The sequence below is a fragment of the Erwinia sp. 009765445 genome, from assembly GCF_058137865.1.
This window is the reverse complement of the sequence record NZ_JBYUWC010000018.1, coordinates 57,672-115,342: the sequence shown is the minus strand read 5'-3', so window position 1 is coordinate 115,342 and position 57,671 is coordinate 57,672. Positions and strand designations below refer to the sequence as shown.

General features: G+C 54.7%; 46 protein-coding genes and 3 pseudogenes (2 of these 49 cut by a window edge). 9 read left to right on the top strand and 40 right to left on the bottom strand.

Annotation, left to right across the window (positions count from 1 at the left end; translation table 11 throughout):
- From AC3Y5R_RS19000 to cbl, 15 genes and pseudogenes are all read right to left on the bottom strand, one after another.
- Positions 1-201, bottom strand: partial view of an Lrp/AsnC family transcriptional regulator gene (locus tag AC3Y5R_RS19000; RefSeq protein WP_013202841.1) — the 5' portion only. It extends 306 nt beyond the left edge of the window; 201 of the gene's 507 nt are visible here — the first part of the coding sequence; it begins with the start codon at positions 199-201; its stop codon lies beyond the left edge, outside the window.
- Between the two features lie 131 nt (positions 202-332).
- Positions 333-1,649, bottom strand: coding sequence for a 4-aminobutyrate--2-oxoglutarate transaminase (gene gabT / locus AC3Y5R_RS18995; protein ID WP_489922618.1), 1,317 nt, complete (start codon positions 1,647-1,649; stop codon positions 333-335).
- A 136-nt stretch (positions 1,650-1,785) separates the two neighbouring features.
- Positions 1,786-2,913 (bottom strand): M20 aminoacylase family protein, encoded by a 1,128-nt coding sequence (locus tag AC3Y5R_RS18990; protein WP_489922627.1) that lies wholly within the window; start codon positions 2,911-2,913, stop codon positions 1,786-1,788.
- Positions 2,914-2,920: 7 nt separating this feature from the next.
- Positions 2,921-3,847 carry a 2-hydroxyacid dehydrogenase gene (locus AC3Y5R_RS18985; RefSeq protein ID WP_489922617.1) on the bottom strand — a complete coding sequence of 309 codons (927 nt, stop codon included), beginning with the start codon at positions 3,845-3,847 and terminating at the stop codon, positions 2,921-2,923.
- Complete coding sequence (locus tag AC3Y5R_RS18980; RefSeq protein WP_489922616.1) at positions 3,847-4,695, bottom strand: GNAT family N-acetyltransferase; 849 nt, start codon at positions 4,693-4,695, stop codon at positions 3,847-3,849. The genes AC3Y5R_RS18985 and AC3Y5R_RS18980 overlap by 1 nt, the downstream gene beginning before the upstream one ends.
- A gap of 9 nt (positions 4,696-4,704) precedes the next feature.
- Positions 4,705-6,036 (bottom strand): NAD(P)/FAD-dependent oxidoreductase, encoded by a 1,332-nt coding sequence (locus AC3Y5R_RS18975; RefSeq protein WP_489922615.1) that lies wholly within the window; start codon positions 6,034-6,036, stop codon positions 4,705-4,707.
- 108 nt (positions 6,037-6,144) lie between these two features.
- A complete protein-coding gene (locus tag AC3Y5R_RS18970) occupies positions 6,145-7,809 on the bottom strand; it encodes an ABC transporter ATP-binding protein (RefSeq protein WP_489922614.1) in 1,665 nt (554 codons plus the stop codon).
- A complete protein-coding gene (locus tag AC3Y5R_RS18965; protein ID WP_489922613.1) occupies positions 7,806-8,660 on the bottom strand; it encodes an ABC transporter permease in 855 nt (284 codons plus the stop codon). Before AC3Y5R_RS18965 ends, AC3Y5R_RS18970 begins: the two co-directional genes overlap by 4 nt.
- Positions 8,660-9,613 carry an ABC transporter permease gene (locus AC3Y5R_RS18960; RefSeq protein ID WP_489922612.1) on the bottom strand — a complete coding sequence of 318 codons (954 nt, stop codon included), beginning with the start codon at positions 9,611-9,613 and terminating at the stop codon, positions 8,660-8,662. Before AC3Y5R_RS18960 ends, AC3Y5R_RS18965 begins: the two co-directional genes overlap by 1 nt.
- 28 nt (positions 9,614-9,641) lie before the next feature.
- Positions 9,642-11,246, bottom strand: coding sequence for an ABC transporter substrate-binding protein (locus AC3Y5R_RS18955; protein WP_489922611.1), 1,605 nt, complete (start codon positions 11,244-11,246; stop codon positions 9,642-9,644).
- Between the two features lie 158 nt (positions 11,247-11,404).
- A complete protein-coding gene (locus AC3Y5R_RS18950; RefSeq protein WP_489922610.1) occupies positions 11,405-12,682 on the bottom strand; it encodes an NAD(P)/FAD-dependent oxidoreductase in 1,278 nt (425 codons plus the stop codon).
- A 19-nt stretch (positions 12,683-12,701) separates the two neighbouring features.
- Positions 12,702-13,370, bottom strand: coding sequence for a haloacid dehalogenase type II (locus tag AC3Y5R_RS18945; protein ID WP_106382129.1), 669 nt, complete (start codon positions 13,368-13,370; stop codon positions 12,702-12,704).
- Positions 13,371-13,414: 44 nt separating this feature from the next.
- A complete protein-coding gene (locus AC3Y5R_RS18940; RefSeq protein WP_489922609.1) occupies positions 13,415-14,884 on the bottom strand; it encodes an aldehyde dehydrogenase family protein in 1,470 nt (489 codons plus the stop codon).
- A gap of 355 nt (positions 14,885-15,239) precedes the next feature.
- On the bottom strand, positions 15,240-16,697 hold the full coding sequence (locus AC3Y5R_RS18935; protein WP_489922608.1) for an NAD-dependent succinate-semialdehyde dehydrogenase: 1,458 nt from the start codon (positions 16,695-16,697) through the stop codon (positions 15,240-15,242).
- A gap of 233 nt (positions 16,698-16,930) precedes the next feature.
- Positions 16,931-17,050, bottom strand: a pseudogene (gene cbl / locus AC3Y5R_RS18930) (HTH-type transcriptional regulator Cbl); the annotation flags it as partial.
- A gap of 856 nt (positions 17,051-17,906) precedes the next feature.
- Here cbl and AC3Y5R_RS18925 point away from each other — a divergent pair.
- Positions 17,907-19,766 (top strand): type IV secretory system conjugative DNA transfer family protein, encoded by a 1,860-nt coding sequence (locus AC3Y5R_RS18925; protein ID WP_489922607.1) that lies wholly within the window; start codon positions 17,907-17,909, stop codon positions 19,764-19,766.
- A gap of 9 nt (positions 19,767-19,775) precedes the next feature.
- On the top strand, positions 19,776-20,522 hold the full coding sequence (mobC, locus tag AC3Y5R_RS18920; protein WP_489922606.1) for a MobC family replication-relaxation protein: 747 nt from the start codon (positions 19,776-19,778) through the stop codon (positions 20,520-20,522).
- A gap of 193 nt (positions 20,523-20,715) precedes the next feature.
- On the opposite strand, the pseudogene AC3Y5R_RS18915 reads toward mobC, so the two are convergent.
- A pseudogene (locus AC3Y5R_RS18915) lies at positions 20,716-21,663 on the bottom strand (ArdC family protein).
- A gap of 369 nt (positions 21,664-22,032) precedes the next feature.
- Complete coding sequence (locus AC3Y5R_RS18910) at positions 22,033-22,956, bottom strand: LysR family transcriptional regulator (protein ID WP_489922626.1); 924 nt, start codon at positions 22,954-22,956, stop codon at positions 22,033-22,035.
- Between the two features lie 102 nt (positions 22,957-23,058).
- Here AC3Y5R_RS18910 and AC3Y5R_RS18905 point away from each other — a divergent pair, with 102 nt between their 5' ends.
- From AC3Y5R_RS18905 to AC3Y5R_RS18895, 3 genes and pseudogenes are all read left to right on the top strand, one after another.
- On the top strand, positions 23,059-24,087 hold the full coding sequence (locus AC3Y5R_RS18905) for a zinc-dependent alcohol dehydrogenase family protein (RefSeq protein ID WP_489922605.1): 1,029 nt from the start codon (positions 23,059-23,061) through the stop codon (positions 24,085-24,087).
- Between the two features lie 55 nt (positions 24,088-24,142).
- A complete protein-coding gene (locus tag AC3Y5R_RS18900; protein ID WP_489922604.1) occupies positions 24,143-24,586 on the top strand; it encodes a pyridoxal-phosphate dependent enzyme in 444 nt (147 codons plus the stop codon).
- 37 nt (positions 24,587-24,623) lie between these two features.
- Positions 24,624-25,707 (top strand): annotated as a pseudogene (locus AC3Y5R_RS18895) (IS3 family transposase).
- A gap of 106 nt (positions 25,708-25,813) precedes the next feature.
- Here AC3Y5R_RS18895 and yncE read toward each other — a convergent pair.
- The 12 genes from yncE to AC3Y5R_RS18835 form a co-directional block, all read right to left on the bottom strand.
- Entirely contained in the window at positions 25,814-26,878 is a 1,065-nt protein-coding gene (yncE, locus tag AC3Y5R_RS18890; protein ID WP_489922603.1) for a 7-bladed beta-propeller protein YncE, read from the bottom strand.
- A 71-nt stretch (positions 26,879-26,949) separates the two neighbouring features.
- Positions 26,950-27,363 carry a hotdog fold thioesterase gene (locus AC3Y5R_RS18885; RefSeq protein ID WP_489922602.1) on the bottom strand — a complete coding sequence of 138 codons (414 nt, stop codon included), beginning with the start codon at positions 27,361-27,363 and terminating at the stop codon, positions 26,950-26,952.
- Positions 27,364-27,375: 12 nt separating this feature from the next.
- Positions 27,376-28,134 (bottom strand): 2,3-dihydro-2,3-dihydroxybenzoate dehydrogenase, encoded by a 759-nt coding sequence (dhbA, locus tag AC3Y5R_RS18880; protein ID WP_489922601.1) that lies wholly within the window; start codon positions 28,132-28,134, stop codon positions 27,376-27,378.
- On the bottom strand, positions 28,131-28,985 hold the full coding sequence (locus AC3Y5R_RS18875; RefSeq protein WP_489922600.1) for an isochorismatase family protein: 855 nt from the start codon (positions 28,983-28,985) through the stop codon (positions 28,131-28,133). Before AC3Y5R_RS18875 ends, dhbA begins: the two co-directional genes overlap by 4 nt.
- Before the next feature lie 14 nt (positions 28,986-28,999).
- Positions 29,000-30,616 carry a (2,3-dihydroxybenzoyl)adenylate synthase gene (locus tag AC3Y5R_RS18870; RefSeq protein WP_489922599.1) on the bottom strand — a complete coding sequence of 539 codons (1,617 nt, stop codon included), beginning with the start codon at positions 30,614-30,616 and terminating at the stop codon, positions 29,000-29,002.
- An 11-nt stretch (positions 30,617-30,627) separates the two neighbouring features.
- Positions 30,628-31,800, bottom strand: coding sequence for an isochorismate synthase (locus tag AC3Y5R_RS18865; RefSeq protein ID WP_489922598.1), 1,173 nt, complete (start codon positions 31,798-31,800; stop codon positions 30,628-30,630).
- An 88-nt stretch (positions 31,801-31,888) separates the two neighbouring features.
- Complete coding sequence (gene entS, locus AC3Y5R_RS18860; RefSeq protein ID WP_489922597.1) at positions 31,889-33,148, bottom strand: enterobactin transporter EntS; 1,260 nt, start codon at positions 33,146-33,148, stop codon at positions 31,889-31,891.
- Positions 33,145-37,119 carry an enterobactin synthase subunit F gene (locus tag AC3Y5R_RS18855; RefSeq protein ID WP_489922596.1) on the bottom strand — a complete coding sequence of 1,325 codons (3,975 nt, stop codon included), beginning with the start codon at positions 37,117-37,119 and terminating at the stop codon, positions 33,145-33,147. The genes entS and AC3Y5R_RS18855 overlap by 4 nt, the downstream gene beginning before the upstream one ends.
- Positions 37,116-37,340 (bottom strand): MbtH family protein, encoded by a 225-nt coding sequence (locus tag AC3Y5R_RS18850; protein ID WP_489922595.1) that lies wholly within the window; start codon positions 37,338-37,340, stop codon positions 37,116-37,118. The genes AC3Y5R_RS18855 and AC3Y5R_RS18850 overlap by 4 nt, the downstream gene beginning before the upstream one ends.
- A 12-nt stretch (positions 37,341-37,352) precedes the next feature.
- Positions 37,353-38,576 (bottom strand): enterochelin esterase, encoded by a 1,224-nt coding sequence (fes, locus tag AC3Y5R_RS18845; protein WP_489922594.1) that lies wholly within the window; start codon positions 38,574-38,576, stop codon positions 37,353-37,355.
- 249 nt (positions 38,577-38,825) lie between these two features.
- Complete coding sequence (locus AC3Y5R_RS18840) at positions 38,826-40,088, bottom strand: MFS transporter (protein WP_489922593.1); 1,263 nt, start codon at positions 40,086-40,088, stop codon at positions 38,826-38,828.
- A gap of 54 nt (positions 40,089-40,142) precedes the next feature.
- Positions 40,143-41,567 carry an EmmdR/YeeO family multidrug/toxin efflux MATE transporter gene (locus tag AC3Y5R_RS18835; RefSeq protein WP_489922592.1) on the bottom strand — a complete coding sequence of 475 codons (1,425 nt, stop codon included), beginning with the start codon at positions 41,565-41,567 and terminating at the stop codon, positions 40,143-40,145.
- A 129-nt stretch (positions 41,568-41,696) separates the two neighbouring features.
- Between AC3Y5R_RS18835 and AC3Y5R_RS18830 the strand changes: the two genes are divergently transcribed.
- Complete coding sequence (locus AC3Y5R_RS18830) at positions 41,697-42,770, top strand: LacI family DNA-binding transcriptional regulator (protein ID WP_489922591.1); 1,074 nt, start codon at positions 41,697-41,699, stop codon at positions 42,768-42,770.
- A gap of 46 nt (positions 42,771-42,816) precedes the next feature.
- Here the strand turns inward: AC3Y5R_RS18830 and AC3Y5R_RS18825 are convergent, their stop codons facing one another.
- From AC3Y5R_RS18825 to dacD, 4 genes are all read right to left on the bottom strand, one after another.
- Positions 42,817-43,137: a DUF496 family protein gene (locus tag AC3Y5R_RS18825; RefSeq protein ID WP_158783495.1), complete on the bottom strand. Its 321-nt coding sequence runs from the start codon at positions 43,135-43,137 to the stop codon at positions 42,817-42,819.
- 150 nt (positions 43,138-43,287) lie between these two features.
- Positions 43,288-44,346: an FUSC family protein gene (locus AC3Y5R_RS18820; RefSeq protein WP_158783496.1), complete on the bottom strand. Its 1,059-nt coding sequence runs from the start codon at positions 44,344-44,346 to the stop codon at positions 43,288-43,290.
- 165 nt (positions 44,347-44,511) lie between these two features.
- A complete protein-coding gene (sbmC, locus tag AC3Y5R_RS18815; protein ID WP_489922590.1) occupies positions 44,512-44,979 on the bottom strand; it encodes a DNA gyrase inhibitor SbmC in 468 nt (155 codons plus the stop codon).
- A 140-nt stretch (positions 44,980-45,119) separates the two neighbouring features.
- Positions 45,120-46,289: a serine-type D-Ala-D-Ala carboxypeptidase DacD gene (gene dacD / locus AC3Y5R_RS18810; RefSeq protein ID WP_489922589.1), complete on the bottom strand. Its 1,170-nt coding sequence runs from the start codon at positions 46,287-46,289 to the stop codon at positions 45,120-45,122.
- 275 nt (positions 46,290-46,564) lie between these two features.
- Between dacD and AC3Y5R_RS18805 the strand changes: the two genes are divergently transcribed.
- Positions 46,565-47,713: an acyltransferase family protein gene (locus AC3Y5R_RS18805; protein ID WP_489922588.1), complete on the top strand. Its 1,149-nt coding sequence runs from the start codon at positions 46,565-46,567 to the stop codon at positions 47,711-47,713.
- 66 nt (positions 47,714-47,779) lie between these two features.
- Here AC3Y5R_RS18805 and AC3Y5R_RS18800 read toward each other — a convergent pair whose 3' ends face one another.
- A complete protein-coding gene (locus AC3Y5R_RS18800) occupies positions 47,780-48,817 on the bottom strand; it encodes an acyltransferase family protein (RefSeq protein ID WP_489922587.1) in 1,038 nt (345 codons plus the stop codon).
- 280 nt (positions 48,818-49,097) lie between these two features.
- Here AC3Y5R_RS18800 and sbcB point away from each other — a divergent pair, with 280 nt between their 5' ends.
- Positions 49,098-50,525 carry an exodeoxyribonuclease I gene (sbcB, locus tag AC3Y5R_RS18795; protein ID WP_489922586.1) on the top strand — a complete coding sequence of 476 codons (1,428 nt, stop codon included), beginning with the start codon at positions 49,098-49,100 and terminating at the stop codon, positions 50,523-50,525.
- A gap of 130 nt (positions 50,526-50,655) precedes the next feature.
- Here the strand turns inward: sbcB and AC3Y5R_RS18790 are convergent, their stop codons facing one another.
- From AC3Y5R_RS18790 to AC3Y5R_RS18770, 5 genes are all read right to left on the bottom strand, one after another.
- Positions 50,656-52,422: an ArnT family glycosyltransferase gene (locus AC3Y5R_RS18790; RefSeq protein WP_489922585.1), complete on the bottom strand. Its 1,767-nt coding sequence runs from the start codon at positions 52,420-52,422 to the stop codon at positions 50,656-50,658.
- The gene (locus tag AC3Y5R_RS18785; protein ID WP_489922584.1) at positions 52,412-53,311 is read right to left on the bottom strand and encodes a hypothetical protein; all 900 of its coding nucleotides are present in this window, start codon (positions 53,309-53,311) and stop codon (positions 52,412-52,414) included. Before AC3Y5R_RS18785 ends, AC3Y5R_RS18790 begins: the two co-directional genes overlap by 11 nt.
- A complete protein-coding gene (locus AC3Y5R_RS18780; RefSeq protein ID WP_233268331.1) occupies positions 53,296-53,934 on the bottom strand; it encodes a class I SAM-dependent methyltransferase in 639 nt (212 codons plus the stop codon). The genes AC3Y5R_RS18785 and AC3Y5R_RS18780 overlap by 16 nt, the downstream gene beginning before the upstream one ends.
- Before the next feature lie 49 nt (positions 53,935-53,983).
- A complete protein-coding gene (locus AC3Y5R_RS18775; protein ID WP_489922583.1) occupies positions 53,984-54,955 on the bottom strand; it encodes a glycosyltransferase family 2 protein in 972 nt (323 codons plus the stop codon).
- Between the two features lie 327 nt (positions 54,956-55,282).
- A complete protein-coding gene (locus tag AC3Y5R_RS18770) occupies positions 55,283-56,650 on the bottom strand; it encodes an APC family permease (protein ID WP_489922582.1) in 1,368 nt (455 codons plus the stop codon).
- Here AC3Y5R_RS18770 and AC3Y5R_RS18765 point away from each other — a divergent pair.
- Positions 56,649-56,954 carry a hypothetical protein gene (locus AC3Y5R_RS18765; protein WP_489922581.1) on the top strand — a complete coding sequence of 102 codons (306 nt, stop codon included), beginning with the start codon at positions 56,649-56,651 and terminating at the stop codon, positions 56,952-56,954. The genes AC3Y5R_RS18770 and AC3Y5R_RS18765 overlap by 2 nt on opposite strands.
- A gap of 16 nt (positions 56,955-56,970) precedes the next feature.
- Here the strand turns inward: AC3Y5R_RS18765 and gabT (AC3Y5R_RS18760) are convergent, their stop codons facing one another.
- On the bottom strand, positions 56,971-57,671 hold the 3' portion of the coding sequence (gene gabT, locus AC3Y5R_RS18760; protein ID WP_489922580.1) for a 4-aminobutyrate--2-oxoglutarate transaminase. It continues 598 nt past the right edge of the window; only the last 701 of its 1,299 coding nucleotides appear in the window; the start codon falls outside the window, past its right edge; it ends in the stop codon at positions 56,971-56,973.

The following is a 57,671-nucleotide window of genomic DNA, read 5'->3' as shown; positions in this document are numbered from 1 at the left end:
ATCGGTGATTTTGGTCAGATTAATGTGCGCTTCGTAACCAGTAATAAAACCCGCAGTTTCCAGGCGCTTTACGCGTTGCAGGCAGGGGCTGGGCGAAAGCCCGACTGTATCGGCAAGATTGACATTGCTGATACGACCATCTTTCTGTAGCTGTACCAGAATGTTGATGTCGATACGGTCCAGTTTCATTAAGCCGTTCATAAAACCCCTCATTGGTTCACATCACCCAAATGGTATAGCACGCTTAATCACTGATACGCCAGTGATTTAACATCGCGTGCTATCCGAGCGTAATTATCAATAAATGCAATAATATCAATGAGGAAGAATTATCAGCCCAGGCGCCCCGTGGCGCGTGCAAGTGCGATATCAAAGATATGCAGCGCTTCTTCCAGTTGCGAATCGCTGGTCACCAGCGGTGCGAGAAAGCGCACGGTATTACGGTGCAGACCGCATTTGATCAGCAGCAGCCCTTCCTGACAGGCACTGTCGAGGATCTTCTGCGTCAGCGCCGCGTCAGGATGTTTGGTTTCGAAGTCGATAATCTCTACCGCCTGCATAAAGCCGATGCCGCGCACTTCGCCGATGCAAGCATATTTATCCGCCAGCTGCTGCAAGCGTACATTCATCTGCTCGCCGAGCTGGTTGGAGCGCTCCAGCAGATTGTCATGCTCCAGCAGGTCCAGCACCGCCAGCGACGCCGCGCAGGCCAGCGCATTACCGCCGTAGGTGCCGCCGAGACCGCCAGGTGTTGGCGCATCCATAATCGCCGCTTTACCGACCACGCCGGAGATCGGCAGGCCGCCGCCGAGGCTTTTCGCCACGGTCACCAGGTCCGGCACAATCCCGGTATGCTGGAAGCCAAACATCTTGCCGGTACGACCAAAGCCGGTCTGCACTTCATCGCAGATCAGTAGAATGCCATGACGCGTGGTGATCTCACGCAGCGCCTGCATAAACGCCGGGGAAGCTGGCAGGAAGCCGCCGTCGCCTTGCACCGGTTCGATAATAATCGCCGCCACGCGCTCCGGCAGGATCTGCACCGCAAATAGCGTATCCAGCGCTTTTAAGCAGTCCGCTTCTGAAATATCGTGGAACGCATTCGGGAACGGCACGCGGTAAATATCGCCGGGGAACGGGCCGAAATTCTGCTTATACGGCTGACTCATACCAGTTAAGGTTACGCCTAATAAGGTACGGCCATGGAACGCCCCATCAAACGCAATAATGCCGGGGCGATTGGTGTGCGCACGGGCAATTTTTACCGCGTTTTCTACCGCTTCCGCACCGCTGGTGAAGAACACGCTTTTGAACTCTTCACCAGCACCGACCAGCTTATTCAGGCGCTTGGCCAGTTCGATATAGCCCGGATAGGCTGCCACCTGGAAGCAGGCATGGGACACTAACTGCAACTGCTCGGTCACGGCATTGATCACCGCCGGATGGCTGTGGCCGACATTTAATACGCCGATGCCTCCAACGAAATCTAAATAACGATTGCCTTCCACGTCCCACACTTCAGAACCTTTGCCTTTGGCAATCACAATCGGGTGTGCGGTGACGACGCCACGCGGCACGTTCTCGGCACGGGCGTCCAGTAACAGGGCGTTATCAGAAAATGTCTGCTGCTCAGCCAGTAAATTATGCATTGTATGCCTCATTGACGTGAAGATGATGAATTGCCCCAACGGGCATCTGCAAAGTATCGCAATAAGCCGGACCATTAAGCTGCCGTTCCGGGAGCGGCAGCGGCATTAACTTTCGTAATTCGGGCTAATCTTTCGGTTAAATTTCAGACCCGAGCGTTTCCTGCACCAGCGCGCAATACCAGCGGATGCCGAACGGGATCAGCGCATCGTTAAAATCATATTCGGAGTGGTGCAGCGGGCGGCTGTTGGCGCTGCCGAGCCACAGATAGGCACCGGGTTTTGCATGCAACATAAACGAAAAGTCTTCCGAGGTCAGCGCCGGTTTGCGCGCCTCGCCGTGTGCCAGCCCGGCACGCGCCGCAGCACGTAATGCGGTTGCCGCCTGTTCAGCGCTGTTAATGGTTGCCGGGTAGTAACGGTCGTACTGAACGCGTGCCGTCAGGCCATGCGCGGCGGTGACGTGCTGCGCCAGCTCGCGCATACGCTGCTCGATTCGGTCCTGCACCGCGCTGTCAAAGCTGCGTACCGTGCCGCTTAATGTCGCCTGCGATGGGATCATGTTGTGCGAAAAGCCGCCGTTGATGCGCGTCACCGTCAGCACCGCCGGGTCGCACGGGTCGATGTCGCGGCTGACAATGGTGTGCAGCGCCACCACCAGTTCGCTGGTTGCCAGCAGCGTGTCCGGCGTCAGCTGCGGCTGTGCGGCATGACCGCCCCCGCCCTCAACGGTGATCGAGAATGCATCCCCCGCGCCCATAATCGGCCCCGGGCGCGTCTCAACCACGCCGAGCGGCAGCTGCGGCCAGTTGTGGATGGCGTAAACCTCATCGCAGGGAAAGCGTTCGAACAGACCGTCATCGATCATCGCCTGCGCGCCAGCCAGCCCCTCTTCCGCTGGTTGGAAGATAAAATTCACCGTACCGTCGAACTGCGCATCGGCGACAAGCGCCTGCGCAGCGCCGAGCAGCATCACCGTGTGGCCATCATGACCGCAGGCGTGGCAGACGTTCGTCTGCTGGCTTTTCCACGGCTGCGTGCCATTATCCGCCATCGGCAGCGCATCCATATCGGCACGCAGGCCGATAGCACGTGGGCGGGTGCCGCGCTTCAGCACGCCGACCACGCCGGTTTTGCCGATGCCCTGATGTACTTCCAGCCCCAGCCGGGTAAGAAACTCCGCCACCAGCCCGCTGGTGCGGTGCTCCTGATAGCCCAGCTCCGGGTGCTGGTGAAGATCGCGCCGCAGCGCGACTAATGCTGCAATATCCATATCAATATCCTTTATCGCGGTCGACCACGCCGACCATGCTTTCACCGCGCTCATAGCGGCGAATATTCTCCAGCAGCGCTTTGACCGCGCTCTCCGGCTGGGTCTGGCTGGCAATATGCGGCGTCAGCCAGATGGCAGGATGCTGCCAGAAGGCATGCCCGGCGTGCAGCGGTTCCGGCGCGGTGACATCAACCACCGCCGCGCTCAGTTGCTGGCTGTCGAGTGCCCTGATTAAATCGTCGTGATTGAGTTGCGCCCCACGCCCGACCTGCACCACCGCCGCGCCGGGTGGCAACTGGCTGAAGAGTTCGGCATTGAGCATCCCTTCGGTGCTGGCGGTGAGCGGTAGCAGGCAAATCAGGATATCGCTGCGCGCGAGGAATTCGTTAAGGCGATCGTTACCGGCAAAGCACTGCACGCCGGGCAGATCGCGCGGGGTGCGGCTCCAGCCGGCACAGTCAAACCCGAGCGCCACCAGCGGTTTCAGCACCGCTTCCCCCAGCGTGCCGAGGCCCATCACGCCGACGCGTCGTTTTCCTGCAGTGTGTACCGGATGCGTCTGCCAGAGCCCCGCGCGCTGCTGCTGCAGGTAGCGCGGCATATCGCGATGCAGGCCGAGCACGGCAAAGGTCACATACTCCACCATGCCGCTAGTCAGCCCCGGCTCGATCATCCGCACCACCGGCAACTCCGGTGGCAGGCTGGCGTAATTGAACTGGTCGGCTCCCGCACCGACCGAAAACAGCACTTTCAGGTTGGGAAACTGCTGCATGATATTGTCCGGCGGCACCCATGCCACCAGATACTCGACCTCTTCCGGATTGCCGATCTCCGGCCACAGGCGGAAGCTGGCCGCCGGGGCCATCTGCGCCACCAGCGCGGCCCACTTCTGCCCGCGCTCGGGTTCTGATTTATAGACAATATTCATCACGCCATCGCCTGGCTCATCAGCCCGAATGCCTGCATACCGCTGCTTTCCGGCTGCCACGGCTGCCCTTTCACCATGGTGGTCGGGGCATCCACTTCCACCAGCCCCAGCTCATTCAGCCACGGGCCAAGCCCGGCGGAACGGTCGGTATCAATACGCACAAACTGCTCGCTCAGGCCGCTCAACAGTTCGCTGACCAGCAGTCTGGCGTTGGCGAGGTTGCGCGCCACGACCGGCCCGATGGCATAGCCGTGGCCAAAGCGGCGCAGGATGGCGAACCCGGCGGCGGTGTCGTTCTCTTCCAGCACCACAAAACGTTCGGCGCTGTCGAGCAGATGGGTGATTAACAGCGGGCGGTGCTGGCCGTGCGCCTGGCAGTCGAGCGCGGTCAGCACCGCAGCATCCTGCACGCCCGCGCTGCGAATGCTCTGCTGCGGCCCGCAGGGAATGGCGGGTACCGCCGCCAGCTTGCGACACTGGTGCTGCTCCACATGGCCGGTGGCGACAAAGCCGAGTTTTTCATACAACGGCTGTCCGGCAGCGGTGGCGTGAAGGCGCACATTGCTGCCTTCGAGTTTTGCCAGTGCCGCCTGCATCAGCTGTTTGCCAATGCCGCGCCCCTGCTGAGCGTCATCGACAATCACCAGGCCGAGGGTGGCGTACTCCTTGCCCCAGCGCCAGAACAGGATCGTGCCGACCAGCGCACCGTTCTCTTCCGCCACCAGCCCGTCGCCCAGCAGCAGCGCCTGCTGCCAGTCGGCGCGACGGTGCGGCCATTTGAGCCGCTGCGTGAGCGCGAAAGCCGCATCGAGATGGGTTTCATTCATTGCTTTGAGTTCAAGAGTCATCACTGTTCCTTACATCATGCCCGGCGCATCAAGGCCGGAACCGTCAATCAGGCGTTCATAGCGGAACGGCTTCGCATCGACAATCGGGGTATCGTGGGTGGCGAGATCGGCTGTGAGGCGCCCGGCACCGGGGCCGATGCCAAAACCGTGTGCGCTGTAACCCGCCGAGATAATCAACCCCGGCAGCTTGCCGACGGTGGAGATCACCGGCACCGCGTCCGGCGTGCTGTCGATCATTCCGCCCCACGCCTGCTCAAGGCGCACGCCCGCCATCGACGGGAACTCGTTGCGCATCGCGGCCAGCCCCTCCTCCACCATCGCCATATCCGGGCGCGGGTCGAGGATGCGCACTTTTTCAAACGGCGACACGCCATCCATCTGCCAGCGCGCCAGCGATTCCGGGCCGCTGATAAACGGACTGATACCGAGGTTAATCGTCAGATTTTTGCGCCGCGCTTTAAAAGTGGGATAGAACTGACGGGCGTAGCGCAGCCCCTGCGCACCCGGCTCCAGGCGACCACGACCGGAGACGGAAACGGTGTAGCTGCCGTCAAGCTGCGGGCGGCAGGCAAAGCCCGGCGTATACAGCGGTAGCGCAATTTTCTGTTCGATGGGTGCGGTGCGGAACGCGGTGCCGATCACGTTACCCAGCGGCAGATCGATGCCGTGACGGCGGCAGAACATGGAAGTCCACGCCCCACCCGCGCAGATCACGCTGCTTGTTTTGATCAGGCCGCGCTCGGTCACTACGCCGCTGACTTTGCCGTTGGTGATATCCAGACCGCGCACCGCGCACTGCTGGAATACCAGCCCGCCGAGGCGCTGTGCGGCAATCGCCAGGCCCGGTGCCGCCAGTGACGGCTCCGCGTGACCGTCCGTAGGTGAAGAGACGCCGCCCAGCCAGCTGCTGGAGCTGCCCGGCGTCATCTCCTTCGCGCGTTCGGCAGTCAGGATTTCGCTGTGGAAGTCATAGCCTTTCGCCATGGTGTTCCACGCCTCCCAGGCGTTGATGTCGGCCTGATTTTTGGTGGCATACACCAGACCGCTGCGGCGGAAGCCCAGCTCTTCGCCGGTCTCCTCGCCCAGTTCGGCCCAGCGTTGCAGGGCATATTTGATCAGCGGCAGTTCGCGCTCGTCACGGTTCTGCTGACGGCACCAGCCCCAATTGCGGCTCGACTGTTCGCCGCCGACCAGGCCTTTTTCAATCAGCACCACGCTGACCCCTTTTTTTGCCAGTTCATAGGCCGCAGCCGCCCCGGCAATTCCGGCACCAATCACCACCACATCCGCTGCCGGTGGAAAATGTGGGCTGTCCTGTACGTATCGAATCGGTGCTGGCATGTTGTTCCTTACCTGAAAATTTTTGTCTGTATTGCGGGCGGACCGAAAAAGAAGGTCCCCCCCTACATATGACTCATCGTCGTGGTCAACCCGCGAAAATGTATCTGCTTACAACGCGATATCGCTTTCCTGGTGCTCGTCGAGCCAGCCCTGGCGCAGCTCCGGCACGGCGCGTTTCAGCCGCTCGTAGTACAGCTCGGTCGATGGCTTGTCGTAATCGGCGCGCGCCACCTGAGTCACCATACGGCCATTTTTCACCACGATAATTTCGTCACACACCGAGCGCACCGCGTGCAGGTCGTGGCTGATAAACAGCACCGACAGGCCCAGCTCGCGGCGCAGTTCGGTGATCAGATCCAGCACTGCGGCGGCCACCACGGTATCCAGCGCCGAGGTCACTTCATCACAGAGGATCAGGTCCGGCTCGGCGGCCAGCGCACGTGCCAGGTTGACGCGCTGCTTCTGCCCGCCGGACAGTGACCACGGCTTGCGCCACAGCACATTACGCGGCAGGCGAACGAGGTCGAGCAGCTGCAACATACGCTGTTCGAGCGCCGCGCCGCGCAGGCCGTGGAACAGCTTCAACGGGCGTTTGAGAATGGTTTCGATGGTGTGCGCCGGATTCAGCGCGGTGTCCGCCATCTGGAACACGTACTGAATGCGGCGCAGCTCGTTTTCCGGGCGCTGATGCATATCCCCGGCAATGTAGTGACCGTTAAACAGAATATGGCCGCCGCTCGGCTTGTTCATCCCGGCTATCGCGTGCGCCAGCGTGGTTTTGCCGGAGCCGGACTCGCCGATAATGCCAATTGCCTGGCCGCGATACAGCTTGAAGTTAATCTCTTCGAGGATCTTAATCTTCGGCTGCCCTGCACTGTCGAGGGGGCCGTAACCGGCACAGAGATCGCGCACCTGCAGCAGCGGCTGCACTCTCTCATCCTGCTCCTGCCATGGGCTGGGGCGGGCTTTCTGCTTCGCCGCTTCCAGCAGCAGATGGCTGTACTCCGCCACCGGAGCGCGCAGCAGTTGCTCGGTGGTGCCGTATTCAGCGATGTTGCCCTTCAGCAGCACCAGGATCTTATCCGCCATCTGCGCTACCACCGCCAGATCGTGGCTGACGTAGATAGCGGTGGTGCCGCGCTGGCGCACCACGCGGCGGAACGCCTTGAGCACTTCTACCTGCGTGGTCACATCGAGCGCGGTGGTGGGTTCATCAAGAATCACCACTTCCGGGTCGCTAATCAGCGCCATCGCGGTCATCAGGCGCTGCAGCTGCCCACCGGAGACCTGGTGCGGATAGCGGTCGCCGATGGTTTCGGGGTTGGGCAGCGCCAGCTCGCGGAACAGCTCAATCGCTTTGGTTTCGGCGTCGGCGCGGCTCATCACCCCATGGATCACCACCGGTTCGACCACCTGGTCCATGATCTTCATCGCCGGATTAAACGAGGCGGCGGCACTCTGGGCGATATAGGCCACTTTGTTGCCGCGGAACTGACACAGCTGCGACGGCGTTAACGAAGTGACGTCGGTCCCAGCAACGTGTACCGTGCCCCCGGCAATCTTACAGCCGTGGCGCGCATAGCCCATTAACACCAGCGCAATTGTGGTTTTCCCGGAGCCGGACTCGCCGATCAGCGCCAGCACTTCGCCCTTTTGCACGGTAAAACGAATATCGGAAACCAGGCTGATTTCATGCCCGTCGTCGGCGCTGGCGGTGACGCGCAGATTCTCGACCGACACCATCGGTGTGGATGCGTGTGACGTAATATTCATGCAACCCCCTTGGCGACCACGGTTAATGAACGCATGGACTGTAAGCTGTCGATAAACAGGTTGGCGCCGATAGTCAGGCTGGCAATCGCCACCGCTGGCATCAATACCGCCGGGGAGCCGTCAAACAGCCCCTGCAGGTTTTCGCGCACCAGCGTGCCCCAGTCAGCATAAGGCGGCTGTACGCCAAGGCCGAGGAAGCTCAGGCCGCTAAGCAGCAGCACGATGTAGACAAAACGCAGGCCGAAGTCGGTGAGCATCGGGTGCAGCATATTCGGCAGAATGTCGTGGATAGCCACATACAGGCGGCTCTCACCGCGCAGACGCGAGGCCTGAACATAGTCCATCGAGCGCAGGTTCGACGCCATGGCATAGGCGATGCGATAAGCGCCCGGCCAGTAGGTAAACACCGCGGTAATAATCAGCATCGGCAGCGAAGACCCAAACACCGCGACGATCATCAGCGCCAGGATTTTGCCCGGCAGTACCAGCATCGCATCGTTGATACGCCCGAGGATCGCCTCCAGCCAGCGCCCGGCGACCGCCGCCAGCAGCGCCAGCAGCGTACCCACCAGGCTGGCCAGCAGCGCAGCAGTCAGCGCCAGGCCGATGGAGTAGCGCGCGCCGAACAGAATGCGGCTGAAGATATCGCGCCCGAGGTAATCGGTGCCGAACCAGAACTCGCGGCTGAAGTCACCGAACAACGGACCGCCGCCGATATCTTCAAGATTGTGCGGTGCCAGCGCAGTGCCGAATACCGCCATAAAAATCCAGAACACGGTGATCAGTAGGCCGATACGGCCGCTGACGGAGAGAGATTGAAAGAAGCGCCACGGCAGCGTGAGTGTGTTCATCAGCCCCTCCACTTAGGATTGAACGCAATAGTCAGAACATCAGCAATCAGCAGCAGCACCAGGTAGCAGACGGCGAAGAACATCACGCACAGCTGCACTACCGGCAGGTCGCGGTTGCTCACCGCATCGACCATCTGGCTGGCCAGCCCGGGATAGCTGAAGATACTTTCGATAATAATTACCCCGCCAAACAGGTAGGAGAGGCTGAGGGAGATGGCGTTGGCAATCGGCCCGACCGCGTTAGGCAGCGCATGGCGCAGCATGGCACGCAGCGGGGAGACGCCTTTCAACAACGTCATTTCCAGGTAAGGGCTGTCCATCTGGTTGACGATAGCGGCACGCGTCATGCGCGCCATCTGCGCCACCACCACACAGCACAGGGTCATCACCGGCAGCGCGAAGGTGCGCAGGAAGCCGAGGAAGTCCTGATGCGTGGAGCCGAGCGACATCGCCGGCACCCAGTGCAGCTTGACGGCGAAGATGATCACCGCCACGGTCGCCACCAGAAACTCCGGCACCGCCACCACCGCCATGGTGCTGACCACCAGCGCCCGATCCAGCAGCGAGCCGCGCTTCATCGCGGCAGTAATGCCGATAATCAGCGCGACCGGCACGGAGACCAGCGTGGTAGTCGCTGCCAGCTGGAAAGTCGCAGGAATACGCTGTGCCACCAGCTGCGTAACCGGCAGGTTACTGGCCAACGAGGTACCGAAATCGCCCTGAAACATTCCGGCCAGCCAGCTGAAATAACGCATGATCAGCGGCTGGTCCAGCCCGAGCTGCTGGCGCAGGGCCGCCACCGTTTCCGGGGTCGCCGACTGGCCAAGGATCATCTGCGCCGCATCGCCCGGCAGCATGCTGGTGATAAGAAACACCAGCGCCGAGACAATAAGCAGCGTAAGTAAACCCGACCCTATGCGCCGGAGTATCAGTGTGAGAATGTATCGGTTCATCGCCGTTCTCCTGCTCAATATTTAGGGATTAAGCCGACAGCCATGCGAACTCATGGAAGCGGTAACCCATCATCATGCCCGACGGCCAGGCCTCCACCCCTTTCACCTTGTTGCTACAGCCATCCATGGTACTGATAAAGGCCGGGATCAATGTGCCGCAGTTGTCATACACCAGCTGCTGCATGTCGCCATACATCTGCTTGCGTTTCACCTGGTCGCTCTCGCCACGGGCGGCGGTGACCAACTGGTCGAACTGGGTATTTTTCCAGCCGGATTCGTTCCACGGCGCGGAGGACTGATAGAACTGGGAGAACAGCATATCCAGCGTCGGGCGCGGGTTTACCGAGCCGTAACCGACCGGATCTTTCATCCAGTGAGCTGACCAGTAGCCGTCGTACGGCACACGGCGTACTGAGACGTTAAGCCCGGCGCTGCGCGCTATCTGCTGTAACAGCTGACCGCCTTCAACTGCCCCTTCGATATTCGGGGTGGTGATCACTTCCACTTTCGCGCCGACCATGTTGGCTTTTTTCAGGTGGAATTTGGCCTTGTCGAGATCCAGCGGACGCTGCGGGATATCTTTGTTGAACATCGGGTGCCATGGCGGAACCGGAGTGTCGTTACCGACGGTGCCGAAGCCCTGCAGCACGGTTTTGACAATTATTTCACGCGGCTGCAGATACTTCATCGCAAGCACGAAATCGGGGTTGCTGCCGGGTGCCTGGTCGGTACGGATGATCAGGTCGCTGTACATGCCGGACTTGCTCTCCATGATGGTGAACTGGCCGTTCTGCTTCAGGCGTTTCACATCATTGGCGGAGAGCGTGGAGACGATATGCAGGTCGCCGGACATCAGGGCGTTAACGCGGGCCGCCGGGTCGGTGACGCCCATCAGCTCCACTTCGTCGAGGTGCGGCAGGCCCGGCTTCCAGTAGTTTTTGTTCTTCGCGCCGGAGGTACGCACGCCCGGCTGGAACTCTTTCAACACGAACGGCCCGGTGCCGATGCCTTTACTGAAGTCTTTGGTGCCGTCCTGCACAATCAGGAAAGAGCTGGTGGAGAGGATCGACGGCAGGTCAACGTTGGCCTGTTCCAGCACGATGGAAACCTCCTTCGGGCTGACCGCTTTAATCTCTTTCATCTGGCTGGCGAGGGTGATCACCGTCGAGGCCACCGCCGGGTCTTTATGGCGGCTGAGCGAGTAAACCACATCGGCTGCGGTCAGGGCTTTACCGTCGTGGAAGGTGACGCCCGGGCGCAGTTTGATATTCCAGTTGATGCCGTCAGTGCTGTCAAAAGATTCCGCCAGCGCCGGCTGCGCCTTAAGGTTTTTATCCAGCTCGGTCAGGCCGCTGTAGAACATAAACTGGCGGCAGTAGTCGCCGCTGTTGCTGCCTTTGGCCGGGTCGAGGGTATCGCTGGCCGAGGCATTCGCCACCGCCGCGCGCAGTTTGCCGCCCATCACCGGGGTTTCCGCTGCGAAGCTGAACTCCGGGAAACCGATAAGGCCGGTACTCATCACCGCGCCTGCGGACAGCAGCTTCATCATGCCACGTCGTGAAATCGCGACATCCGTAATCACCTGGGTCAAATTCGGGTTAACACTGCTAAATTCTTTGCGAAATTTACTCATCTGCACACCCTCAAAAAAATTAATAAAACTTTGGTTCCCCTAAATAATTCGAGTCGCAGGAAGGCGGCGACACAGCGAATCCCCGGGAGCTTACGCCAGTAAGTGACTGGGGTGAGTGAGGAAAGCCAACGCATCTGCGGTTCGAAGTATGGCGGGGATCATGAAAAACGATCCTTCGCTTTGTAGTACAGTCCAGCAACAGGCAGGAACCACGGTTTGCCAAAGTAGCCGGGAACCGCAGGCCAGGCGCTGCGCTGCCAGGGGTTGTTATTGGCTTTTTCTGCTACCAGGTCCGCCATGACCCGGCCCATCCACACCGACATCTGCGTACCGTGACCGCTGTAGCCGAGGGAGTAGAACACCCCTTCGTGCTCACCCGCGTGCGGCAGGCGGTCGGCGGTCATATCCACCAGTCCGCCCCAGCAGTAATCAATCGGTACGTCACCCAACGCCGGGAACATCTTCTGCATCCCGGCTTTCAGCACATCACCGCTTTTCGCGTCTGAGGTCGGGCTGCTGATGGCGAAACGCGCACGGCCACCAAACACCAGACGCCGATCGGCAGTGGTACGGATGTAATTGCCCAGATTGAGCGAGGTGACGTAGGTACGGTCACCCGGTAGGATCTGCTGCAGTAACGATTCGGACAGCGGCGCGGTCACGGTGACAAAACTGCCAACCGGAATAATGCGGCGCTGGAACCAGTCAAACGGGCCGATATTGGAGCAGCCGGTCGCCATCAGCACTTTCTCGGCGACAATATCGCCCTGGGCGGTGCTGACGCGGTGACGGTAGCCGTTGAGGCGCGTCAGCCCGGTCACGGCGCGCTGCGGATAGATGGCGGCACCAGCACGGGCAGCCGCTTCTGCCAGCCCAACGCCGAATTTGCCCATATGCATCTGCCCGCCGTGGCGCTGCAGCAGCCCGCCGTGGAATGACGGCGAATCGATTTCACGCTTCACATCCTGGCTACTGAGAATTTCAACATCCGGATCAACATGGCGCTTCATCATCTCGCACGCCGCCACCAGCGACGGCATATGTGACGCCTTACTGGCCAGTTTCAGCTTGCCGCAGCGGCGGAAGTCACAGTCGATCTGCTCGTCAGCCACCACGCTCTGCACGTAGTCGACCGCATCGGCAAACGCCCGGTAATAGCGGGTCGCCTGCTCAACGCCCTGGCTCTCCACCAGCGCCGAGAAGTTCTGCGCCACGCCGGTATTACAGTGGCCGCCGTTGCGGCCAGATGCCTGGCTCATCACCTCGCCCGCTTCCAGCACCACCACGTTCACTCCGCTGCGCGCCAGAGTCAGCGCCGCCGAGATGCCGGTAAAGCCACCGCCAATCACCACCAAATCGGCGGTCGCAGGCAGATCGCCCGTTTTTGCACCGGTGAATACGGGTGCTGTTGCCTGCCAGAATGATTCCAGTTTCATCGCCCTGCTCCTCTGAGGCCTACAGCCCTACCACGCCCGGAAGTCCGCCAATATCTTTAATCTCGGTGTACTCATATGCCGGGTTACCCGGACCGTGACCGCGATTAACAAACACTTTGTTTTTGATGCCGAGGTCATAAGCGGTCATCAGGTCGTAACGCAGGCTGCTGGAGACGTGCAGGATCTCGTCCGGCCCGCAGTTCAGCTTGTTGAGCATGTATTCGAACCCCTTCATCTGCGGCTTATAGGCGCCAACTTCTTCGGCGGTAATGGTCATATGGATGGGGGCGCCAAGACGTGGCACGTGGTTTTTGATCAGCTCATCGGTGGAGTTGGTCAGCAGCACCAGCGGGAACTCTTTGGCGACAATCGCCAGGCCAGCCGGAACGTCCGGGTGCGGTCCCCAGGTCGCGCAGGCGGTCATCACCGCAGCACAGTCCTGATCGGTACACTCGACGCCCCATTTATTACAGGTCCGGTACAGCGCGTTGGCCACCACCAGCGGATAAAGTTTGAATGCCCCCAGCACTTCGTCCATACGGTAGGAAGAGAAATCAGTGGTGAAGGCCTCCATACGTTCCGGGCTGACGCGATCGGCGAAGATGGCGGCAGCAGCACCGGCCATATCGAAGTTGATCAGCGTGCCGTAACAGTCGAAAGTGATGAATTTCGGTTTAAACACAGCCATTACGCTACCTCTTCAGAGTTCGGTTTAAGGATGAAAAACAGTGACTAGAAGTCGATCAGTACGCTTTTATAACGCTGGCAGGCTTCAAACGCCTGGCGGCCCAGATCTTTACCGATGCCGGAGCCGTGGAAGCCGCCGGTCGGGATAATAAAGTCGCCGGAGCGGCCATAACGGTTGATCCACACGGTGCCGGCGGCAATGCCGCGCATCGCCCGCAGCGCACGGTCAATATTTTTGGTGTGTACTCCGGCGCACAGGCCGTAGGTCGGGTGGGAAGCCAGCGCCAGCCCTTCGGCTTCCTCATCAAAGATTTGTACGGTCAGCACCGGGCCGAAGATCTCCTCCTGCACAGCCGGGTTGTCGTTAGCCACGCCCGCCAGCAGCGTCGGCTGCCAGAAGAACCCTTCGCCGGTATCGGCAAAGCGCTGCCCGCCTACCAGCACTTCCGCTCCCTGCTGGCGGGCGCTGTTGACCACCGAGGCCACCTTCGCGGCCTGGCGCCGATCAATCATCGGCGCATAGCGGCTGCTCTCGTCCCAGGTCACACCGGCCCGGAAACCCTGGCACAGCTCAATCAGTTTGCCGATCAGCGCATCGTGCACGCCGCGCTGTACAATCAGACGCGTCCCGGCGACGCAGGCCTGGCCGCCGTTGGCGGTAAAACCACGCAGGATACGCCCGGCCACCTCAGTGATATCGCCGCAGTCGTCGAACACCAGCTGCGGACTTTTGCCACCCAGCTCCAGCGTCACCGGCTTCATACCGTTAAACGCCGCGTCGCTCATGATGCGTGCGCCGGTGGCCGTTGATCCGGTAAAGGAGACTTTGCGCACCAGCGGATGCGCCACCAGCGCGCTGCCGGTCACCGCGCCGCCGCCCTGAATAATGTTCAGCACTCCGGCAGGCAGGCCCGCCTGCACGGCCAGTTCGGCCATGCGCACGGTAGAGAACGGCGTCAGCTCTGAAGGCTTCAGCACCACGGCATTTCCTGCTGCCAGCGCCGGGCCACATTTCCACGAGGCCATCGACAGCGGGAAGTTCCACGGCGTAATCGCCCCGATCACCCCGTAAGGTTCCGGTACCAGCATGCCGAGACTGACATCGCGGGTCGGCAGCACGTCGCCGCTGTATTTGTCGGCGCACTCGGCATAGAAGCGAATGGCTTCGGCAGTAAACGGGATCTCGTGATTGACCACGTCATAGATAGGGCGCGTTGAGCCAAGCGACTCCAGCTGTGCCAGCGGCGGATCGACCTCAATCATGTCCGCCCAGCGCTTCAGTACCGCGCCGCGCTGACGCGGCGGGCAGCTGGCCCAGCCGCTGTCACGGGCGGCAGCATCCGCCACGCTCACCGCCTCATCCACCAGCGCCGCATCCGCCTGATACAGTTCACCCGCCAGCAGGCCATCGGAAGGACGCTTAACCGCCAGCTGCTCACCCTGCCCGCGAATATGCTTACCATTAATGAAATGTCCTGCGGGCAGTGCGATTTTATCCGGGTCAAAACTAAGCATGGAGTTTTCCTTATTTAGCCTGCTAACTAATGCTTTCTGGTACTGAGCAATATTGCATTTGTATTAAGTAATGCAGAAAGCATGCCAGCCCTGTGAAAAATAATAATGCGTAATAACGGGGTGAAAAAAATTTTGTGCCGTAATGAAGGTGTTTTTTTTCCTGTTAAGCCGATTATTTAAATAGATGATTTTCATCATAAAACGAATGCACCACCGTCGTGAATTCGATACTAACCTTGCACCGATTAAGCGCAGGAGTTTTGTGAGAATTTGGTTAACCATCGGAATTGATTAAAAAAAGGCCCGCACCTTTTCAGGGTGTGGGCCTCAATAATGGCTTAATTTTATTTTTTATTTACAGACTGCCAAAATGAAATGCTTTTGATTCGAGATATTCTTCAATGCCGTAACGCGAGCCTTCACGCCCCACTCCGGAGAGCTTAATTCCGCCAAACGGCGCCACTTCTAAAGAAACAGAACCGGTATTAAAACCGACCATGCCAAATTCCAGTGACTCACCCACGCGCCATGCGCGTCGAATATCTTCGGTGAAGAAATAAGCCCCCAAACCGTAAGGGGTATCATTCGCCATATTTATCGCTTCATCTTCGGTATCGAAAATAAACAGCGGCGCTACCGGGCCAAAAGTCTCTTCATGAGCAATGCGCATCGCACTGGTGACGTAACCGAGCACCGTCGGCGCCACGAAGGTGCCGTTGCCGTTACTGATACCGCCGGTTAACAGTTCGGCACCGTGGCTGAGCGCATCTTCAATATGATTGTTCACTTTGCTGACTGCCGCTGCGTTAATCAGTGGTCCGATGGTGCTGCCGTCGGCAAAACCATCGCCCACTTTCAGCTTCGCCACTTCTTCCAGCAGGCGGGCAGCAAAGCGTGGGTAGATAGTGCGCTGCACCAGAATGCGGTTAGCGCAGACGCAAGTTTGCCCGGCGTTGCGAAATTTACTCATCATCACGCCGCTGATGGCAATGTCGAGATCGGCATCGTCAAAGACGATCAGAGGTGCGTTGCCCCCCAGCTCCAGGCTCAGGCGTTTAATACTGTCGGCGCTCTGCTGCATCAGCATCTGGCCTATGCGCGTGGAACCGGTAAAGGAAATTTTGCGCACCGTGCGGCTGCTGGTCAGGGTTTCACCAATCTCTTTCGGCAAACCGGTGACAATCTGCAGTACGCCAGACGGGATACCGGCACGCTGCGCCAGCTCAATCAGCGCCAGCGCCGACAGCGGGGTCAGCTCCGACGGTTTGACGATGATCGGGCAGCCCGCGGCCAAAGCCGGGGCCACTTTGCGGGTGATCATCGCAATCGGGAAATTCCACGGGGTAATTGCGGCAGCCACACCTACAGGCTGCTTCAGTACCAAGATACGGCGGTCATCGCTCGGTGCCGGAATGGTGTCGCCATAAATGCGGCGCGCTTCTTCCGCAAACCACTTCACAAAGCCCGCACCGTACAGCACTTCGCCCTTCGCTTCCGCCAGCGGCTTGCCCTGCTCGGCGGTCATGATGGCGGCGAGGTCGTCAGTGTTGTCGAGGATCAGCTGATGCCATTTTTCCAGCAGCAGCGCACGCTGCGCGTTCGGGGTTTTCGCCCAGCTTTTCCGTGCGGCATCGGCAAAGGCAATCGCCTGCTCGGTTTCTTTCGCGCCTAGCGCCGGAATGGTACAAAGCACTTCGCCCGTTGATGGGTTGGTGACCGGTAGCATTTCGCCGTTAAGCGCGCCCTGCCAGTGACCGTTAAAAAAAGCCTGCTGGCGCAGCAGTGTAGCATCCTGTAAACGTTGTGCGAGCATAGCGTCTCCTTAATAAGTTCATTTCACTTTAACGGAGGCGAGGCAATCAATGCTGCGTTATCAGGTAGAAAGAGAAGCTCGGAAAGAGGTTTTGCGCGGCGAAACGAAATTTTATGCTGTGGAATTCAAAGTGGCCGTAACCGGTAGGGGTTGACCTTCTTTTTCGGTCAACCGCGGTGTTTAAGGGCCGATCGAAAAAGAGGATCGCCCCCTACCGTTCTACGATTTGCCTGTTAAATCTGGAAATAGATCACCGTTTCTTCTTCGTTCAGCGACTGCGCCTGGCGCTTGATCTCTTCCAGTGATAGGTTCGCGTTACACGGTTCGAGGAACTGCCAGACAAAATTGCACTGACAGAAAAAACTAACCTACGTGGATTTACACTGGATGAAACCAGCATTAAAGAAAGTCGTCAGTGTTATTCCGACATCATCAGGGAAATCCGCGAGAGCCACTATTAATCCCTGCCTTAGTTTTATTCGCAGGTCCCCTATAGCGCCAAAACATTTCAGCCGAATCAGGCTTAAGGCGTGGCGGTTTTCAGGTTTTTACGGCCCAGCACATTTTTCGCAAATTAAGGAGTGAAGAAATGCGGGCCGTAAAAATGAGGCAGCGGACAGAATTATTTTCGCGGGTTAAGGAGCGAAAATAGTTCAGGCACCGCGCCTCACCGGCAAACAGCCGCGCCCACGCGGATTTTGCCGGCCGGGGGGAGCCGAATAAATTTCGCCGCCCCAGCGAGCGAAAAGCTGTCGCCCACGACAGCGGTTTATTTGGGGGGCATCGCCCCGCACACCGTCGCGGCTGAGTCTCCGGCCAAAAGCCGGTAGCGTGGCGCGACCACCCTCTTTAAAGGTCAGCTTCCCTTTTATTCCCGCTGCGAGGCACGAGCAAAGGGAAGAAAAAGGCGAAAGCGACCGTCTTAAAGGGGGTGGTCGCGCGTAGCATGCGACGGTGTGCCGCCGTTGACCCTGGGGGTTTTGACGCGGCGTCCAGCCGCGACATTACCCCCATGCACCGGGCAATAAGGGAGTCCAGCCCGCATGTACCGGCGCACGCCGTCTCGTGCAGGGAAGCATGCTTTCCTGCATATGGCCGCACAGCGGCCACCTTCTTTGCCCCATACGCTCGCCCCGTCTTTTCGCCCGACACCGTGGGGCGAAAAGACGGGGCGATGTCATGGGGCGAATAGCTGACGAAGGAGGCACGATGATTTCAAATAAGCTTGCCGCTTCACTGTCACCGATAGTGAACGGAATGCTGGCGCTGCTCGCTTTTGTGCAACAGCAACAACTGATGCTGGCGTTATTAGCGGGGCTGACGATGCCGTTTTTTGCGTCGATGAAAAGCGATGAACGGCAGAAAGCCCCGTTATGGAAAAGGTTGATTATTGCTTTTTCCCTGCTGTGTTTTATATCCGGCACACTGGCCCCGATAGTTATCGGATCCTTTCAGTGGCTGTATAAAATCAGACTCACCAGTGATAATACGCTACTGGCCTGGTCAGTACGGATTGCTTTTACTGTAACCGGGATTATTTTTCATATTATGCTTCGCCGGGTATTCACGCCGGAACTGGACAGGATAAAGAAACGCCTTGTTAAAAAGACCGCCCTTGAACGGGAATTGCGCACTGATGTCCGCACCGTAAAATCCCTGCTGCCGGAAACACTGCATTATAACCCGCTGGATTATATCGACCTCAATAAAGGCATTTTTACAGGCATGGGCAGGGAAAATGAACCGATGTATCTCCCGTTAAAAGACTGGCAGAAACAACACGCGGATATTATCGGCACCACCGGAGCCGGTAAAGGGGTTGCCGCTGGCATTTTGCTTTATCAAAGCATTCTGGCCGGTGAAGGTGTCTTTGTTATGGACCCCAAGGATGATGAATGGGCACCGCATCTTTACCGCAAAGCCTGCGAGGATGCAGGCAAGCCTTTTGCCTTAATTGACCTGCGAAAACAGCAATACCAGCTAAACCTGATTGAAGATATTACGCCCGATGAACTGGAAGAACTGTTTGTTGCAGGGTTCAGCCTGGCGGAAAAAGGACAGGAGTCGGACTTCTATCGTATTGATGACCGAAAAGCCGCACGTATGGCCGCGCAATTTGTCAATTATAACCCATTGGCAACTCTCCGTGATGTTTATAACGGTGACTACGTTCAGAGCATTGCCGAAAAAATCAAAGCGTTTTTCGGTAAGATTGAAGAGCTGGCATTATTAAATGCCATTAATTCACCGGAAGGCTTTTCACTTAAAAAAATGTTTGATGAAGGCGGCTGTTGTTATGTTATCGGCTCCATGCGAAACAGCAAAATTATTACAGCCCAGCGCATGTTACTGGTTCGCCTGTACCAGTTAGCAGAAAGGCGCGACCGTGTAACAGACGTACCGCGCCCCATCGCTATTTATCTTTCGGAACTGAAATACCATTTATCCAGGCCAGCGCTGGAAGGTTTAGGCGCGGCGCGGGATAAAGGCGTACATATTATTATGGATCACCAGTCCATTGCCGATTTAAAAGACTGCCCGGCAGATTTGAAAGGCGATGCCGTTGTCGGTGCGGTCGTTGAAAACGCCAAATTCAAGCTGGTTTACCGTGTGATGGATCCGGATACGGCGGAATGGGTGGCAAGAATGTCTGGCACTATTCTGGTGGATGATGAACTCCGCAAGGCTAAAACGGATAATATGCTGACGGAAACCATCGACAGTGAGCGTACCATTCGCCAGGCCGAGCGTTTTTTTATTGACAGTAATATGATCCTGAACCTGCCCGATTTTGTCAGCTTTATCTTTACGACAAAAACGCTACCTTCTGCCTCACTGATTTCACCGATAAAGATCAGAAAGCGTCAGCTAAAAATCTTCTCGGTTTCCCCTGATATTGCCGCATCGGCGGCACCGGTGAAAATCGCACTGGATTTTGACGAGGATGATAAACCATCCATACAGGATGTAATGACAACGCACCCGGATCTTTTCTTCAACGAAAGCGAAGTCAAACCGGCAGAGCCCCAACCTGATGAAGGAGAACACCTGTCCCCGCTGGATTTTTAAGGAGCGGTTATGCTGATTTCGTCATATCACGAGCGCCAGACACGCAACAGAGAAAAAATAAAACAACTGCTGAACTTCCTGAAAGAAGAAACCTACAGCGATTTCAAAACGCTGATGCAGTTATTTGGTTTCCGGGACCACAAATCGCTTTATTCGCTGCTGGCAAAAGCGGAGCAAATGGGGTTAATCCAGAAGCATGTGCTTGAATCACGGACAATGAAGATTTCATTATGGGGGATCACCAGCGACGGGCTGTCGGTGGTGTTAACCCCGGATGATAAAATCTTTCCCGCGAGGTTTGAACCATCAAAAATCACCGGCTGGACGCTGGAGCACCATCTTGATAATCAGGCCGCCAGACTTATTCTGGAGAAAAAAGGCGCTTCGCGATGGATTAACGGCGACCGGGCCACCTTTATCAGCCAGTATCAGGTGAAACATCGCCCGGATGGGTTACTGACCCTGCCTGACGGTAACGTTATTGCCATTGAAACCGAACGCCGTCTGAAAACCCGAGCCCGCTACCAGTCGATCATGGCAAACCACCTGCTGGCCCGTACCCACAAGCAGTGGATTTACGTTTTTTATGTTGTGCCCGATCCACAGAAAAAGCGTGCGCTTGAACTGCTGTTTGACAGCATCAGGCATGTCATCATCAACCATCAGCACGTCCCGCTGGAAGAACGCCACCGGCGGGTGTTTCGCATTTATACCTTTGATGAACTGAAATACCTGTCATTAGGCAGCTATACATAAGCTTTCACTCAGGCCATCGTGATGGCCTCACCGGCCTGGCGGCGATACCTCCAGGCCGGAATTATTTTATTCCACTGCGAGGCGCAGACTGTTCGGTACTCGCTGTGCTGCGTTCCGCCTCAGTCTGCGCCTTGCAGCGTTGCCGGTTAAATACCATGTAACCGCATTCCCTTGCGGTTGTCCGGCTCCGGCCTCAGAGTTTATCCATCAGATAACGATGCGCTTTAGAGGCGGCGCTAGCGGCTTTGAAAATATAGCGTTTATCGTTTTTCAGCGCTTCCAGCCAGGAAGCAATGTAGCTTTCATGTTGTACCTCTCCATCAATCCCCAAATCTGCCATCAGAAAGGCACTTCCCAGCTCCGCCACTAATTCCTCCTCCGCATAATCCGCACTGCCAAATTTCCCTTTCATTTCACGGTTCAGACGTTTTTTGCCACCACTCCAGTGAACCAGCTCATGCAGACCTGTAGCGTAGAAATTAGCCGCATCTGAAAACAGATGGCGCTCCGGTAACCAGACTTCATCCGTTGAAGGGCTGAAAAAGGCATTTTGTCCTTTCTCGATAATGTTTGCGCCGCTCTTCCTGAACAGGTTTTCAGCCTGCGGCAACGGGTCAAAGGTTGCTTCCGGGCTGACCGTTTCCGTTGTCAGGGGCAAACCGTCGATTTGCTGAACGTTAAACACGGTGAAGGTTTTCAGCATCGGGATTTGTTCAACTTCTCCTGCGTCGTTTTCCTTCTCCAGCGTGGTGTAGAAAATAGCTGTTGTGCCATGCTCACCCTTGCGAACCTGTCCACCTGCTGCCTGTGCCTGTTTATAAGTCATCTAGCGGGAATCGCTGAAACCTTGTTTAGATGCGCTGCACCATAACAGCATGATATTCATACCGCTATAGACTGCTCCGGTTGCGTAATTAAATGGCAATCCAGACATGCCAGATACACGCTGCCACGGGCAGGACCAGGGTTTAACACCGGCTTCCAGCGCTGCAATGATGTTGTCGGTGACGGTCTGATAAATGTCCTTTCTGGTTTTAGACAATTTCGTTTTTGAGGAGCCTGACGGGTCCAGCGGGGATACGCTGGTCGCCGCTGCGGTGTTAGGGGCGCTTGTCCGGGTGGTATGCAGGGAAATCGTCATTGTTTTTTCTCCGTCAGTGTGTGATTTTCGTCTTCGTATCGCCTGACGGTTCGCTTTCCCGGCATCGTTCTGTCCTGCAAGGGCGTAGCATGCGTGCCATTTACCCTTGCAGGACGGGTTGTGTTGGGAAACGATTAACCGGAAGCAGATATGGAGAACGGAAAGCACACGGGAGGAAAAACTGCCCCTGCATAGCCGGGCATAGCGCCCCTTACTCCGCAGTGGTGAAAAGCAGACTGGTGGTGTTGAGTCGGAGACTGGCACTGACAGGAACTTCATGTAGGTGTTAGCATGTTTTCCTGCCGGACGAGACGATCCTGCTAACCTGGGGTGGTTTGTACTTAAATTGTCTCGTTCCGGCATCAATCACTACCGGGTTCGGGCTGTCTCCTTATTGAACGCCGCGTACAGCTTATCCACCACCACCCGGATCCGGGGTGAGAGATTTCTTGACACAGGCCACAGCGCCGTAACCGGGGCCTCATTCTCGGGAGTCTTAACAGGTATAATCCTCAGTTGCCCTTTAGCGATTTCGTCTCCGGCCAGCCATGTTGACAGGAAGGCAATCCCCATCCCTCCGACAGCCGCGTCCCGCAAAGCTTCCCCGTGGCTGACAATGTGACGGACAGTGGGTTCAAGCAGGACCATGCGGCCATTTTCATCCAGCACTTTCCAGGGTAAGACTCTGCCATCCCTTGAAAAGCCCAGGCAGACATGTGAAAGCAGTTCTTCTGCACTGCCAGGCAGGCCGTGACGATGAACGTATGCAGGAGAAGCGCATATGGCCGAACACTGAGTGGCGATTTTTCGCCCGGCAAGACTGGCTGAGTTTCCTGTGTCACCAAGTCGCACAGCAAGATCGATATTTTCCTCAATAAGGTCCACCCGGCGATCGGTGAACGTGATATCCAGTTTAAGTTCCGGGTATTCAGAACACAGCGTAGCAAGGACAGGCATGACACAAATCCGGCCATATGAGACGGGAAGACTGATGCGCAGCGTACCTGACACCAACTTTTTGCGGGACGCCAGAAGAGATTCTGTTTCATCAAGCTCATCCATAACCCTGAGGCAGCTCCGGTAATACAGATCGCCCTCTTCGGTCAGGCTGATACTGCGGGTGGTTCGGTTCAGAAGTTTAACACCGAGCCGTTGTTCAAGGCGGGCGACATGTTTACCGGTCGCCGATTTTGATACGCCCATCCGGACAGCGGCAGCGGTGAAACTGCCAGTCTCCACCGTATGCACAAAAGCGGCCATGCTGAGTAACTGAGAATGCAGGATGAATGTCATCACATTGTCTCCATATGGGAGGAAATATTACCCCTTTATATCGCGATACACGCCGTATTGTTGCCAATAAGATGATTTTTCCAACTTACAGGAGAAATCACTATGGCTCACATGATGAAACGCTGGCAGTTGTCGTCCTTCGGCATCGAAAACCTCCACCTGGCAGATGTGCCTTTGCCGGAGCCAGGACATAACGAGTTGCTGGTTAAAGTCTCTGCGGTCTCCCTTAACTACCGGGATAAACTGGTGCTGGAGGGAAAACTGTTGCCTGACCTGCCGGAAATGCCTTTCACGCCCGTTTCAGATATGGCGGGGGTTGTTGTTGCAGCAGGACCCGGCGTGGCCCGTTTCCGTACAGGAGACCGTGTCACAGGAAATTTCTGGACGCAGTGGCTGGATGGCGATGCGCCAGAAGACATGGTCCATCACGGCCGCTCACTGGGCGGTCCGCTACCCGGAATGCTGGCTGAATATGTCATACTCCACGAAGATGTGGCTGTCGCCTCTCCTGACTCACTGAGTGACGAGGAGGTATCCACTCTGCCGGTTGCGGCCCTGACGGCCTGGTTCGCGCTGGTGGAAACAGGAAATCTCAGAAAGGGACAGCGGGTGCTGGTCCAGGGAACCGGCGGCGTAGCGCTGGCAGGGCTCCAGCTGGCGCGGGCTCTGGGCGCGGAAGTGACCGTTCTCTCCCGGAGTGAAGAAAAGCTACAGCGTGCAAAGGCGCTTGGGGCATCAGGTTTAATCAACACCAGTCTGACACCGGAATGGTCATTGCGGGCTGCTGAACTAACCGGGGGACGTGGATTTGACCATATTCTGGAGCTTATCGGCGGGGATAATTTGCGCCAGTCTGCGGATGCCCTTGCGCCGGGAGGCAGGATTGATCAGATTGGTTTCCTTAAAGGCAGTGATATGGTTGTTCCTGCCGTCCCCCTGATGCTGAAAAGAGCGGTTATTCAGGGGATTACCGTGGGTCACCGACGGGCTCTTGAGGATTTATGTCTGGCTGTTGACCGTTATCAGATAAAACCGGTGATTGATAAAATATACGATTTCTCTGACGCGCAGGCAGCCTTCACACATCTGGATAGAGGACCATTCGGGAAAATCGCCATTCGAATCGGTTAAGCATTTGGGGCGTAAATAGAAAAGTTTTACTATCTCGTATGACATGCAGGGGACATTGTCCCCCTCATTTTCTTATGCTCTTTTTACCCGTTCGCTTTCAAGGAGAGACATACTGATGACCCCTTACATTACTCTGTCTTCAATTATCGCCGCTGCCGAAAGGATAAAAAAATCGGTCATTCGGACCCCCACGGTCTTGTCTCCAGGATTGTCGGATATGCTGGGAAGGAAGGTGTTTCTCAAACTGGAGAATTTGCAGACTGGCGGCTCTTTTAAAGCCAGGGGCGTGCTGAACCTGCTTTCCTCTTTTTCCGGTAATCTGAAAGATTACCGTTTCGCTGCCGTCAGTGGCGGTAACTTTGGTATCGCAATGGCAGAAGCCGCCAAAGCGCTGGAAATAAACGTGACCGTGATTATGCCAAAAAACGCCCCGGCCTCATCCATTGAAAAGATACGCAACTCCGGTGGTAATCCCCCCGAAAAACCGGTGTGTTTATAAGTAGAATTTTCTCGTAATCTGAACCGGGGAGATTTCTATGAAAAAATCACGTTTTACCGCCAGTCAAATCATGGCCATCCTGAAGCAAGCCGAGGCCGGAACGCCGGTGGCTGAATTGTGCCGCGAGCATGGCATGAGCAATGCCAGTTTCTACAAGTGGCGCTCCCGCTTTGGCGGGATGGATGCCTCCATGATGGCTCGTCTGAAAGAGCTGGAAGACGAAAACCGCCGCCTGAAAAAGATGTATGCCGAAGAACGGCTCAAAGCCGAAATTATTCAGGAGGCCATGGCAAAAAAGTGGTGAAGCCATCGCACCGAAAGCAGATGGCACAGGATGCGGTCAGAAACCGAAGCGTCAGCATACGTTTTGCCTGCCAGTTGTTTGCAGTCAGCGAAAGTTGCTATCGTTATCAGCCTCAACTGAATGAAGAAAACACTGTTATTGCTGACTGGCTGCTTCGCATCACCGACAGTCAGCGTAACTGGGGATTTGGCCTGTGTTATTTATACCTGCGCAACGTAAAAGGCTTCCGGTTCAATCATAAGAGGGTGTACCGAATTTACTGCGAGTTGTCGCTGAACATGCGAATCAAGCCGAAAAAACGACTGAAAAGGGATAAACCCGAACCTCTGGCGGTGCCTGAAAGCTGCAATGAATGCTGGTCGATGGACTTCATGCACGATCAGCTGTCGGATGGTCGTTCCGTTCGTCTGCTGAATGTCATTGATGACTTCAATCGTGAAGCACTGGCTATTGAGGTGGATTTTTCTCTGCCCGCAAACCGGGTGGTGAGGACTCTCGACCAACTGGTTGAATGTAAAGGTAAACCATCAGCAATACGCTGCGATAACGGGCCAGAATATACCGGCAAGATACTGATGTTGTGGGCAGCTCAGCAAAATATAACGCTGCGTTTTATTCAGCCGGGTAAACCTCAGCAGAACGCTTATATTGAGCGATATAACCGGACAGTGCGTTATGGCTGGGGCGGCACCTGTTTTCCTCGCTGGAGGAATTGCAGGAGTATGCCACGCGGTGGCAATGGTTTTATAATCACGAACGTCCGAATATGGCACTGAATGGCTTCACGCCGATGCAACATATTCAGCGAATGTCCTGATTCTACTTATCACCTCCGTTAAAAATGGGGGATTACCGCTTACAGCAATGTTGTAGTGGGTATCACAAAATATTCCCAGGAACCGCCTGGCTCCCGGGCAGCAAAATTACAGCGCCACACGCATCACATCATCCGGTGCGGTGGCTTCCTGCTTGCGGGTCGAGGCCTGCTTCACGCTGATATACAACGTCTGACCGTCTGGCGACAGCGCCAGGCTGTTAGGATGGGTGGGAGCCTTAATGGTTCTCAGCACCTTGTAGGTTTTGGCATCGATAACGCTGACTTCGCCCGCATCACGGTGAGTTACGTAGACTTCATCACGCTGCGCATTGAACAGCACGGCCAGCGATTCCGGCACGTCGATCTTCTGCACCACCGATCCTTTTTGGGTATCCACCACCAGCAACTGTGCTTTTTTCGAATCAGTGATAAAGGCACGATGGGTGGCCGGATCCAGCGCGATATTCAGGAAGAAATGCTGCTGATCTTCAGCCAGTTTGATCCGCGAAAGCACCTTGTTGCTGCTGGTATCAATGGTAATAAATTCATTGTCGCCATTGGTGATATACAGGCGTTTTGCCGCCGCATCCAGCGCCAGACCGGTCGTGTATTTCCCCATGCCGTCAAAAGTGTGGCGCAGCGTCAGGTTTGCCCCATCCACCGCCCAGACCTTGCTCTCTTTGCCCACTCCGGCAACGTACAGCGTGTCGGTGCCTTCATCCATCACCAGCTCGCGCGGAGCCAGCGGACGGGAGTCTTCGGTACGTGGGCTGTTGTCCAGAATCAGGCTGCCCTTCACGTCGCCTGTTTTAACATCAATTGCGGTCACTGCCGCATTCAGCGTGTTACCAACGTAAAGCACGTTAGTTTTATTGTTGATGGCGGTGCCAAACGGCTTGTACTGGTTATGGATGGCCTGTGTCACTGCCAGCGTTTGCGGATCAAGGCGATAAACAACGCCGCCTTTATCCAGCTTGCGGCTCTGCGATGTGGCCAGATACAGCGCATTTTCCGCCGGGCTGTAAGCCATCTCGTAAGCGCCCTTTGCCACGGGCTGACGCAGCGGTGCCGTTGAAGTTTCACTGTGTGCCGGCAGTACGCTGGCTAACAATGCCAGAGCCAGCAGTGAAACACGCCCTTTATGGCAGCTGAAATTCCTGGTCAAATTCATATTCTCTCCATGTAGCACTATTGTGGTGATGGCCCCCTGCCCATGGCAGACTGCCTGAACCTGTTGTTGATTTATCCCAGCAAAGCCGTACTCAGCCGGGCGGTGCAGCATCGTTTGTCGCGCCCGTCAAAGATGGCGATTTCCCAGACCTGCTGATTCCTGGCCAGGTGCAGCGGACGGCAGACACCTCTCACCGGGCCGCTGGTCACGGCTCGGTGGTGACTGGCGCTGATCTCCGTCCCGACCACGCACTGCCCTTCCGTGCTGGCGAGATAACCCGCCATCGACCCCAGCGTTTCAGCCAGCGCCGCCGAAGCCCCACCGTGCAGTAAACCAAAGGGCTGGCGGGTACGTTCATCCACCGGCATGGTTGCTTCCAGCTGATCCGGTCCCAGCTGAGTGAAGGTAATTCCCAGTTGGTCGATCATCGAACCCTCCGCCATACGGTTCAGCTCTTGCAGGGTTAACTGCCGTTTCCAGATCATGCTCATTCTCCGCTAAGCGCCCAGCGTCGAGCCGCCATCAATCACAATGTCCTGCAGGGTGATATGGCTGGCATGAGCGGAAGCGAGGAACAGTATGGTGTCGGAAATTTCCTGTGGGCGGGCGATTTTTCCCAGCGGAATGCCCAGCTTGTACTGCTCCGCAAAACCCCGGATACGCAGCTGTTCAGCATCGGGATGAGTCCAAAGACTGCGCTGCATATCCGTGTCGGTGGAACCAGGAGAAACCAGATTACAGCGCACGCCATATGGTGCCATTTCAAGACCGACAGTCAGGCTCAGGCTGCGTAGCGCAGCTTTTGAAGCGCCATATGCTGACATCCCCAGCCGCGGGCTGTGCGCAGCATCGGAGGCGACAGTCACAATCGCCCCCCTGCGTTGCTGGCGAAAGACCGGCATGGTTTGCTGGAACATATTGAATGCGCCGCCCGCGTTGATGTTGATCACCGCCTGCCAGTCAGCAACCTCCAGCTCGTCGGTGGCACCCATGCGCAGGATCCCGGCGCTGTTGATCAGAATATCCAGACGCGGGGTCTCTTTCAGCAACTGCTGGCAGACGGCTTTCACCTGCGCCGCATCTGCGATATCCAGCTCCTGAATGCGGAACGGGTAGTCAGACGAACCAAAGGTCAAATCCAGACCGATAACCTTCGCCCCGGCCTGATGGAAGGCCATCGCCGTGGTATAGCCAATGCCTTTTCCAGCCCCCGTGACCCAGACAACATTGCCCCCGAAGTCATGTTGTAGACTCATACCCTGCCCTCCCGGGAAAGCAGAGCCCACCACGCTGCCAGTGTCGGATCCTTCGCCAGCATTACAAAATCGATATCGCTGTACACTTTGCGCCAGCGAGCCGCCAGCGCCATCATCCGCACCGAGTCCAGCCCGTAGTCAATCAGGTTCTCGTCGTCTTCAGGCGTTTCATCCTCGTCCAGCAGTGGCTGAATTAATGTCCTCAGCTGCGCTTTGCTCAGCGGCACCGGGATTAGCTCTTCGGTGGTCACCACTTTCCCGGCACGACCGGCGGTATATTTCAGCGCCATCAGATGCTCTTCACGGCTGAAATCTGCCAGGCCATCCGCCACCATAAAGGGCTGGATATCGCGCATAAAGGCATCGATGGCGGTGGTCAGACAGCCGATATGGGCATAGACACCGCAAATAATCAGCTGGTCGCGACCGGTCTCTTTCAGATGCTGCTCCAGCGGCGAACGGTGGAAGGCGCTGTAACGCCATTTCACCAGCACTTCATCCTGCGGCTGCGGTGCCAGCCCGTCGACAATCTTCTGCTGCTCCGGATGTTTGTTCAGGCCCGGCCCCCACATGTCATTCAGCAGCGCACGGTCTTCATCACTCTGCTGGTTCGGCTGGGCGGTGTAATAAACAGGGATCCCGTTGTGGTGGCAATAGTCACGCAGCGCAGCGATATTGCGGATCACCTGTGCGATCATCGGGCAGTTCTCACCCCAAAAATTGATAAAGTAGTTCTGCATATCGTGGATCAGCAGCGCGCCACGCGCAGGCTCAAACGTCCAGCTGACTTTGTTTTCCGGCAGCTCGCTGCCCGCTGGCAGGGCATAACCTTTCAGGGAGGGGATAGACATACTTTCTCCAATAATCAATTTGTTAACTGGCGTGCTGCAAGCCGTTCGCGCAGCTGTTTTTTATCCACTTTGCCGACCGGAGTCAGCGGCAGGCTGTCGACAGTTTCAATGCGATCCGGCAGTTTGAACTCCGCCACGCCCAACTCCCGCAGATAACGGCGGATTTCCACCGCACGAACCGGGCGAAGGCCAACGATAAAGGCGCAGCTTTTTTCGCCGAGAAGACTGTCGTCCATTGAAACCAGCGCCACGTGCAGCACCGCTTCGTGGCGCAGCAGCAGGTTTTCAATCTCTTCCGCCGCAATCTTCTCGCCCCCACGGTTAATCTGATCTTTCTCCCTGCCCTGCACGCAGATATAGCCCTCTTCGGTCATGGAAATCAGATCGCCCGAACAGTAGAAGCCATTGGCATCAAAGGATTTTGCGTTGTGCTCCGGGCTGCGGTAATAGCCACGGAAGGTATAAGGGCCGCGGGTCATCAACCGTCCCGTTTCCCCGGCAGGCAGAGGATTACCGTGTTCGTCAGCCACCCACACTTCATCGTCCGGGCTCATCGGTTTCCCCTGGGTGTTGAAGATATGCCAGTCGTCATCGTCCGGCAGGGTGTAATTGACCAGCCCTTCCGCCATGCCGAAGACCTGCTGCAGCTGGCAACCAATCTCCGCCGGAATGCGTGCGGCCAGCGCTTCACTCAGCCGTGCGCCGCCGACCTGCAGCAGCCGCAACGAGGCCAGTGCGGCATTACCGCCCCACTCCTGCACGGCCTGCAGCCATAAACTGACCGCAGGAGGAACCAGTGCGGTCACCGTGATTTGATGTTTTTTAATCAGTGGGAAACAGCTGCTGGCACTGGGGTCGCCAGCCAGTACCACACAGCCACCACCGTAAAAAGCACCGAAAGAACCCGGCGAACTGAGCGGATAGTTATGCGCAGCAGGCAGTGCACAGAGGAAGCGGGTCCGTTCGTCAAAACCACACACTTCAACACTGCGACGGATGCTGTAGTAATAATCATTGTGGGTCCGGGGGATCAGCTTCGGCGTGCCGGTGCTGCCGCCCGAAAGCTGGAAGAAGGCCACCTCATCTGCCGCTGAAGGGGCAGCCACAAAGCCTTCGGCGTCGCAGGCAATCAGCGCAGCCAGTGATTCATCGTCTTCACGGGCGTTATGCAGGATCACCTCACGCAGCGAAGGATAACGCTGGCGCAGCTGTTGCAGATAGTCATCGCTGGCAAAAAGCCCATGCTCCCGGTCTGCAATCAGCAGCACTGGTTCGATCTGGCTGGCATAAGCATCCAGCTCCTGGCGCTGATGACTGAACAATGCATTGACCGGTGCGACGCCGATTTTCAGCAGCGCAAACAGCACGGTATAGAATTCTGCCACGTTGCCCAGCTGCACCAACGCGGTATCGCCACAGCGCAGACCGCGACGCTGTAAAGCGGCGGCCAGCTGACAGGCTGATGTCTCAAGCTGCTGATAACTGAACTGACGGTCGCCATCGATCAGCGCAATCTGCTGGCTTGAGGCATGACGGCTGAGGATGTCCGTGAGCGGAAGGTCCAGCCAGTAACCCTTTTCGCGATAGCGGGCGGCCAGATCGTCCGGCCAGCGGGAGTAAGAAATTGTCATCGGTGATCGCCTTATTGCAGACCTAAAACGTTCAGCATGGTGCTGAGCTTGACGCCGGTTTCATGCCATTCCGCTTCAGGTAACGAAGCCGGAACGATCCCCGCACCGGCAAACAGCCTGATACGGTTACCGGCCAGTGTGCCGCAGCGGATGGTCACCACCCACTCGCCGTTCCCCTGGTCATCGCACCAGCCGACGATGCCGCCAAACATCTCCCGGTCAAACGGCTCCAGCTTTTCAATCCACTGCTGCGCCAGTTCGTGCGGGTAACCACTCAGCGCAGGCGTGGGGTGCAGCAGGCAGGCCAGCGACAGGGCATTTTCCGTCGGGCAACTGACTTCACCTTCAATGGGGCTCGCCAGATGCCAGAGTGTCGAAGTGGTGATTAACTCCGGTTTTTCCGGCACGACAAGGTAAGAGCTGCGCGCCTGCAGCACTTCCTGCATCGCCTGTGTGACCAGCCGATGTTCGTAGCGATCTTTCTGTGAATACATCAATCGTTCACCGATGGCCTGGTCGGCTTGATCACTGCTGCGGTCACGCCGTGCCGAACCCGCCAGCGGCAGAGAAGAGAAGCGGCTGCCGGTCTTGCGCAGCAGCAGTTCCGGGCTGGCTCCCAGCAGCGAGCTGCCATCAGGCAGAGGCACATGAAAGTGATAGCTGGTCGGATTAAGGGCAATCAGCCTGTCCATCACGGCGTCCGGCGTCACGGGTTCAGCCGTGGTGATATCAATCAGCCGGGAGAGCACCACTTTGTCCAGTTCAGGCTGCGAAGTAGCTTCAGCCGCCCGGGCAACCATCTCCATAAATACATTTTTACCGGGGATCGCATGGCGGCTGGTGATCGCTGGCATCGCTACATCGGTAGCCTGTTCCGCCAGCGGCTGGCGCGAGAAGTAGTCACAGCGCTGAGGAATAAACAAGGCTGAAGGCTGACGCGAGTCGAACGGAACAGCCCCGACCAGTACCGGCTTGTCGATGCCGCTTTCTCTGGCCGCGCTGAAAGCGCTGCGAACTTTCTGCTGAAAGTCCCCCTCCAGGTCATCGCCCTGCCAGGCCGGTGCATCCAACGAAGCAAAGCGCCCCTGAGTGACCAGGCTTTTCCACGGCGAGGCAAAGTAAAAGTTGTCGCCGGAGAGAGAAATCGATGAACGTATTGCTTCATCCGTGCAGAGTGTTTCCATAATGGCCTCCCGCCATAAAGGTAAAGAGTTTAATAATGATAATCATTTGCATTATCACCACTAACTTCAGCGAAAAGCAACATGATGTTTATTTTCCGGGAATAACTTCCGTCACTGCATCAGGTGACGGCTGGCGGTAACGCCGAACGGAACCCAGCAGAGCCAGCAGAGCAAGGCCGATCGCGGCCAGCCCCGCACCACCAAAGCTGGCAGCCGCCACCGGAGTCATCACTGCGGTCATCGCGCCCAGCAGCAGCGCGCCCAGAGAATCTCCCATCACGTTCTGAGCTGTCCACAGACCGTTAACCCGGCCCAGCATCGCGTCCGGTGTCTGGCTCTGGATTAGGGTGTATTGCAGCAAAGCACTCAGGGCGCTGAGGTAGCCAAACAGCACCAGGCAGGCGGCACCGGGCAGCCAGGAGGGCATCAGGCTGAACACACCGAGCGCCACCAGTGAAGCAATCGCCGTTAACAGCAGCACCATGCCGGGCCGGGGATGCTGTGCGAGGTTGCCACTGGTCAGCGCGCCTGCAGCGGCCCCCAACGGCACGGCGGCATACAGCAAACCGATTTGTCCGGCACTCATTTCCCAGCGGATCGCCAGTGCCGGGTACAGCACGCGAACCGCCGAAGCCATGGTGAGAAGTGCACCAGTCAGCGCAATGCCACCCAGCAGCGGATGGCTGACCAGATAACGCAGCCCCCCAACCAGCGCCGCCAGTGGCCGCGCATGGTGGTCAGGTGGCGCTGCCAGCCGGGGCAAACGGAGCAGCGGTAATAAGGTGATGAATGTCCCGATTGCGGCCAGACTGTAGTTCCAGAACACGCCGCCGGAAGCCAGCAGCAGCCCGCCCAGCATCGGCGAGATCACCGATCCCAACCGGACCGTCAGCATGGTGATCGCTCCCGCCTGCATCAGATTATCTCTACCCACCAGCGCCGGTGTGGCTGCCAGCAGTGCCGTCACCCCTATCGCCCCGAAGAAGCCGTCCCACAGCCCGAGAAGGTAAATTGCCACCAGAGAGGGAGAAGGCAACGAAGCATTGATGCACAATCCGATAAAACCCAGCCCGCAAGTGGCACGGGCAAACAGGATCAGCCTGCGGCGCTCATAGCGGTCAGCCAGTACGCCCCCCATCATCAGGCCGCTGAACATCGCCAGCCCTGTCAGGGTCACGCCCAGACTGACCTGCAGGGAGGAACCGGTCAGCTGCTGAATCTGTACCGGGATGGCCACAGCCAGCAGGCCAAGCGCCAGAATAGAGATAAAACGGGCGATAAATACCGCCCGGAATGCCGGGTGCGTCTTCAGCAAACTGAGACTGAGAAAGAAGGATTGTTTTTTCATTTTCCAGCCTGATTAAGCAGAGTGTTAAGACGTGGTCCGATAAGTTCAAAAGCCTCTGCAGAGATGATATCCACATGCGCGCAGTCCACCGGCAGCGTATTCAGTCGCCCGATCCACTCCGCCCAGGCAAGATGGGCATCCTGCTCCGGCTTCAGCGTACGTTCTGCCACAAACAGCGTTGCCTCACCGTTAAAACGACGGCTTTTAGCCGTTGCCAGCAGCCTGACGGCATCGGCATAGTTACCTTCTATTGCCGTGAACAGTTCGCCACTGCGATCCGCTTCCAGCGACTGACGCAGCTCCTGCTGTGCGACAATAAAGGCTTCCCGTTCGCGGTTGATCTCCTGCAGCACTTCTTCGTCCAGCGCCTGCACACCCTGCTGCGACCAGTTTTGCGTTTCCGGCGGCCACGTATCCAGCAGGCCGAGGAAAGCCACCTCTTCTCCGGCTGCCTCCAGCCGGGCCGCAATAGCATGGGCCAGCGTGCCACCAAGCGAGTAGCCCAACAGGAAGTAAGGTCCGTCAGGTTGCTGCTGCCGCAGGGTTAGCAGATGGCGATCGCACATCTCATCCAGGCTGGCGGCCTGCTGCATCGGTCCCGACGGACGTGGCGACTGAATGCCGATCAGCGACCAGCACGCATCGAGATAACGCTGCAGGATGCTGAACTGCCAGGCAAAGCCCGAGGCAGGATGAAAACAAAACAGCGTTGGCCCGCTGCTGCGACGAAGTGGTAAAACGGTGTCCATCCCGGCGCGAGCAGCTTCATCTTCACTTTGTCCCTGCGATAGCTGTTCCGCGAGGGCGAGCACGGTGGACGCTACCATCACCTGACCGACGCTGACCGGCCGGTTCAGACGATGTCGCAAATCTACCGCCAGGCGCATCGCCAGCAGCGAATGTCCGCCAAGGGCGAAGAAATCATCGTTGACCGAGTTGATTTCACAGCCCAGCAAGCGGGCGAAGGCGTCGGCAATGATCGCTTCCAGCCCAGGCTGAGGTTGCCGTCCTGCCTTGCCGGAAGCCAGCTCTGGCAGCGGCAATGCTTTGCGATCCAGCTTGCCGTTGGCGCTCAGAGGGAACGCAGCAATCTGCATCAGCGTAACCGGGACCATATGTGCGGGCAGTTTCTCGCTTAACTCATTGCGCAGGCGAAGCGTATCCAGTGGCTGACCGGAAGCGGAAACAACGTAACTGACCAATTGGCGCTGATCCCCTCCCCCGGAACTTTTTTTGCCCAGCACGCATGCCGTGGTCACCGCCTGCGCCACGCCTTCCAGCGTCAGTAGTGCCTGATCGATTTCGCCCAGTTCAATACGCTGGCCACGGATCTTCAGTTGATCGTCGCTGCGCCCTAAATATTCCACTGCACCCTCTTCGAGCCAGCGGGCCACGTCACCGGTGCGGTACATGCGCTCACCGGAATTCTGGGGGTCGGCAATAAAACGGCTGGCGGTGAGATCGGCACGTGCCAGATAGCCCTGAGCCAGCTGGATGCCGCTCAGATAGAGGTCACCCGCAATGCCCGGCGGGACCGGCTGCATATTGCCATCCAGAATGCGCAGGCAGGTGTTCCAGACCGGCCAGCCAATCGGCACGCTGGTCCCGGTGACTTTTTGCAGGGATTCGCCATAAGCCGGATACCAGCTGACATCCACAGCCGCTTCTGTCGGACCGTATAAATTGTGCAGCGGCACGGCGGTTTTGTTCTGCCACACATGACAAAGATCGGTCGGCAGAGCCTCACCGCTGCAGTACACGCGCTTCAGCGAAGCACAGTGTGCAATCGCCTGCTCATCATTCAGCGCGGCGACAAAAGCGGCCAACATCGATGGAACGAAGTGGGTAGTGGTTACCCCATAGCGGCTGAATAACAGTTGCAGAGCCTGCGGATCGCGATGCGCCTCTGGCGGAGCCATCACCAGCTGCGCACCAACGATCAGCGGCCAGAAAAATTCCCAGACCGACACGTCAAAACTGCACGGTGTTTTTTGCAGTACCACGTCATCCGCTGTCAGCTGATAGTGTTCCTGCATCCACATCAGCCGGTTCACGATAGCCCGCTGCCCGACCATCACGCCTTTCGGCCTGCCGGTTGAGCCGGAGGTATAGATTACATAAGCAGTGTGATCGGCACTTCCGGCAGTTGGAGAGACATCTGCATCGCTGATCATTGCCCCAGCGGAAGGGATATTCGTTCCGTCAGGCACCGGCGCATCATAGCAGAAGCTTTTCAGACCTTTGACCTTCGCGAAACGACTTAGCTGCGGTTCGCTGGTCATCAGCAGCCGGGGACGGGCATCCTCGAGCATCATGGTCAGCCGTTCGTCGGGATAGCCTGTATCCAACGGCAGCCAGGCAGCCCCCAGTTCGACAATCGCCTGCAGTGACAGCGACAGGAAAACCGATCGTGGCAACGCCACCGCCACCACATCGCCAGCTTTTACGCCCTGCGCGGCCAGCACTGCCGCCAGCGCCAGAACCTGCTGTCGCATTTGCCGGTAGCTGAGCTGGTAATGCTCATCGGCCAGAGCGGCTGCTTCAGGTGTTTTCTCTGCCTGACAGGCAATCAGGCTGCTGAGCGTGGCTTCCGGCAACGCAATCGCCGTATCGTTAACCCTCTGCAGCAATTGCGTTTCATGAGGATGCAGCAATTGTGCCTGCGCGCAGCTCAGAGCGGGCTGCGCCGCAAACTGGCTCAGCAGCAGAGGCAAGCGGTCAAGGTGCTCCCTCAGCACTTCTGGCTGGTAGCGGCTGGCGTTGGCAAGGATCTCCAGCGAAGCATTGCTCTGCTCATCAATGTAAAGCGCGATTTCCAGATCCCGCACCGGGCCGGAAGCCAGCTGATGGGTGATCCCTTCAATACCGTCAAAATCCAGCCGGTAGTCAAACATCTTCAGGTTGATCACCGGACCAGACAGCGGCTCGCTGAGCTGCCCGATGTCACGCTGGATTTGTTCCGCATCGTAACGCTGATGACGGCGAACTTTTTTCAACCGCTGCGCCAGTTCTGCAGCGAGCTGCGGCAGCGTGGCTTGCGGAGCAATCTTCACGCCAACCGGCAGCACGTTCAGTACCGGTCCGGTAGCGCTTATTGCGGCCGATCCCAGGCGACGCATAAAGATAAATCCGGCGCTGTACTCATCACGCCCATACAGCCGCCCCAGCCACAGCGCAACCAGCGCCAGCGCCATATCGGCGGGGGTCAGATTATTATCAGCCACGCTGTCACTCAGCAATTGTCGAAAAGCCTGACGATCAAAACTCAGCGTCTGACGAATCAGCTGCGTGCTTGCGTCCTGCCTGCTAAGTGGCAGCGGTGACAGGCTGGCAGGCATCGGTAACTGGCGGGCTTTCTCCAGCCAGAAAGCAGCATCCCGCTGCCGGGTGGATGAGGAGTGATAGCGCTGATACTCTTCCACCACCTCGCTGAACGGGGTGAAAGGAGTCGGGCCGATCGGCTGCTGGCGGCACAGCGCGGTGTAGATTTCCGCAATGCGTCTTGTGATAGCAGTGAAACTGAAGCCATCCACCACCAGATGATGAAAACGCTGATACCAGAACCAGCGGGTATCAGACAGGCGAAAAACGCTGTGGTGATAGACCGGGTTGCCGCCGGAGATGCGTAGATCCTGTTCGAGATCCTGCTGCATCAGCGCCAGGGCCGACTGCTGGGGTTCCTGGTACTGTCGCAAATCCACAAATCGCGGCGGCGTGAAGCTGGCGGAGGTATCGATCCACTGAACCGGTACGCCCTCTTCTTCAGCAAAGCGCATGCGCAGCGTATCTGCCTCTTCCATTCCGGCCACCACGGCCTGGCTGAAGTGCGCTTCATCCAGCTTGCCGTTCAGCTCTACATAGTGAGCTACGCTCCATGCATTCATCACCGGCGAAAGCTGTTCCGCCATCCAGATCCCCGGCTGAGCCGCCACCAGCGGCATCACGTTCTCTGGCTTCAGCGACGCGCTCATGGCTGTCTCTCCGGGCAGGAAGCGGCAAATGAAGCCGGCACCAGCTGCAGCCAGTTGTTATCCAGCCAGGCATAACACTGCTGCTGATTTTGCGGACCAGAAATGATTTGCCATCCTGCAGGCAGCGCGCAATGTTCCGGCCACAGGCTGTATTGCTGCTGCGGATTTCGCAGGATCAGGAACAGCCCCTGAGGGCGATCGAAAGGATTACTGTAGTCCATGCCAGGCTCCATTTATGGCCGAACGGTCTGCCACAGCGCGGCCAGCCCGTCAGTCAGGCCGCCACGCCAGCAAAGCGCATCATGTCCGCCTTCAAACTGGCGGTAGATAAGAGAAGGATGTGATTTTTGCAGCAGGGGAAGCAGCCGCTGGTTAGCCTGCAGGATCAGCGGTTCCCTGACGCCTGCCTCCATAAAAATACGTAATTCGCTGCCCTCTCCCACCCCCTGGCTGACCTGCTCAGCCAGCAGGCCGGACTGTTCCTGCCCCTGGCGATGGGGCCACCAGAAGGAGCCTGACTGGCTGAGCACGCAGCCAAAACGCTGCGGCCAGTGCAGGGCGGCATACAGCGCGGAAAGCCCTCCGAAACTTTGTCCCGCAACCACCGTAGTGGCGGGATCGTCACGCCAAACGTTATCGCGGCTCAACAGCGGCAAAAGCTCATCCTGCACCGCCATCCAGAAATCCGGGTTGCAGGTCAGTTCACGGCTGCGGCTATCGGTATTGATGGCATCAATGAGCAGGTAAACAGCCGGTGGCAGATGGCCGTTATCCGTTTCCGTCTGCAAGGCGGACCATACTGGCTGCTGCTCTGCCCAGAAGCGTCCGTCCAGCAGGATCGCCAGTGGCCGTTTTTCTGGCTGTTCCTCACCGGTAGTGAAGACCCAGACCTGCCGCTGATTGCCGAGACGCTGACTCCGCCATTGCAGGCTTGTCGCTGGAGTAAAGCTGGCCGCCGCTCCCGGTTGCCAGCCTGGCTGTAAAGGGGCATCCGGCAGATGCAGAGCGGAAACAGGATGTCCCCGACCTCCCTGCCAGCGGCCGTCTTTATTCAGAGGATCGGCAATGGCCTGACCAAGAAGTTTGCGCCAGCCTTCACGTAAAGCCTGACGGTCCGGCGGAGTTTGCAACGCAGCAGCGGAGAAATCATCTTCACGGCAGGAAGGAATAAAACAATAACTGCCCCGCCAGCTGGCACTGAGCTGCACCTGCCATCGCCAGATATCGCCGCCATCGAGTCTTTGCAGGCTTTGCGGCATCATTTGCTGATGGTGATCGGTCACGCCGGTGATGTAGATCCACACGCGGCGGACCGGAGAAGTCTGTGCTGTACCGGCGGGATCCTGCCAGTAGAACGTCACGGTGCAGGTATCCCCATCCCGGTGAATTTCAGGCAGCCCGCCTGAAGCCTTCTGCTGCCACTCCCCGAGTGTGATGCGATCGCCGCCGCCAGTCATACCATTAACCTTATGTTCTTTATGATGAAACATCCCATGTGACAACATGATAATAGTATTGATAATAATTTGCATTTGCAACACTGAGCAGCATATTTGCCAGGAAACAGGAGCGGTGAAGCAGGAAACAGAGAGCGGTGACATTTGTCGCTGTGAGCGAAACCAGCGCGGAAAAATTTGTTACGGGAATAAGATTAAGCGTGATGGATACCGGGTCAGACTTGTAGCCTGCCCGGTCTGGTCTGCGGTTTATGCTTTGCTGGTGTTGATTTCTTCGATCTCAGGTTCGTTATGCAGGCGCTGGCGACGACGCAGTCCGGGGAAGAGTTTCATCCACAGCGCGACCACGATTAGTGTACCAATCCCACCGACTGCGGCAGCCGGAACGGCCCCCAACCACGCGGCCAGCATGCCCGATTCAAACTCACCGAGCTGGTTTGAGGTGTTAATGAAGATTGAGTTTACCGCGCTGACGCGCCCGCGCATTTCATCCGGCGTATCCAGTTGCACCAGCGAACCACGGATCACCATGCTGATCATATCGCAGCCTTCCAGTGCGAACAGTGCCAGCATTGACAACCATAACTCTTTTGAAAACGCAAAAACCAGCGTGGCCACACCAAAACCCGCCACGGCGGCAAACATTGTCATCCCGACGTGACGCTCGAGCGTGCGGCGGCTGAGCCAGAAGCCCACCAGCAACCCACCAACAGCCGGTGCGCCGCGCAATAAGCCCAGCCCCCAGGGACCGGTATGCAGTACATCTTTGGCGAAGATTGGCAGCAGCGCGGTGGCTCCCCCCAGCAGTACGGCAAAGAGATCCAGCGAAATTACCCCGAGGACATCTGGCCGGTTACGGATGAACTTAACGCCGGCAAACACACTGGCAAAAGTAGCGGGTACTCGTGGAGGCGGCGCATGATCATAGCGCAGAAGGCTGACCATGGTAATGGAGACCAGATAGAGAATACCGGTGGTGGCGTACACTACCCCCGGACCGGCAACATATAAAAAGCCGCCCAGTGCCGGACCCACTATTGCTGCGGTCTGCATCGCAGTGGTACTGGCTGCAGTGGCGCGAGCCAGCATCGCCGGAGGCACCAGCGCAGGCAGCATCGATTGTAGCGAGGGCGCTTCCAGCGTACGGGCAACAGAGATAATAAAAATCAGGCTGAGGATAATCAGCTCGTCGGTTCGCTGCATTAAGGTTAGCGCGGCCAGCACGACGATGGCCAGCCACTCCGTGATTTGTCCCCACAGCACCACCCGCCGACGGTCAAACTGGTCGGCAACGTGTCCGGCAGGGAGCGCCAGCAGCACGGCGGGTAAGAACTGGACCAGGCCAATCAGGCCCAGATCCAGCGCGCGACCAGTCAGAGAATAGATTTGCCACCCAACCGCGATGGACAACATCTGGAAACCAAAGCTGGAGCTGGTACGCGCCAGCCAGAAAGCCACAAATGAACGATACTGAAACAGCGATCCCGCCCCGGCGGAAGAGGATGAATGCATAGCAATTCCTGAGTAAGAGTTATTTTTATCGTTATCCGGCCTGAGAGGTAACCTTCAGGGCGATGCGGCCGGTTTAGTATATTTCCACAGCCAGCGCCCGCTGACCATCCTGCGATAGAAGAAAACGCCACGCACTATCCAGTCAAGGAACATGCCGAGCCAGATCCCCACCACGCCAAAGCCCAGTAGCACACCCAGAGTGTACCCGGCAATGATGCGGCAGCCCCACATACCCAGCAGCGAGATCCACATGGTGAATCTCGCATCCCGTGCTCCTTTAAGTCCTGCGGGTAGCACCCATGAAGCCGCCCAGAACGGCATAAAGGCAGCATTGAGCCATACCAGGATCTTCACAACGTGGATCACATCATCTTCGCTGGTGTAAAACGCGGCCAGTGGCCCGGCGAAAGGCACCGTCAGCGCGGCCAGGATACACAGGCCAATGGTCGACAACCAGAAAATATGCCGCAGCTGCCGTTCCGGCTGCCTGAGCTGCCCCTTGCCCAGCCGGGTGCCGACGATGATGGTGGAGGCGGAACCCAGCGCGTTGCCAGGCAGGTTAATCATCGAAACAATGGAGAAGGCAATAAAGTTACCGGCAATCACGTCGGTTCCCATTCCGGCAACGAAGATTTGCGTCAGCAATTTACCGCCATTAAACAGCACCGATTCGATACTGGCAGGCACGCCAATCCCCAGCACTTCCATCAGGATGCCTGTGTTCAGGCGGGAAAAGTAGCTGCGCAGGCTGATTTTCAGCTGCGGGTTAAACCCGATCATCAGGACGTAAATGACCGCGACAGCACCAACATATCGGGAAAGGGTCAAACCCAGCCCGGCACCGACAAACCCCATCCCTTTCCAGCCAAAGCAGCCGTAAATCAGCGCGGTACTGAAGACAATGTTGAGGATGTTCATCCCGCCGTTAATCAGCATGGGGATTTTCGTGTTGCCCGCGCCGCGTAATGCACCACAACCAATCAGCGCGATGGCCGCTGCCGGATAGCTCCAGGCGGTGATATTCAGATAGACCAGCGCCAGCTCTTTTACTTTAGGCTCGGCGTTACCGGCGATAACATCAATAATTTGCTGCCCAAAGAATTCGATGCCAATCGCCAGCAGAATAGCGAACAATGTCATCAGCACCAGCGACTGACGGGCAGCGGCCTGAGCCCGTTCGCGGTTCAGCTTACCGAGACTGAAGGCCACCACCACCGTGGTCCCCAAATCGATGGCTGCAAAAAAGGAGATCACCACCATGTTAAAGCTGTCGGCCAGCCCCACGCCCGCCATCGCCTCTTTGCCTAACCAGCTGACCAGAAAGGTGCTGAGCACCCCCATCAGCAGAACGCAGAGATTCTCGAAAAAAATGGGCACCGCCAGCGGAGTGATCTCCCGCCAGAATAAAACCTTGTAGGTACGTCGTTTGGAAGACCACGGTTGTATTGCCTGCTGCAGAGTAACCCTGAAGTTTTGCAAGATTGTTCCAGCCAGAAAGAGGGAGAGTTAAGAAGGCTTAACAGATGATGGTAAAAGGCTGACTAATATGCAAAGTCTTTTTCGGGATTTTCTTGTTACACTGCGCCGGTTACCCGTCAGGAGAAAATAATGAAAGCCCGTTCGGTCACTCTGGAAGACGTTGCCTCCGCCGCTGGCGTTTCGTATCAGACCGTTTCAAGGGTGCTGAACCACCCGGCCAGCGTGGCTGCGCGCACCCGGACAAAAGTCGAAGCGGTAATGGCTGAACTGAACTATGTGCCTAACCGCGTGGCTCAACAGCTGGCGGGCAAACGCTCCCGCACGCTCGGGCTGGCGACCAGCGATCTGGCGTTACTCGCTCCGGCGCAGATCGCCTCAGCCATTCAGCATCAGGCAAGCGTTCGGGATTACCGGCTGGTGATTGCCATGGCCGGGCCTGCCGGGGCGGAAGGTGCAGTGCATGAGTTGATGGCTCAGCGGGTGGATGCGTTGCTGATCAATCTGCCGCTGGACAGTGAGCAGGCGTCGGCGATTGCAGCTCTGGCGGGCAATCTCCCCTGCCTGTTCCTTGATGTGCCTGAGGAAGCGCCTGTCGCCTGCTGCCAGTTCAGCGTGGAAACCGGTGCCCGTCAGGGCGCAGAACATCTGCTGTCACTGGGGCATCGCGACATCGCCCTGCTCAACGGGCCTGCGCATTCAGTGGCGGCCAGAGCCCGCTACCAGGTCTGGCTGAGCGTTTTGCAGGAGCATCAGCTTCAGCCACACAGCGTACTGACCGGAGACTGGAGTGCGCAGTCAGGTTATCAGGCTATTATTTCTCTTGCCGGTCGCCCTCTGCCCGGTGCTTTACTGGTCGCCAACGACCAGATGGCGCTGGGCGCGCTACGGGCCCTGAATCAGGCGGGTCTGCGCATTCCCGGTGATATATCGGTGGTGGGTTATGACGATACGGCCGAAAGCGCCTGGTACCAGCCTCCTCTCACTACCGTCAGGCAGGATATGCAGCAGTTGGGAAAATGCAGCGTCGACTGGCTGGTAAACAGGCTGGAGGGAGAAGCCCCTTCTGAGCCGCTGTCGCCCTTCGCGACCCGGCTGGTGGTACGTGACACAACCGCGCCACCGGACAGCGACCGGGTTGGGATAAAAGACCTTGCCGGAGAGTTGCGACGACTGGCGCACCTGCTGGAAGGACAACAGAAATGACAAAGGGCGATCGATGATCGCCCTTTTTTATGCTTAACCGTCTGGTTTACTGAGGTTTTGGTTCGCCCATCGCCTTCAGTTTTTTCGACAGGTCACGACGCTCTTTCGACAGATCGGCATTTTTGATGATGTAGTCATCAACACGATCCTCGTAGTCACTGCGCATGCTGCCGATAATTTCCTGAATCGCTTCGATGCTCATGCCCGGCTTGATATATTCGCTCAGGTTATCCAGCAGCAGGACACGTTTCTGGTTATCACGAATCTTCTTCTCATTGTCGTGAATCTCGCGCTGCAGCTTGTTCTTGCGGCGGAACATCCGCACGAACTCCAGCACGTCCTGAAATGATTGCTTTGCATTTTCCATGGAGACACCTTTCATTTAGGCCTGTTCGCACAGGCGTCATTATCGTCGCTGTCAGCTTAGCGGCATGCCGCGGCCGATGGCAATGTAGAGTCGGACTGTCAGTATCTTACCGCGAAGCATCTTTGCCCGCAGTAAGTTGTTGCAAATCGCTTATTTACGCAGCACCAGCCGCATCAGATCGGACAGCCTCTCCAGCTGCCCGGCCAGTTCCAGATTCAGCCAGACGTAGCCATGGATCGGCGTCTCCACCAGCTCATCACTGTTCGATTCTTTGATCAGCTGGCGCAGCTCGCGGCTGATATCAGCCAGCTCTGCGCTGTTGGCCGCGATCTTCTCGGTGCTGCCTTCCACTATCGCCGTGGAGAGCGCACGCAAGGTGTTTTCCGTCATTTGCTGAGTGCGCCGCAGCGTCGGGGCATTGAGCATAATCAGGTGGCTCTCGCGGGAGGCCCACCAGGCATTCATCAACAGCTCCAGCGTGCAGACCATATTGCGATTAAGCGTCTGGATGCCTTCAAATACGGAACGCGGAGTGCGCGTCTCTTTGCTGGAAGGTTCAATCAGCGAACGCATCTTCACCACTCTGGTCAGCAGTTGCTGCATCGGACGACCCAGCCGCGGCTTCTCTACCAGATTAGGAGAGAAACCGGCATGATAAATTTTGGCCGTTTCCAGCAGCGAATCCGACAATTTTATCCGCCAGTGAGTATAGGCCTTTTGCGGATAGATACTGGTAAACAGCAGCGCCAGAATCGAACCGAGGATCACATCCCCTCCCCGCCAGAGCGCGGTGGTCATATCTCCCGGAGGTGCACCGCAAATCACCGCCAGCGTAATGCCAATCAGCAGCGCCATATATGGGTGTTTACCCAGCGTGAGGAAACCGCACAGAAACATCACCACCGTGCACCAGGCCAGCATCACCGGCATGGAGATCAATTCCAGCTTCAGCGCAATTAGCCCCGAGACCGAGCCACCAATCGTCCCACCAATCCTCTGCACTGCGCGGGGCAGCACATTTCCCCAGGAGGAGATGGGCCCCATCACCACCACCAGGGTGATCAGCGGCCAGGTCCCTTCCGGTATCGCCATCAGGCGCACCAGTAAAAAGGTCAGCACAAACGCCAGCGCAATCCGGATGCCATGGACCGTACGGTAATTGCGATAGAGGGTGAATTCGAAGGCCGATAGCGGCTTGTCGGGACGCAAGACTTTCTCCTGAGGATTTTAATCGCGTCGATCATACCCGATAAAAATCCCGGAAGATTGATTCTGTACTATTTTTTCTGCAGGAATTTTCCTGAAAAAGATAAGTAACAACGATAATTAACAATATACAAACAACAAGATTACACAACCCGGTCACCGGTGGCCTTACTCGACCTTTGTCACCGGCATATACAGCTCAATCTCCCACTTGCCGCTTTCCGAGCCGTCATTGAGATAGTGATCGAAGCACGGGCCTTCCGCTACGCTGTAGCCACTTGAAGGCAGCCATTGATCAAAAAAGGCGAGCCAGGGTTTGCCAAAATCGCCGTCGCTGACGTGGACCAGCGTCATGGCATAGGTGCCTCCAGGGATCTCGCTCAGCACCACGCCGTCAGCCTCATCCGGCAGCTCAAAGTCAGCGGGCACGCCAATCACCGTCTCTATCTCCAGTTGCTCAGGAGGCACTTCACGCGGATTCCCGTGATAAACGGCCATCCACGGCCCTATCAGCTGATGCTTTGAGGTCCAGGCGACCAGTTTACTAAACCCTTCAGGGGCTGTGTTTTCCCATGGACCGATCAGGTGATAGCCAGCTATCTGACAGGTCGAACGCTGCTGAATATTAACTTTCATTTTCGCCCTCCGTTTAAATAACTGGTTAAACATACAGCGGTAATCGGAGATATTCGAGAGATTTATTTTGGAGGGTTTTGAATTGCGAGACAGGCCGCAAAAGTACAGGCGATCCATCCCTGGATCGCCTGTAACTTAAATTACAGCTTCTGCTTGATGTAATCTTCAATACGGGTAATCACACCCGCTTCTTTCACTTCATTCAGCGTCACCAGCGGATAAGAAGCCAGCTGCTTATCGCCATCGACCAGCTGAATTGTTCCTACCTGCTCATGCAACTTCAGCGGAGCCTGCAGATCTTTGCGATCGATAACGTATTTCGCTTTAATCTTTTGCACCTGATCGCGCGGCAGTGCCAGATAGACATCGGAATCACTGCCGACTGAAACCTGATGCGGGTTACCGTACCAGACGTTTTCATGCCCAATCTCTTTACCGGCATGGAACAGCTGGATGGTATCGAAATTGTTCTGACCCCAGGTCAGCAACTTACGCGCCTGTTCTTCACGGCCTTTAGAGCTTTTGCCGCCCATCACTACCGCAATCAGACGACGCTGGCCGTCAACGCTGGAGGCAATAATGTTAAAGCCAGCCGTTTCGGTATGACCGGTCTTCAGGCCATCGACGTGCAGAGTTTTATCCCATAACAAACCGTTACGATTCTGCTGGGTGATGCCGTTCCACGTCAGCGATTTCTCGCTGTACATCTGATAGAAATCCGGCTCACCATAAATAATAGCGCGGGACAGCTTTGCCAGGTCACCTGCGGTGGTGTACTGCCCCGGTGCATCCAGACCGTGCACCGTTTCAAAATGGGTATTGGTCAGCCCCAACTTCTGCACATATTGATTCATCTGATCGACGAAAGCTGACTGGCTGCCAGCGACATAATCCGCCAGAGCCACACAGGCATCATTACCAGAATCAATGATTACCCCACGGCTTAAATCGCGCACGGAAACTTTTTCCCCTGGCTTCAGGAACATCAGCGAAGAGCCTTTGAATACCGGATTGCCCGCGGCCCAGGCGTCTTTGCCCACGGTGACCATATCATCACGGGTGATGCGCTTGCTGTCGATGGCGCGGTCAACCACATAACCGGTCATCAATTTAGTCAGGCTGGCCGGATTTCGACGCTCGTCGGCATTGCCCTTTGTCAGGATCTGGCCCGTGGTGGCATCCATCAATACCCAGGAAGCAGCATCAATGGCAGGAGAAGTGAGGGGAAATGCTATTGGATTTTCATCTGCGTGTGCCACTACGGCAAAAGCCAGAACCAAACTCATACTTGCAAGCTGACGCTTCTTCAACGGGGAACCCTCAATAATAATCTTGTGATAAAAAAACCAGCTTGTTGTACGGGATTCCCGGCCAGAGTGTGTTAATAAATTGCAAGAAAATATTAATTTTCAGCCGATTAGCACAGACGCCCCCTCAACTTAACCTTTTGGTTTGTTTGATACCATGCATTAACAATGCATTAAGGAAAATCTGATAAGTTTTACTTTAGGAACATAACACATTGTTTGTTATCACAAGTCTTTTACCCTCCTCCTTCAAAATACTGACTGAACAGGGGTAAAATATGTCTTCATCAAGGGGTTGGTCTACTGAACTGGAGGGGTTGCGAGGCATCGCATCACTCTGGGTACTGGTGGGCCACATCAGCTTGCTGATTCATTGCCATATCACGCTGATTTCGTCACCGGGTATCGGTGTTGATCTCTTTATTCTCCTTTCTGGCTACCTGATGGCGAAAAACTATAAAGAGCGCCAGCAGAAAGAACCCTGGCAGCATGCCAGTACCATCAGGAAATTCTGGATACGCCGATTTTTCCGCATCGCCCCTCTCTACTATCTGCTCCTGATCGTCGCACTGGTTTACGGCCCGTGGTTCGGTGAAATGCGTGACACTCTCGCTCATTTTTACTCTGGCACAGCGACAGAAAGCTCTCGTTATACCGATCGGTCACTGGCAAACATCCTGACTCACTTCAGTTTCCTGTTTGGTTTGCTGCCCGCTTACGGTTTTAACACGGTACTGCCAGACTGGAGTATAGGTTTGGAGATGCAGTTCTATCTCCTGTTCCCGTTCATCATGCTGGTAACGATGCGCTTTGGTTATGCAGCATCGCTGATCGGCATTATGGTGCTGTGCTGCGTGGGACGCTTCGTGCTGGCGGATTATTATGAAGCGTTTGAAATGCCATCGATGATCCTGATAAAGCTGAATATCTTTATTTCCGGTATGTTGCTTGCCGAAGCGGTCCGCCGGAAATCGCTGCTTTACGTCATGTTTGCCCTGTTTGGCCCCGTCGCCAGCGTGATTATCGGTCTGAAAGCGATTCCTCTGCAGGTAGCAATGGAAGTGCTGATGATTGTCGGCATGGCCGCCATTCTCTGGCAGCATGCCGAAGGCGGCCTGATGGCCCGCCTGATTGCCCTGCCCCGTAAGCTACTGAACAACCGCCTCAGCACCTGGCTGGGTGACGTGTCGTTCTCCGTTTACCTGCTGCATCTGCTGATTGTCATTCCAGCCATCGCCCTGCTGCTGACGCATACCAGTCTGAGCGGCAAAAGTGATATGGTGCGCTTCGCCACGGTCTGTGCTGTTTGTATCCCGATAACCTATGTTCTGGCGACTCTGCTGTTTAAGTTTGTGGAGAAGCCTGGAATTCTGGCTGGGAAGAAGGTGCTGGCGAACCGGCCTTTGGAACGGGATTTAGTGGGTTAAAGCCGTAATCCGTTTAGCCTCATGGAAGAGGCCCCCATGTCATTCCCCAGCCTGAGGGAAAAGACTTTATTTCCGCGATTTCGCCAGTTTTCTGCGAAATTTCTCAACATTTTTATCTACGGCAACATAAAGGAAAATCGAAGCGACTAATGACAGGCCAACAATAATAAACGACCAGACCCAACTCCCTCTGTGATTTGAAATTAATATTAATACTATAGGCCAGTGCGTCAGATAAATTGGATAACTCATCTCACCGATCAGCCTGTCTGCTTTGCTATTTCTTGTAGCATGAAAAACAGGAATAATACACAGTGAAAATATAAAATAGCAGACAATCAACACATAAGGATTATTGAAATACCTTAATGAAACTTCAATGACAGCAATAATTATCGCCAGCCCCAAAACAGATGCTGTAAGCGCATTTAATTTTTTTGCACATCTAGAGTTACGGTACTTTGTCCAACCAAAGTAAGACACCATGCCCATAAGGAACAACCAAAAATGATTCAATGCGCTTCGATGATCAAGGGGATGATGGAAGAACAAAAAATGTTTGACTGACAGATAATAAATTAAAGATAACACCAGAAGAAACACGACCACTCTTAACTTCCTGGCAAAAAAGGGGGCCACAATATAAAAACAAATTTCAGCCCCTACAGACCACATGTGTTGCATATGGGTAGCATTTATAATCGGAGGGATCGTTTTATAAAGTTCAGGGGTATTGATAAAAACGACATTCCCTGCGGTATCAAAGCCAAACCACCATAATGTCTCATAGAAAAACATCGTCAGTGATGAAAACCATACATATATAGATACTGCAGTTGATTGATAAATCTGGCTCCCCATAGGTTCTATAAACATAACAACAACGAGGAAAACAATAATATAACCCGGCCATAAACGAAGAAATCTGGCCAGATAAAAACCAGAAATATTACTTCCATATTTTTCGTTTAAGACCAAAGCCATATAAAAACCGGAAATCACGAAAAAAGCCATTACAGCAAGGTGGCCCGAAATACCCGGAGCCTGGATACCATTGTGTGAAATGACTACAGATGCAGCCAGAAAAAAACGTAACCAACCCATAGATTCTTGTTAGACTCACTGACAACTCAAAATTTTCGATGAGTCTACGCTACTTTCAACTTTCCTCAAACCGGTCACTCAATTTTTTAGCACTTGCGGCTCACCGTTCCGTCTACCACAAGACTCTTCTTACCGGGATAATATTTTGTTCAAAAAGCATGGCCATTGGGTATATAAAACGGTTTGTGTTAGAGTGAATGTTCATGATTAAGGATAAACGATCAGATTCGACAATATCTTTAGATTCATAGTGTTAACACAAGAAGTGGACAGAGATAAAGTGAAAAAAATCAGTAAAAAATCAACCTTCCTTTTCCACGACTACGAAACTTTTGGCAAAAGTCCGTCGCTGGATCGTCCCGCACAGTTTGCCGGGATACGCACGGATATGGATTTCAACATCATTGGCGAGCCGGAAGTGTTCTATTGCAAACCTGCCGATGACTATCTGCCTCAACCTGAAGCGGTGATGATCACCGGGATTACCCCTCAGGTGGCGCTGGCGAAAGGCATGAGCGAAGCCGCGTTCACCAAACGCATCCACCAGCTGTTCAGCGAGCCAGACACCTGCATTGTTGGCTATAACAACGTGCGGTTTGATGATGAAGTCACTCGCAATCTGCTCTATCGCAACTTTTACGACCCGTATGGCTGGAGCTGGCAGCATGGTAACAGCCGCTGGGATCTGCTCGACGTGATGCGGGCATGCTATGCGCTCCGGCCAGAAGGCATTGAATGGCCTGAGAATGATGACGGTTTTCCCAGTTTCCGCCTGGAACATCTGACCAAGGCCAACGGCGTAGCGCATGAGAATGCTCACGATGCGATGTCCGATGTGTATGCCACCATTGCCATGGCAAAACTGGTAAAAGAGAAGCAGCCACGGCTGTATGAGTTCCTGTTCAGCCACCGTAACAAACAGAAGATCACCACGCTGATTGATATCCCGCAAATGAAGCCACTTGTGCATATTTCCGGTATGTTTGGCGCATTTCGTGGTAATACCAGCTGGATTGCCCCGCTGGCCTGGCACCCGGTCAACAAGAATGCCCTGATCACCTGCGATCTTGCTGGCGATATGTCTCCTCTGCTGGAGTTGGATGCCGACCAACTCCGTGAGCGACTCTATACTCGTCGGGACGAGCTGGGCGATGCCGCTCCTGTTCCGGTCAAGCTGGTGCATATCAACAAGTGTCCGGTGGTGGCACCAGCAAATACCCTGCGCCCGGAAGATGCTGAGCGTCTGGGGATCGATCGCCAGCAGTGCCTTGATAACCTGGCACTGCTGCGCCAGCATCCGGAAATCCGTGAGAAGGTGGTCACGTTGTTTGCAGAAGCCGAGCCGTTCACCCCTTCTGATGACGTTGATGCCCAGCTGTATGATGGCTTCTTCAGCGACGCCGACCGAACGGCAATGAACATTATCTTGCAAACGTCGCCAGAAAATTTACCGGCACTGGATCTGACGTTTAATGATGGTCGTATCGAAAAACTGCTGTTTCGCTATCGTGCGCGCAATTATCCTGGCACGCTTGATGAAGCAGAGCAAAATCGCTGGCTGCAGCATCGGCGAGAAATGTTAAACCCAGAGCGTGTGCAGAACTACGTGCAGGAACTGGAAATGCTGTTTAATCAGTATGAAGGAAACAACATTAAAACAGGTCAAATAAGATCGCTTTTCGACTATGCAAGAGATCTTGCCAGTTGAGGCGACAACGTTATCTTCTCAATTTTTGTTTGATCAATAGTAGCTTATAAGGGATAAATCCTGCGTCAGGAAACCAGAGCCTGCGTAAAAAGTTATGCAGGCTCTGACATTTTACAGTCCGTTGAGTTTTCTAATTAAAAATTCTGAATGAAAAAGTCCCATCGACCCGCTTACCATCTACACTTGCCAGCCCTTCAAGGTATCGGTTGCCCCCTAAATCGGATATTCCCTGTTGCGTTCCCCGAAAGAGTGGGCTTTCAGTAAATGGTCCTAAAGCCCACCATGTAATGGCATTACCTGGTTTTCCGTCTGCAGACGTCAATTTCAGTTTATATTCACTGTGGGGGGAAAGAGGTAAACCATTAAAATCAAAAGTAACCCAATTGTTGTCCGGTATTTTACTCATCTCTAAACTGTCATCCCTCAAAAGGTGATCTTCAGATGAATAAATTGAAAGTTTAAGCTGTCCTTTATTTATTCTGTTGTATGTACCGAGATTAATCTCAACCTTGTTGAGACTACTGTTCTTAGCCGTAAATGTTTGTTCGAATACTCTGCCAGCGACTAACTCACCATAATTAGCATTGACCATTTCCTGGCCATAGAAGCCTTTCAGGAGCGGGGCATAAGAAGGGTAGAAGGAAAATATTAATGCCACACCGAGAAAACCATACACAACAAATTTCAGCACAGCGTTCTTCAGACTATCAAATGCTAACGCATAAATAGTGATAAAAAAGGGCAAGAAACCATAGAAATATCTGGATTGCATAGCACCCGGATAACCGGTTGCAAGGTGCATTCGATGAATCTCGCCGAAATAAAGGCACATATACAACACGTATGCACACCCGAAAACAGCAACGAGTCGCAAATATTTTCCACGAGTTTTGATTTGCTGATACACAGTTATGCAAAGAAATACCGGTAAAGAAGAAATTAAAATTACTAAAAGTTTTTCACGGTAGATAGTATCAATAAAACTTTGATGCCCATATGGATCGACTAATGTCCATGCATTTGAATGATAAAAAGCAACCAGATGTTCTTTAATGCCCATTCGTTCAGCATCTGGATTCATTTTTGCGAACCAAAAACTTGGATTTTCCTGTGCAGATGGAAAAAACTTACCAAAATGGTGGTGCATGAACCCATAATATAAAACAACTATTGACACTGAAAAAACAACAAGAATCCAATCCGCTTTATTCAATTTTATCAGAATAGATTTTACATCGCGAAAACTGAATACAATAAACAAACTCAATACACATACAATACCCAGAGTACCGGTAGCTTTTGTCAGTGAAGTTATTACACACCCCAGTAAAAACCACCTGATGAAATCTGATACTTTCTTCCTGTCACTATAATAAACAACAAATGAATAGAATGTAATTACACATCCAAGAATCATCAACGGATCATTATTTATCGAAGCACTCAAAATAATGAACATTGGGATGCATAGCACAGGCATGAATGAAAATAAGATAGCAGTTTTATTTACATTCATTTCACGCAACGATCTGTAAATGAAATAGAATGAAAGGCTTGAAATGAAAAAGTTTATGAACCTTAAGGTCTTAAGAGAAAAATCATGAAATAAAAATAACAACTTCCCTATGGTTCCGGATAGAATATAATACAATGCAGGATGTTCAAGGTAATTGAATTTTTCTGAATTGTATATCATGCCATGCAGATAATCAGGAAAACCATGATTCATTACATTAATGACAAACCCTAAATGAGCAGCCTCATCGGGGAACAATCCCAATCGAGTTGAATAATTATAACCAAAACAAAGCAAAAACAATATTATTAAAACAACCTTGAGAGGCCAATTGTTAAAAAAAAGAGAGGCATAACTGATGTGTTTTATTTTATTCATCATAAGTCAACTCACTCATATTATTCAGCTTCTTACCCATGAGATAGGAAAAAATAAAAAATAGTACATCACCCACAACAGTAACAATTCTACCCAGAAGAACCGCCAGCAACAATTCTGCATCTGGGATCTGGCGACTTAAAAAGAAAACGACTACAAGTTCTCTGATCCCAATTCCTGCAGGCGCACCAGGCATGACTAAACCAGCCAGCCAAGCTATTGTATAAACCCCACCTACAGAAAGCATCACCGGAAAATTAAATGTTCCGGCCTGGTGTAACTGATTCAAAATGACAGTAAAAATCACTGCAGAGGATATCAAAAACAGCATTTGAAATATCATTGCACGGCTTATATTTGAGTTAAATAAACGCATTAACAAAAATAAAATAGCGATGACGCTGATTGCCAACAAAAGCAAACCTGCCAGTAAAGGGAAAGCAGGGAAAATAAGATTTAAAACTAACCAACCAGCCAGACATCCTGTACAAGATATCATTACTAATTCAGCAATGTTAGATTTTAATATAGGTTTTCCTGGCAAATCTGCCGCCATGGCAATAGCCTGTCGACCCGCAATATGAAATATATTTCCAGGAACATACTTTCCTAATTGCGAAATACCATAGGCATATATAGTCCAATTTAACTTTGTGGAAATATGATAAAATTTCAAAATTGAGCGCCAGGCCATTACCAAAAAGATATTCGCTGCACCATAAAAAAAGCTTAGAGCCAAAATAATTAACCATGTAGTTATATCAAGATCACTCAGGTTGACACTATGCCAATATTGATTCAATTTTAAAATGACAAAAACAACACCACATATTGCTAAAAAAGAGCCAACATAGTGCAAATACGGCTTAACATCTCTTATTTTCGGCGGCATAACACCATAGTCCAGGGCAAAGGAGTATTAATCTGTACAACATCGAAATAACGGCTTACCAGTTCAATAAATGAACGTTTTGACCAGTGTTGGAGATGCCCTGGTGTATTTCCCAAATCGGACCAATATTTCCCACGTACAAAGTTGAGAACCCTCCATAAAGGCTCTTTGGGAACACTTAATAAGATATAATCAGTTGTTACTCTCTGAAGTGCTTCAAGACCGGCAAGGGGATCTTCCAGATGTTCAAGCACTTCGCAGCAAACAATAAGTTCTGCGCTATCTTGCTCTGAGTCCAGGTCATAAATACTTTTGGCTTTAAAAATATCTTCTGAAACACCCGCGGATTTTGCATTTTCTTGTGCTATTTCTATTACCTGATGCGAAAAATCGCACCCTCTTGCAGCCACACCTGACTGGCTCCATTTGGTCACCCAATAACCTTCCCCACAACCGATTTCATGGATGTTTTTTGCATTAGTTAATGAGACCAGTTGTGTCAACGAATCCTCAAATCCTTTCATCATCCATTTTACTATGGGATTACGTGCGCCATATTTGTCATAGGTATTGCCAACTACAATACCATCCTCAGTTTTACCGCCAGCTATTTTCATATTCATACTAATCTAAGTCTCATAATCATTTTGTTAGTTAACCTGAAAGCGATGATTAATTATCATCCGATGATTTAATCTTAGTGGGATTATTTTTTTCCGACTGAGCCATCTTAAATCTCAGATCTTCAAGTAGCTTTCTGTTAGCTGAAAGCAAGTCAGCGACAAACGCAATTAATAAGGTTTGGAACCCCATTCCCAGAAGGACTGAAGCGAGAATCAGAGACTGAATATGGCCAGATCCTTCGCCATCGAGATACGAAAAAAGAAAACGAAGTCCGATAATGAAACCAAGACTAAAAAGCACGACGCCAATTGTGCCAAAGAATCTGAAAGGTCGGTAAACGACAAAAATTCTTATGATGGTGATAATGCTACGATTGATGTATGAAGCAATACTTTTAACCAAGCGCGATGGGCGAAGATCCTCGTTTACTCGTACAGGAACTGAAGTAATAGCGATATCTTTTTGACCAGCCTGAATAATAGTTTCAAGCGTATAGGTATAATTACTGAAAACGATGAGTTTTTGTGCAGTTGCTCTGCTCATAGCCCTGAAGCCACTTGGCGCATCGGGTATATCAGTTTTACTTGCAATACGTACTACCCAACTACCCAACTTCTGAAGAAACTTTTTAACCGGGGAAAAATGCTCTATGGTCTGTACAGGGCGAGCTCCAATAACAAACTCTGCACTGCCGCTGATGATTGGAGCGGTCAACTGAGGAATATCATCCGCCTCATATTGATTATCAGCATCCGTATTGACAATGACATCTGCTCCTTTGTCCAGACAGGCATTGATACCTGTCATAAATGCTTTGGCCAGACCTTTGTTTACCGGATGTTTAACAATGTGATCAACGCCACATTCCCTGGCAACCTCAACTGTTTTATCCTGGCTACCATCATCAATAATCAGCCATTCAACACAGTTAAATCCTTCAACCTGGCGAGGAAGCGCCTTAAGAGCAATCGCCAGCGTTTCCGCTTCATTGTAACAGGGGATCTGAATTATCAATTTCACTAAGCTACTCTCTGTCATGGCAATTTTCGATTAGACGAAAAATATTCACTATCCTGATGATAGCTCAAACACTTAAGGTTAATCTTAACAAATATCCTGTAAAGATTAAGCCATTTTATTTCATGAGAAGTGAGTAACGCTTTGTTCTGAGTGGTAACCAGCCTGAATGAGTGAGCCGATACCTGATGGAACTGATGAAAACGACAGGAAGTTTAAGACTGTTATAAATAAATTTTACCGATTTTCATCGAAAATGCGCAGAAGACCTGTAAAAAAGGCTGGCCATGGAAAATGGCCAGCCTGAGAATATAAGGTATACCCTGAAGCTTACATCGGCTCTTCAGTACACTGCGGCACCGGGTTGCGGAAACTGCGCGTAACGAATGCCAGATAGATCAGGCCAATCGTGCCCCACACCAGGCCGAGGATCATCGAGCTCTCTTCCAGGTTAATCCACAACGCTCCCACCGTCAGCGCGCCGCACAGCGGCAGCAGCAGGAAGTTGAAGTTGTCTTTCAGAGTTTTGTTGCGCCCTTCACGGATCCAGAACTGTGAAATCACCGACAGGTTCACAAAGGTGAAGGCCACCAGCGCACCGAAGTTGATCAGCGCTGTCGCGGTAACCAGATCGAAGGTGATTGAAGACAGCGCAATCACGCCCACCAGTAACACGTTCAGCGCCGGAGTACGCCATTTGGGATGAATGTAGCCGAAGAAACGCTCCGGGAACACACCATCACGGCCCATCACATACATCAGGCGTGATACGCCCGCATGTGCAGCCATACCAGATGCCAGAACGGTCACGCAGGAGAATATCAGGATGCCAAACTGGAAGGCTTTGCCCGCCACGTAAAGCATGATTTCCGGCTGTGATGCATCCGGATCTTTAAAGCGTGAGATGTCCGGGAAGTACAGTTGCAGGAAGTAGGACACCACAACAAAGATCACCCCCCCAATCAGGGCTGTCAGGAAGATGGCTTTCGGGATCACACGACCGGCATCTTTCGTCTCTTCAGACAGCGAGCTGATGCCGTCAAAACCAAGGAACGAAAAACAGAGTATGGTCGCGCCGGTGATCATCGGTACCACATGCGCATTTTCAGACCAGAACGGCTTGCTGCTGACCAGCGTGCCGGCACCTTCGCCGTGAGCGACGCCATAAATGACCATCGCCATGATGGCAACCATCACCACTACCTGCAGCACTACAATCACGCTGTTGAAGTTGGCCACGGTTTTGATGCCTTTCAGGTTTGAAAGGGTCATAAAGCCCACCAGCATCACCACAAAAATCCACGACGGGATGCCTGGCACCAGCGCTTCAAAATAAATTTTTGCCAGCAGGATGTTGATCATCGGCATGAACAGATAGTCCAGCAGCGACGACCAGCCAACCATAAATCCGACGTGCGGACTGATGGCCTTCTGAGCATAGGTATACGCCGAGCCGGCAGACGGGAAGCGGCGTACCAGCTTGCCATAGCTCAGAGCAGTAAAAAGGATCGCGATCAACGCGAAAGCATAGGCCGTGGCCACGTGACCATCGGTCAGGCCAGAGACGATGCCAAAGGTATCAAACAGGGTCATTGGCTGCATATAGGCCAGGCCCATCATAACTACAGGCAGCAGGGTCAGCGATTTTTTCAGCTGAGCGCGCGGCTGGGCCGCAGGAGTCTGAGGATTAAGCGACATGATTCAGCCTCCCCATAGAGTCAACCTTTCTGGGTTGAACCACAGGGAAACTTCGCAAATTGCGAACGTTCTTTTTGATTGGGGTAACGAACTGGCAGGCGGGAGTAAAGGTATAATCTGCCGCGGCGCCGTAGTCGTCACGCAGGTGCTTGCCGGCTGCAGCCGGAGTAATGAAGTGTTGCCCCATCTTTCTTTTCCTCAAAAAGACACGTTAGTGTGTTTAAAGCGTGTATCTATCCGGTTCCGGACCGGCCTCTTGGATGTGATTATGTTTTCAGCCAAAAAAATAACCGGCGCATTATAAGCGTCGGTTATGGATATCATTTTGCTGGGGGCATATTCTGCACTACACGAAGGGAAGAAGACAAGAGGTTAAGACCTTCAGAGACAATTTCTTTACTTGCAGTCAAAGGGATAAGAAAGCGGATAACGTTGGCGCGCACACCGCAGGAGAGTAGAACCAGCCCCTGACGCCCGGCTTCCTGCACCAGCGCCTGAGTCAGTTCTTTCGCGGGTTTGTTACGATCCCGCCCTGCCACCAGCTCCATCGCCACCATTGCTCCCAGGCCACGGATTTCGCCAATGCAGTCGAACTCTTCCGCCAGGTGGTGCAGATAATTCACCACCCATTCCCCCTGCTGCTGCGCTTTGTGGTTCAGCTGTTCATCATCAATTAATCCAATGACTGCCAGCGCGGCAGCAATGCTAATCGGCGACCCGGCGTAGGTGCCGCCCAGTCCACCAGCCTGCGCGCGCTCCATCAGTGATTTCCGGCCGACAACGGCAGAAAGCGGGAATCCCCCGGCCAGGCTTTTTGCCATCGTGACGATATCCGGCTCCACACCGCTGTGCTCGATAGCAAACGTTTTGCCGGTACGGCAGAAGCCGCTCTGAATTTCATCAGCAATCAGCACGATGCCGTGCTCTTCACACAATTGACGCAACTTCTGCAGGAAGCTGGCCGGAGCCGCATAGAATCCGCCCTCGCCCTGCACAGGCTCGATAATAATCGCAGCAACGT

Bases quoted from the DNA above. Each gene is read 5' to 3' on its own strand.
- AC3Y5R_RS18865 (WP_489922598.1), bottom strand. From the start codon at position 31,800: ATGGAAACACTCTGCACGGATGAAGCAATACGTTCATCGATTTCTCTC.
- AC3Y5R_RS18850 (WP_489922595.1), bottom strand. From the start codon at position 37,340: ATGGACTACAGTAATCCTTTCGATCGCCCTCAGGGGCTGTTCCTGATC.
- gabT (WP_489922618.1), bottom strand. From the start codon at position 1,649: ATGCATAATTTACTGGCTGAGCAGCAGACATTTTCTGATAACGCCCTG.
- AC3Y5R_RS18805 (WP_489922588.1), top strand. From the start codon at position 46,565: ATGTCTTCATCAAGGGGTTGGTCTACTGAACTGGAGGGGTTGCGAGGC.
- AC3Y5R_RS18855 (WP_489922596.1), bottom strand. From the start codon at position 37,119: ATGAGCGCGTCGCTGAAGCCAGAGAACGTGATGCCGCTGGTGGCGGCT.
- AC3Y5R_RS18960 (WP_489922612.1), bottom strand. From the start codon at position 9,613: ATGAACCGATACATTCTCACACTGATACTCCGGCGCATAGGGTCGGGT.
- AC3Y5R_RS18800 (WP_489922587.1), bottom strand. From the start codon at position 48,817: ATGGGTTGGTTACGTTTTTTTCTGGCTGCATCTGTAGTCATTTCACAC.
- AC3Y5R_RS18875 (WP_489922600.1), bottom strand. From the start codon at position 28,985: ATGTCTATCCCCTCCCTGAAAGGTTATGCCCTGCCAGCGGGCAGCGAG.
- AC3Y5R_RS18825 (WP_158783495.1), bottom strand. From the start codon at position 43,137: ATGGAAAATGCAAAGCAATCATTTCAGGACGTGCTGGAGTTCGTGCGG.
- AC3Y5R_RS18885 (WP_489922602.1), bottom strand. From the start codon at position 27,363: ATGATCTGGAAACGGCAGTTAACCCTGCAAGAGCTGAACCGTATGGCG.
- AC3Y5R_RS18935 (WP_489922608.1), bottom strand. From the start codon at position 16,697: ATGCTCGCACAACGTTTACAGGATGCTACACTGCTGCGCCAGCAGGCT.
- AC3Y5R_RS18980 (WP_489922616.1), bottom strand. From the start codon at position 4,695: ATGACTCTTGAACTCAAAGCAATGAATGAAACCCATCTCGATGCGGCT.
- AC3Y5R_RS18785 (WP_489922584.1), bottom strand. From the start codon at position 53,311: ATGCCGCCGAAAATAAGAGATGTTAAGCCGTATTTGCACTATGTTGGC.
- AC3Y5R_RS18910 (WP_489922626.1), bottom strand. From the start codon at position 22,956: ATGACATTCATCCTGCATTCTCAGTTACTCAGCATGGCCGCTTTTGTG.
- dhbA (WP_489922601.1), bottom strand. From the start codon at position 28,134: ATGAGTCTACAACATGACTTCGGGGGCAATGTTGTCTGGGTCACGGGG.
- AC3Y5R_RS18770 (WP_489922582.1), bottom strand. From the start codon at position 56,650: ATGTCGCTTAATCCTCAGACTCCTGCGGCCCAGCCGCGCGCTCAGCTG.
- mobC (WP_489922606.1), top strand. From the start codon at position 19,776: ATGCTGATTTCGTCATATCACGAGCGCCAGACACGCAACAGAGAAAAA.
- AC3Y5R_RS18955 (WP_489922611.1), bottom strand. From the start codon at position 11,246: ATGAGTAAATTTCGCAAAGAATTTAGCAGTGTTAACCCGAATTTGACC.
- AC3Y5R_RS18975 (WP_489922615.1), bottom strand. From the start codon at position 6,036: ATGCCAGCACCGATTCGATACGTACAGGACAGCCCACATTTTCCACCG.
- AC3Y5R_RS18925 (WP_489922607.1), top strand. From the start codon at position 17,907: ATGATTTCAAATAAGCTTGCCGCTTCACTGTCACCGATAGTGAACGGA.
- AC3Y5R_RS18985 (WP_489922617.1), bottom strand. From the start codon at position 3,847: ATGAATATTGTCTATAAATCAGAACCCGAGCGCGGGCAGAAGTGGGCC.
- sbmC (WP_489922590.1), bottom strand. From the start codon at position 44,979: ATGAAAGTTAATATTCAGCAGCGTTCGACCTGTCAGATAGCTGGCTAT.
- AC3Y5R_RS18965 (WP_489922613.1), bottom strand. From the start codon at position 8,660: ATGAACACACTCACGCTGCCGTGGCGCTTCTTTCAATCTCTCTCCGTC.
- fes (WP_489922594.1), bottom strand. From the start codon at position 38,576: ATGACTGGCGGCGGCGATCGCATCACACTCGGGGAGTGGCAGCAGAAG.
- yncE (WP_489922603.1), bottom strand. From the start codon at position 26,878: ATGAATTTGACCAGGAATTTCAGCTGCCATAAAGGGCGTGTTTCACTG.
- AC3Y5R_RS18790 (WP_489922585.1), bottom strand. From the start codon at position 52,422: ATGATGAATAAAATAAAACACATCAGTTATGCCTCTCTTTTTTTTAAC.
- AC3Y5R_RS18830 (WP_489922591.1), top strand. From the start codon at position 41,697: ATGAAAGCCCGTTCGGTCACTCTGGAAGACGTTGCCTCCGCCGCTGGC.
- AC3Y5R_RS18905 (WP_489922605.1), top strand. From the start codon at position 23,059: ATGGCTCACATGATGAAACGCTGGCAGTTGTCGTCCTTCGGCATCGAA.
- AC3Y5R_RS18780 (WP_233268331.1), bottom strand. From the start codon at position 53,934: ATGAATATGAAAATAGCTGGCGGTAAAACTGAGGATGGTATTGTAGTT.
- AC3Y5R_RS18945 (WP_106382129.1), bottom strand. From the start codon at position 13,370: ATGGCTGTGTTTAAACCGAAATTCATCACTTTCGACTGTTACGGCACG.
- AC3Y5R_RS18870 (WP_489922599.1), bottom strand. From the start codon at position 30,616: ATGACAATTTCTTACTCCCGCTGGCCGGACGATCTGGCCGCCCGCTAT.
- AC3Y5R_RS18940 (WP_489922609.1), bottom strand. From the start codon at position 14,884: ATGCTTAGTTTTGACCCGGATAAAATCGCACTGCCCGCAGGACATTTC.
- AC3Y5R_RS18950 (WP_489922610.1), bottom strand. From the start codon at position 12,682: ATGAAACTGGAATCATTCTGGCAGGCAACAGCACCCGTATTCACCGGT.
- AC3Y5R_RS18970 (WP_489922614.1), bottom strand. From the start codon at position 7,809: ATGAATATTACGTCACACGCATCCACACCGATGGTGTCGGTCGAGAAT.
- AC3Y5R_RS18840 (WP_489922593.1), bottom strand. From the start codon at position 40,088: ATGCATTCATCCTCTTCCGCCGGGGCGGGATCGCTGTTTCAGTATCGT.
- AC3Y5R_RS18765 (WP_489922581.1), top strand. From the start codon at position 56,649: ATGATTCAGCCTCCCCATAGAGTCAACCTTTCTGGGTTGAACCACAGG.
- entS (WP_489922597.1), bottom strand. From the start codon at position 33,148: ATGAAAAAACAATCCTTCTTTCTCAGTCTCAGTTTGCTGAAGACGCAC.